We start from the raw sequence: 50,860 nt of genomic DNA, 5'->3' as shown, positions 1-50,860 counted from the left end.
CTTCAGTAGCAGGCGTTTCTTCAGCTTGCACCTCAACCGGGGCTTCAGCAGCAGGTGCTTCTTCAGCTTGCACCTCAACCGGGGCTTCAGTAGCAGGCGTTTCTTCAGCTTGCACCTCAACCGGGGCTTCAGTAGCAGGCGTTTCTTCAGCTTGCACCTCAACCGGGGCTTCAGCAGCAGGTGCTTCTTCAGCTTGCACCTCAACCGGGGCTTCAGTCGCAGGCGCTTCTTCAGCTTGCACCTCAACTGGGGCTTCAGTCGCAGGCGCTTCTTCAGCTTGCACCTCAACAGTGGCTGCAGCGTGTACTTCAACCGGGGCTTCAGTCGCAGGTGCTTCTTCAGCGTGCACCTCAACCGCGGCTTCAGTCGCAGGTGCTTCTTCAGCGTGCACCTCAACCGCGGCTTCAGTATCTGGTGCAGCTTGAGTCTGCTCCTCTGCCGGTGCTACAGCTGTTTGTGTTTCAACAGGCTGCATTTCAACTGCTGGCGTTTCCTCAGCAGCGGCGACTTGTGCTTTTGCAGTTGCGCTCATTTCAGCTTCAAACTCAGCGGCGGCTTGATCTGCGACAGGAACAAACGCAGGTGCTGCATCTTTGCTTTCGTTGCGTTTACGCTTTTGCCCGGCAGCTCTGAGGTGGCGCGGAGAGCGACGAGAGCGAGTGCGCGGTTGTTCGCGTTGCTCTTTATCTTCTTCGCTTGATTCCTCAACTTTTTGGTTGTGTTGAGTTTGCTCAACCACTTCTTCTGCAGGTGTCTCCGGAGCTTGTTGTACCTTAGCTTCCACTTTTTGAGGTGCAGTCTCTTTAGCGACGCTGGTTGCAACAGCTTGCTCTTGCTCAGGCTTTTGTGCAGGGGTATCCGTAACCTCAGGCTGGACATCAGCACTTACCTCAGTAGTCTGCGTGTTGTTTGATTCACCTTCAACACGTACTTTCTTTTTCAGGTTACGACGTTGGCGACGTGGCTTAACTGGCTTGTCCTGGTTTGCCTGCTCTGCGTTGTCCTGTTTTTGCTCTGCACTTTGCTCAGAGCTTTGTTTCGCTTTATCAGAATCATTACGACGACGCTGGTTCTGTCGGCGACGCTTATTACGGCCTTCGCTGCGCTCCTGGTTGTCGCTCTGCTCATCTTTGCGAGCTTTAGTATCACTGCTGTCTTGCTCAGCTTTACGATTGTCGTTACGTTCGTCGTTACGGCGATCATTACGGTTGCGATTTTTACGACGCTGCTGGTTGCGACGGCGGTTATCCTGACGCTGACGAGGTTGTTGCTTAGGTTGCTCTTCCTCTTTTTGCTCTTCTTCAGAACCAAACAAGCCCTTGAGCCATTTACCGATACGACTTAATAAACCTGCTTCTTCCTCAACTTTCTTTTGTGTTTGAGGCTGCTTAGTCGCTTCTGCAGGTTGTGGAGCTGGTGCCGGTGCTGCAGGCATAGCAACGCCTTTCAGAACAGGCTCTTCTTTGACAATAGGAGCTGCAATTGGTGCGGCAGCCACTTCTACTTCAGGCGTAACGACTTGCTCATAGCTCACACTTTCCGGCACATCATCTTTACGCAGGCGTACAACGTCATAATGCGGCGTTTCCATATGCTGATTAGGAATGATCACAACGTCACAGTTGTGGCGTTTTTCGATGCGCTGAACGGCTCGACGCTTCTCGTTAAGCAAATAAGAGCCTACTTTAACAGGTACTTGCGCGTTAACCTGAGCGGTGTTCTCTTTAATCGCTTCTTCTTCAATCAGACGCAAAATAGACAGTGCAATCGATTCGTTTGAACGAATGGTACCCTGTCCATCACAACGCGGACATGTGTGCTGGCTTGCTTCACCTAATGAAGGGCGTAAGCGCTGGCGTGACATTTCGAGCAAGCCGAATCGTGAAATCTTGCCAATCTGAACACGAGCGCGGTCTGCGCGCACGGCATCTTTCAGGCGGTTCTCAACTTCACGCTGGTGACGTGGGGGCGTCATATCAATGAAGTCGATCACTATCAGGCCACCCAGGTCACGCAAACGTAATTGACGAGCAATTTCGTCAGCGGCTTCCAGGTTGGTATTTAATGCCGTTTCCTCAATATCGCCGCCTTTAGTTGCCTTTGAGGAGTTGATATCGATAGAAGTAAGTGCTTCGGTTGGATCAATGACAATTGAACCGCCAGAAGGCAAACGTACTTCACGCTGAAAAGCAGATTCAATCTGGCTTTCGATCTGGTAGTGCGTGAACAGCGGAACATCATTCTGATAGAGCTTAACACGGTTGATGAAGTCCGGACGGAAACGCTCAATATGGGCTTTCGCTTCTTCAAAAACACGTGCCTTATCAATTAGTATCTCACCGATATCGCGGCGTAAATAATCGCGGATAGCGCGGAAGATAACATTGCTTTCCTGGTGAATTAAGAATGGAGCCTTACCACTGTCTGCCGCATTCTGGATTGCTTCCCAGTGTACCAGCAGGGCTTTCAGGTCATATTCTAATTCTTCAAAAGATTTACCGACACCCGCTGTACGCACAATCAGGCCCATGCCTTTTGGCAGGTTTAGACGGCTCAACGCTTCTTTCAGTTCGATGCGTTCATCACCTTCGATACGGCGAGAAATACCGCCAGCACGAGGGTTATTGGGCATGAGTACCAGGTAGCTGCCGGCAACGCTGATAAAAGTGGTCAGTGCTGCACCTTTTTGGCCTCGTTCCTCTTTATCAACCTGAACAATGACTTCCTGGCCTTCTTTGATCACATCTTTGATGTTTGGGCGACCGTTGAATGTATAGCCTGAAGGAAAGTAAGTTTTGGCAATTTCTTTGAGAGGGAGGAAACCGTGGCGCTCAGCACCATAGTCAACAAAAGCGGCTTCTAAAGAAGGTTCTATTCGAGTGATTTTACCTTTATAAATATTGGCTTTTTTCTGTTCATGACCAGGGCTTTCGATGTCTAAATCGTACAGACGCTGGCCGTCAACCAGTGCAACGCGCATTTCTTCTTGCTGCGTCGCATTGATCAGCATACGTTTCATATTTTTACTCTACTTAATTTTTACACTTTGCCTGTGCTTGTTAGTTCGGGGGTTCAGTGTTCCTATTTTTATAATGCAGTCTCACGACTGGGAGACGGGAACAATCATTTACTTCCGCTTATAACGCTTATGCCACACTGCTTTATAAGTGGCGGGTTATTGAGTTCTTAACTCAACTTGCGGATGTCGCACGGGCCTGAACCTATCCCGACTAAACTACACAAGACATTAATAATTATTGCTTTTAATTTCGGTTATTTAGCTGTGTTTAATCAGTACCATGAACTATTACACGCTTCATTTCAGATTACACGCACGTATTTGTCACTGGGCTGGGTCGATAAAGCTGTGGAAATCTCAGCTCTAATCTGTATGATCCTCCACCCAAGATGTGCATCACAGCGGCATCAATGCGATAAAAAGCACGCTCGCAAAGATAGGCGGGCCGATTATCCCACTATTACCCGCGTGATAGCAACTAAATTATTACTCAATTCAGTGATTAGGCAATGTCAGAAAAAACCGGCTTAAAGGTAAGTTTTGTAACCATAACAGAAGACCAACTCGGTCAGCGCATAGATAACTTTTTACTTACCCATCTTAAGGGAGTGCCAAAAAGTGCAATCTACAAAATTCTTCGTAAAGGGGAGGTCAGGGTTAACAAAAAGCGGGTGAAGCCGGTTTACAAGCTACAACTGAATGATGAAGTGCGCATTCCGCCGGTAAAAGTCGCTGAGAAATCTGAGTTTGTGCCAAAAAACCTGGACAAAGTCGCAGGGCTGGAAGATGCGATTCTATATGAGGATAAGTATCTGATAGTAATGAATAAGCCATCAGGTATGGCGGTGCATGGCGGTAGTGGTTTAAGTTATGGGTTGATCGAGGCTATCCGTGCATTGCGTCCGGAAGAAAGAAACCTGGAGTTGGTACATCGATTAGATCGTGATACCTCTGGTTGTTTATTGATTTCAAAACGCCGTGCAATTCTAAAAGGGTTGCACGAACAGCTCAGAGAAAAAACCATGGAAAAGAACTACTGGGCACTGGTCTGTGGAGAGTGGTCTGCCAAACATAAAAATGTCACCGAACCGCTGCGGAAAAATACGCTGCAATCAGGCGAGCGCGTGGTACGCGTAGATCATGAAGAAGGCAAAGCCTCTCATACCCGCTTTCGTGTTTTAGAGCGTTTTGACTGCGCGACTTTGGTTCAGGCATCGCCGGTAACGGGCCGTACTCACCAAATTAGGGTGCACACGCAATGTAAAGGCCACCCAATTGCCTGTGATGATAAGTATGGCGATCAGGTGTTTGACAGTAAAATGCGCCAGTTAGGCCTGGGTCGATTATTCCTGCATGCCCGGGAGCTGAGGTTTATTCATCCAAAGCATGAAACCACTTTGCACGTCGAGGCACCATTGGACAAAGCACTGGAGCATTGTTTGGCTAAGCTAAGGAGCAGTAATGACACGTAAGCTGATTATATTCGACTGGGACGGTACTGTGATGGACACAGTACCAAAAATTGTTAATACCATACGCAAAGTGACGACTACCCACGGCCTTGACCCTGTCTCTGATGAAGCCTCTAAGTCAATCATCGGTTTGTCGTTAGAAAAGGCCATGACTACTTTGTTTCCAGAACATCAAGAAAACGCAGCTGATTTAGCACTGACTTATAAGCGTCTATATAAAGAAGACACAACCCCGGCATTGGTCTTTACCGGAGTCGAAGTGTTGCTGTCTGCACTCAAAGCTGAAGGGTACTTGTTGGCTGTCGCGACAGGAAAAAGTCGGGTTGGTTTGGATAACCTGCTGGCACAAAGTGGCTTGAGTGATTATTTTAGCATTACTAAAACGGCGGATGACGCAAAATCAAAACCAGACCCGGATATGCTGCAACAAATCTTATGCGAGCTGGATGTCAATCCTGCTGATGCCGTCATGGTTGGCGATACTGCTATTGACATGCAATTGGCCAATAATGCGAACATACCTGCTGTTGCGGTAACACTTGGGGCGGCCAGCGCCGCGCAACTTGAGAAATACGCGCCGCTGGCTGTGTGCGAAAGCTATGCTCAGCTTCAGGCGTTTTTATTGCCCGAGCACGTCAACGCCGAACTCTGCCAGTGACTTGGTCAGTTCAATCAGAGGGAGCCCGATTAATGTATTGGGATCGTCTCCCTCAAGCTTATCGAACAGGCATATCCCCAGTCCTTCACTCTTAAAGCTGCCTGCACAATTGAGCGGCTGCTCTTTTGCCACATATTGCTTAATCTGAGCGTCTGTTAACTGGCGAAAATGGACTTTAAACGGTACGACTTTAGTAACAGCCCGCTGTGTTTCAAGCTGATAGACGCATAATCCGGTGAGAAACGTGACGACCTGACCGCTGAATTGTTTTAGCTGTGCATGGGCATTTTCCACCGTATGAGGCTTGCCGAGGATCTTGCCGTCAAATAAAGCGACCTGATCTGAGCCAATCACCAATCCACTGCTATAATGTTGATGCGCAACGCGCGCTTTGCTTTCACTTAACCTGGCAACCAGCTTATCAGGCGCTTCATCAGGCAAACCTGATTCATCAATGTCGGGAGAAAAGCTATCAAATGGCAGGCACAATTTTGCTAAAATTTGCTGCCTAAATGGCGAGCTGGAGGCTAATATAAGTGGTGATTTCATAAGTACTGTCACTGCGTTGTAGAAAATTCTCCATAGGATAATCACAACGTGGTTAAAAACAATATGAAAGTTTAATTTTGCTTTGACTAAAGCACTAACTATCTATATGATGCAGCCCCTATGCAAAAGGTGAAAATTCCCATCACCATTGATCCTTGCAAAGCGGCACAGCGCCGGGCCAGTTATGACGGTGTTATTGCGCTTGAAGAACTTTCTCGTTTGCAGCAAGTTGTGCAAGATCAAGTAGGTGAAATAGCGGTAACTATTCGTTGCGAAACAGACCAGCAAGGTTTGGTTGTAGTGCGTGGAAGCGTGCAGGCCAAAGTCACCGTGTTGTGTCAGCGTTGTAACGATGAATTAGGGTTGGATTTGGAACAAGACTTTGCGTATTCGCCAGTCGGATTAGGTGCAGAGTCGGAAGAACTCCCTGAGTGCTATGATGTTGTGGAGTTGGATGAAGAAGGTGAAATTAATCTGCGGCAAATTGTCGAAGATGAGTTGATACTGGCGATCCCCATCGTTCCTAAGCATACAGAAGCATCCTGTTCATTTTCTGATAAGCCAGTTAGCTTTGGTGATATAGAAGAACAAGAGAGCAAACCAAATCCATTTGAAATTTTAAAACAACTTAAGAAAGATTCTTAGGAGATAGGCTAATGGCGGTACAAAAAAGTAAAGTGTCACGTTCACGTCGTGGCATGCGTCGTTCACACGATGCTATTAACGGTCCTACACTAACTGTAGATCAAGTTTCTGGTGAGACTCACCGTCGTCACCACGTAACTGCTGACGGTTACTACAAAGGCGAAAAAGTAATTTCTAAGTAAGAGATTACTTATGCACGCTGATCTAACCATAGCGTTAGATATGATGGGGGGCGATTACGGCCCCCGTTCATCAATTCCTGCCGCAATCGCTGCAGTCGAAAAACATCCTCGCTTAATCCTACTTTTATGTGGCAATCGTTCCGTTTTGGAAGATGCGCTCGAAAAAGCCAATGCACTGTCTCATCCACGTCTTATTGTTAAGCACTGTGATGAAGTTGTGACCAATACCTGCGATCCTGCTCAGGCGTTACGTAACAAGCGAAATTCTTCTATGCGCGTAGCATTGGATCTGGTCAAAGCCGGTCAGGCACAAGCTTGCGTGAGTTCGGGTAATACGGGCGCGTTGTTATCGATGGCGCATTATGTATTAAAAATGCTCCCAGGCATAAAACGCCCTGCATTGATCACTTCCGTACCCACTGAAAAGAAACAGCCCGTTTATCTACTGGATCTTGGCGCCAATGTGCAATGTGATCCGGAAACCCTGTTGCAGTTTGCCATTATGGGGTCGATTGTTGCAGGTGCTGCACTTAAACTCGACAAGCCCAAAGTCCACTTGCTTAACATCGGCCTGGAAGACATTAAAGGTCACGATGGTATCAAACAAGCAGCCAAGCTTATGCAAGATTGCAAAGTGATCAATTATCAGGGGTATTGTGAGGGCAGTGATATATTTTCAGGTAAATCAGACGTCATTGTATGTGAGGGGTTTGTTGGTAATGTCGCATTGAAAACTTGTGAAGGAATTGCCAAACTTATCATGTTTAAGTTCACAAAAGCGTTGAAAAAACACCTTTTTTATCGGTGTCTGGCGTTTTTACTCAGGCCCGTCATAAAAAAACTGTATAAACGTGTGAACCCCGACCAGTATAACGGCGCAAGTCTGGTAGGATTGCGCGGTATTGTAGTGAAAAGTCACGGAAATGCGTCGAAGAAGGCATTTATGGCTGCGATTGAAGAAGCGGCCAGAGAGATCGATAGACGTATTCCAGATAAAATCCGGGCGACCTTTGAAGAAATGGCGCCGGTTGAAGAGACATCTGCCAGATCCTAGTTTCATCCAAATAGTGTGGCTAAGGAAAAGGCAGAATATAGAAATCAAAAGAGCACACTATGTCACAAAAGATTGCTTTACTATTCCCAGGCCAGGGCTCTCAGAGCGTAGGCATGCTGTCGGAATTATTAGAAACTTCTCAAGTTGTTCAGGATACGTTTGCAGAAGCTTCTGCAGCGTTAGGGTATGACCTGGCCAAGTTAGTACTAGACGGTCCTGAAAGCGAATTAAATGAAACACACCGCACTCAGCCTGCATTGCTCACCGCGAGTGTGGCAATTTTCCGTCAATGGCAGAGCGAGCAGGCCGATGCTGAATTGGTGCTGGCTGGTCATAGCCTGGGCGAATACTCTGCCCTGGTATGTGCTGGCGTGTTAGATCTGTCTACAGCCGTTAAATTGGTTGAAAAACGCGGTCTGTATATGCAGCAAGCAGTACCGGCTGGTACGGGCTCAATGGCTGCAATTATCGGTCTGGATGACGATACAATTGCGAAGATCTGTGAGGAACAATCTGAGCAGCAAGTTGTGGCGCCAGTCAATTTCAACTCGCCGGGTCAGGTAGTCATTGCTGGTCATAAAGAAGCAGTAGAGCGTGCATCAGAAGCTTGTAAAGAGGCAGGTGCGAAGCGTGCGTTGCCGCTGGCTGTGAGCGTGCCTTCTCACTGTGCGTTAATGAAACCAGCTGCCGAGCAACTTGCAGCAGATCTTGCCGGGATCGAGTTTGCAACACCAAACTTTCCAGTGATCAATAATGTCGACGTTGTGGCGCAAGAAAGTGGCGAAGCGATTAAAGATGCGCTTATTCGCCAGTTATACAGCCCGGTTCGTTGGACAGAGACGGTTCAGCAATTAGCAAAAGACGGGATCACTCAGGCTTATGAGTTTGGACCGGGTAAAGTACTGACCGGCCTGGCCAAGCGAATTGATAAATCTGTTGCATGTAGCGCGGTAAACGACGTTGCTTCTCTTACATCTGCAAAGTAAATAACGGAAATTAAGATGACAAACCTATTTGATTTAACAGGTAAAGTAGTACTTGTTACAGGCGCGAGCCGTGGTATTGGTAAAGCTATTGCAAATGCTATGGTTGCACAAGGTGCAAAGGTAGCGGGTACCGCGACAAGTGAATCAGGTGCAGAAAAAATTTCTGACTATCTGGGCGAAAATGGTAAAGGGTACAAGCTTAATGTAACCGACGCTGAGTCTATCGAAGCAACCCTGCAGGCAATCAAGCAAGATCTGGGTGATGTGGATGTCTTGGTTAACAATGCCGGTATTACCCGTGATAACCTGTTGATGCGAATGAAGGATCAGGAGTGGGACGATATCCTTGATACTAATCTGAGCTCAATTTTCCGTTTGTCTAAGGCGGTTTTGCGTCCTATGATGAAGAAAAAATCAGGCCGTATCATTAATATCGGCTCAGTAGTAGGCACAATGGGTAACGCTGGCCAGGCGAACTATGCAGCCGCTAAAGCAGGTGTGATTGGTTTTTCAAAGTCTATGGCGCGCGAAGTCGCATCACGTGGTATCACTGTGAATGTTATCGCACCTGGTTTTATCCAAACAGACATGACTGATGAGCTAACTGACGAGCAAAAGGCGGCAACGCTCGCGAACGTGCCGGCTGGACGTCTTGGTAAGCCTGAAGAGATCGCAGCAGCGGCGGTTTACCTTGCATCAGATGCCGGTGCCTATGTTTCAGGCGAAACTTTGCACGTAAATGGCGCCATGTACATGGTGTAACAATTGTGCGCGAGGTTGAAGTTTTTGTGATCTTGCGGCAATCTTACTTGAAATTGCTATTAAAATAGGCGATAAAAGTACAAAACATTTAGTAACAGGTTTGACCAGAAAAAAAAGTCATGGTCAATCCTTGAATCACAGTATGATGCGCCGTAAACTACGCCGCAATCTGAAATTAACGCGATAGCGTTTAAATAAAGGAAAGAAGAATGAGCGACATCCAAGAACGCGTAAAAAAAATCATCGTTGAGCAACTAGGTGTTAAAGAAGAAGAAGTAAAATCAGAAGCGTCTTTCGTAGACGATCTGGGTGCTGATTCTCTTGACACTGTTGAGCTGGTAATGGCTCTGGAAGAAGAGTTTGACACTGAAATCCCTGACGAAGAAGCTGAGAAAATCACTACTGTTCAGGCAGCGATCGACTACGTTACTGCTCACGCTGAGTAATTAACGACTTTAAATTAGGGCAGCGTTCGCTGCCCTGATTCTTTATCCCCCCATCATTTCGAAAATCCCTTTTGGAGGAAACCGTGGCTAAACGTCGAGTCGTAGTAACTGGCTTAGGTATGTTGACGCCGCTAGGTAATGACGTAGAGTCAACCTGGCAGGGCTTGTTAGAAGGCCGAAGTGGTATTCGCAATATCACACACTTTGACACTACTCAGTTCGGTACCAAATTTGCGGGTCTGGTCAATGATTTTGACGAGACTCAATACATGTCAAAGAAAGATGCCAAGAAAATGGACTTGTTCATTCAGTACGGTATCGCGGCGGGTGTACAGGCGCTTAAAGATTCCGGGTTGGAAATCACAGAAGAAAATGCCAAACGCGTTGGTGTCGCTGTGGGTTCTGGGATCGGGGGCCTGACGCTGATTGAAGAAAACCATGTGAAGCTGCTCAACAGTGGCCCACGCAAGCTGTCTCCTTTTTATGTGCCCTCGACTATCATCAATATGATCTCGGGTCACTTGTCTATCATGCACGGTCTGCGAGGTCCGAATATCTCTATCGTTACTGCATGTACGACAGGCCTGCACAACATTGGCCATGCGGCACGTATGATTGCCTATGGCGATGCAGATGCTATGGTTGCAGGTGGTGCAGAGAAAGCGTCAACTCCAATCGGAATGGGTGGTTTTAGCGCGGCGCGTGCCTTATCTACGCGCAATGATGATCCACAAGCGGCGTCTCGCCCTTGGGATAAAGATCGTGACGGCTTCGTACTGGCAGATGGCGCAGGTGTGATCGTACTGGAAGAGTACGAACATGCAAAAGCACGTGGTGCGAAAATTTATGCTGAGCTGGTCGGTTTTGGCATGAGTGGCGATGCATACCACATGACTTCACCGCCTGAAGATGGTGCAGGTGCTGCACTGGCGATGGAAAACGCCCTACAGGACGCGGGTGTAAATGCTGAGCAGGTCGGTTACATTAATGCGCATGGTACGTCTACATCGGCGGGTGACAAAGCAGAAACTTCTGCTGTGAAATCCATTTTCGGTGATGCAGCAAAAGATGTGATGGTCAGCTCATCCAAGTCAATGATGGGTCACTTGCTCGGAGCTGCGGGTTCTGTAGAGTCGATCATTAGTATCTTGTCTCTACAACATCAAAAAGTAACGCCGACTATTAACCTGGATAACCCGGACGAAGGGTGCGATCTGGATTACGTGCCGCATACCGCACGTGATGCAAAGTTAGATTATGCGCTGTGTAACTCATTTGGGTTTGGCGGCACAAATGGCTCTTTACTGTTTAAAAAAGTCTAATCTCAGAAACATCATGAAAACCCGGCATTGCCGGGTTTTTTTATGTCCAGATGACACCGTGTGAACGGTGGATATGATACAGTTGGTGTATTCAATTTGGTGTGGTAAAGACGAATGCAGCAGGTAAGCAGCCGGGATCGGGGACTCAATTATGGCGATGGCTTTTTTACAACGGTCAAGATTTCAGCGGGTAAACTGGAGCGCTGGGAGGGCCATTTACAACGCCTGGCGCAGTGTGCAAGTGCTTTGTATTTCCCTGAGTTAGACTTCAGGGCACTGACGGAGCAATGCGAGAGCGCGTCGAGGGATGTGGATGAAGGCGTGCTCAAAGTGGTGATCACTCGAGGAGAGGGTGGCAGAGGTTATGGCTTGCCTGAGGAGCCTCAGGTTACAACGCTGGTGTCGTTATCGGCGTATCCGGCTCACTACGCGCGCTGGCGTGATGAGGGCGTGACTCTGGCCTTGTCCGATGTCCGTCTGGGTCACCAACCTATGTTGGCCGGGCTGAAAACACTAAACCGCCTTGAGCAGGTGCTCATTAAGCAAAATGCCGCCAACAAAGCTACGGATGATGTACTTGTGATGGACTTACAGGGTCTGGTCATAGAGAGTTCTGCAGCCAATATTCTGGTCTGTAAAGATAGGCACTGGTACACGCCCGACTTGTCTCAGTGTGGGATCCAGGGCGTTTACCTCTCAAGCTTACAACTGCATAATCCGATAACAGCGGTATCTTTGGATCTGGAGTCTGTGTATGCGGCTGATGCTGTGTATGTTTGTAACAGCCTGATGGGCCTCGTGCCTGTACGTCAGATTGATAATTACCATTTCAGCCTGAATAAGGCACATGCTTTGGCTGAGGAGCTTGTTGCTACATTATGATTAAAAAACTGATTTTACTTGTGCTGTCGGGATTGTTCATTGGCATACTGGCAGGCGCGCATTTCATTTCAGAGTTTAATGAGGCACCACTTCGCAGCGATACCCGCTATTTTGAAGTTAAGCGGGGTGACAGTTTTGTGGCAATCTGTCAACGCTGGCAGCACCAGGGCTGGGTTGAAAATTGTTTACCCTATCAGGTTTACGGTAAGTTATTCCCAGAGCGGGTAAAAGTTAAAGCCGGTGTCTACGAGTTGCAAGGGGTAAGTGTACTTGAGGCGTTGTCAAAGCTGAACACCGGGGTACAGGCCGACTTCATGTTTACTATAATCGAAGGGCAAACCTTTAAACAGGTGTTGGCAAACCTCAAAGAAGCGCCATTTATCCATTTTGACCTGAGCGAAAAGGATATGGCGAAGCATATTAAGATTGATGCAAGTGGCTTGTCCGAGGAGCAGGATTTTCATCCTGAAGGCTGGCTGTATCCCGAAACCTACCACTATCATGCGCACAGTCGAGCGTCATCCCTGATTAAACGTGCCAGCGAGCGTATGCATCAGCAACTGGCAGCTGCATGGCAGCAACGTGCAGCCGGCTTACCCATAAGCTCAGCCTACGAGGCATTGATCCTGGCATCCATCATCGAAAAGGAAACGGGTAAAGCACAAGAGCGCCCGGTTATCGCCTCTGTGTTTGTAAACCGCTTGAACCGCAAGATGCGATTGCAAACGGATCCGACGGTTATTTATGGTCTGGGTGAGCGTTTTGACGGGGATATCAAGCGTCGCGATTTGCGTGAACATACACCCTACAATACCTATAGAATAAAGGGGTTACCACCTACACCTATTGCTATGCCGTCATTTGATGCTATAAAGGCTGCAACTCAGCCTGCGCGAACAGACTATCTGTATTTTGTATCCAAAGGCGACGGCAGCCATTATTTCTCAAAATCCTTACGAGAGCACAACCAAGCGGTACAACGTTATATCTTGAATAAACAAAGCGGTTGAGTAAGCAAAAATAACAGCGATTCTCAAAGAGTGGTCGCAAGCGGCTGTATATTGTAGACAAATATGATATACCAGCACCATAACACTACACAGAATAAAAACTGGAGCTCTGTAATGAATAAGTTGAACGCGCTCACACTCGCAGTAGCGATCGCTCTGTCGGGTTGTGCTCAGGAAAGTCGGATCAATCATATCGACTCAGAAAAGACGACCACTGCCCCTTTGTCACGTGCTGACATAGATAGGCACGTTGATGAATACACACACACTTTCATTAATCATCAGCCAGCACTGGCAACGTCGTTAAAATTGCCCGCAGATCAATATGGCAGTTATGCCGACAGGCTACCTGATTACTCTGCGTCGGGTATGCAGGCGCTGCAAATTGATATGAATAATGCGGCAGAAAAACTAAAACGCCTGCAAGCGCAACAAATGAATGAAGATGATCGTTTACACCTGCGTGTGAACGAAGTGCTGGCGCGTTATTATGCCGGTGATGCCCAATTTAGCGGTGGCTATATTGATACCTGGGGTGGGCATTTACCTTACATTGTTAATCAGCTTTCCGGGCCTTTAGTGGATATTCCAAATCTGCTTAAAGATCAGCACAATGTTGAGAATCTGCAGGATGCGCAAAACTATCTGAGTCGGTTAGAGGCGTTTGCAACACTGACCGATCAGGTCCGCGGTAAGCTGACGGATGATGCTGAAAAAGGCATCATTCTGCCCAAGGTCCTGTTTCCGAATACCTTTGGTTATCTGAATAACTTTACCGCGCATTCGAGCGCTAAACACCCATTGGTTACCTCATTTGAAACCAAATTATCAAACGTTGTATCTATCTCTGAAGCACAGCGCACCGAGCTCGTTAATGCAGCTGCAGCATTGGTTGATCAAAAGATCTATCCCGCATATCAGCGTGTGATTGCTGATCTTAAAGTGTTACAGGTAAAAGCTCCTGAAAAAGTCGGCATCTGGGCTCAGCCAGGTGGTGAAGCCTTTTACCAGCATGAAATTACCTATCTGGCCGATTCGGATCTCAGTGCACAGCAGATCCACGATATCGGGCTTGCTGAAGTCAAACGGATCACTGCACGAATGGACGAGATACTGCGCGAAAATGGTTACACCACGGGCTCAGTGGGCGATCGCATGAAGCAGCTAAACGATGAATCACGCTTTTTATACGAAGACAGTGACGCGGGCCGCGAAGCATTGCTGACCTTTTTGCGCGGAGAAATTGAGACCATCAATAAAAAAGCACCAGAGTACTTTTCAACTCTACCACCCCAAAAAGTAGAAGTGCGCCGCATTCCCAAGGAGGTAGAAGCGGGTGCACCGGGAGGCTATTACAGCGGACCTTCTTTGGATGGCAGTCGTCCCGGGGTATTTGCCATCAATCTCAAAGACATGAAGGCCGTACCAAGCTTTGGTATGAAAACACTGACTTATCACGAAGCAGTACCTGGGCATCACTTCCAGATTGCGCTGAACATGCTGCAGACAGACATAGGCCTGATGCGTCAGAATGCCTCGTTCAACGGTTATATTGAAGGCTGGGCGCTATACTCTGAGCTGGTTGCATACGAAATGGGCATGTACGAGAACGACCCGTTTGGTGATTTAGGCCGCTTACAGGCGGAAGCCTATCGTGCTGCTCGCCTGGTGGTCGACACCGGGCTTCACTATAAACAGTGGACGCGTCAGCAGGCGATTGAATACTTTGCTGAAGCGACGGGATCTGCTATGAGCGATGTGACTGCAGCTATTGACCGTTATATCGCCTGGCCAGGACAAGCGCTGGGCTATAAGCTAGGTATGATTAAACTCGTTGAGTTGCGTGATAAAGCGCGTAAGGCTTTAGGTGAGAAGTTTGATATCAAAGCGTTCCATGATGTGATCTTACTTAAAGGCGCAAGACCTTTGGCCATTGTAGAAGATGATGTCGATCGCTGGGTTGCCTCACAAGGTTAGGCCATAATCGTCTTTTTATCAGACCACAACCCCACTGTTGGGGTTGTGGTATCAGCTTATTAATATTTTAATAACTTTACTGCGGTGTGGTGTTTCTTATTGCTCTCTATTTAGTCTTCATATACTTTGAATTTGAGTTAAATAAAAGGAGACTTAAGATGAAACTTAACTTAAAGAAAAAGCCAGTTAAAAATTTAATTAGCAACAATAAAGATCTGGCAAAGGGCTTAACACCAGAGGTCGCAGGTGGATGTCTTACTGGCTGTATTATCGGCTGTCAGACTGTAGATAAGTACCGCCAATAAGGTAACTGCAGGGCTCAAGTGCGTACTCGCACTTTGAGCCTTTCATCATTTTCGACTAAATTCACCTCTTTTTTAACTATCTTGTTCGCTTTTGCAAAAAAACTTCCTTCTGTTTAGATGTTGATATCTTTGTCTGAGGCATTCCATCACGCATCTTTTCTATTCCTCTGTCCACACTGACTCTGGAAGCGTCTTCCTTATCAGCCAATTCATATTGAATGATATCAATATCAGCGAACAGGGTTCGCTACTTATTTAAACTACGACTCAAAGACTTACCTAAGGAGATGAGACGTCAAGTTGCATGCGGGAATTTGCCCCTTATAGCCTCATTTTGATTTGCGAGTTGCACCTGTTTTCATTGTTGGTCCATGATGCATACCAACTTGAATAAAAAATATTGTATACAATATAAATTCATTGTAAGGTGATTAGGTCTTCGACAGACACTTTATCAATGGGAACTCAACAGGAATTAGAAATGCGTAACAATAAAAATAATACGCAGGTGATCCGCCAGACGCTGGCTGCGAGCGCAATCGCACTGGCATTAGGTGGCGCGGCGCCTGCATTTGCTGCAGATGGCAACAGTTTGATCAGAGGTAATATCGTCAGTGGCCAGGGCAATGACCTGAGCGGTGTGGAACTCATCTTCACACACAAAGCAAAAGGACTGACATTTAGCGTCAGAACCAATGCACAGGGTGAATACATTCTGCGTAATTTACCGGTCGGTCAATATCGGGTATCGATTAGCAAGGACGGGTTTGAAACTGTGCTCGAAGAGCAGGTTCAGGTGAGTATAGGTCAGTCAGTGTTACTGGATGCCCAACTTAATAGGATAGGTACATCAGATATCGAGCGCATTGCGGTATCGGGTACGGCCATTCGCCGTGTTGACATGGCATCTTCCACAGCGGGCGTAACATACACAGACGAAGAAATCAAAGCTATGCCTGTAAATACCGGCTTTGAAAGTATTGCGCTATTGGCGCCCGGAACTGCTGAACCCGGTGGCTCAGAGTTCAAAGGGGCATCCAGCTTCGGAGGTTCATCGTCGGCAGAGAATGGTTACTATTTCAACGGGTTGAATGTCACCAGTATTCGTACCGGCCTGGGTTCTATTCGCCTTCCCTGGGAAGCGATTTCGCAAACTCAAATTAAAACCGGCGGGGTCAGTCCGGAATTTGGTGGTGCACTTGGCGGTATTGTTAATGCCGTTTCTAAGTCCGGCGACAATGATTTTAAATTGGGGGTTGAAATGCGTTATGACCCCAATAGCTTAAGAGACCAACACGACTCCATATATCAGAGTAATGGAATTGTGGGATATGACACCAACACAAAACAATCAGGTGAAACGTTTAAAGAGCTTCAGGTGTGGGCAAGTGGTGCACTGATTGAAGATTCCTTATTCTTTTATGGGTTGCTCGCACCGCGCAGGGAAAATCATACCTGGGCAAAGCAAACCGTCTATAACGATCGAGATCGTGAAGAAGATCGATGGTTTGCCAAACTGGACTGGTTCATCAATGAAAACCATTCCGTAGGTTTTTCTGCCATGAATAACAAGCGCACCTGGGAAAGACAATCCTATACCTATGACGGGGAAAGTAATGTGATTGGTGATCCTCGAGGCGTAGCCGCCCCGGGTGAGGACGGTGGTAAAGTCTACAGCCTGAATTACAATGGCTACCTCAGCGACTTCTTTTCTGTATCCGCTGTGCTAGGTCGGGTGTCGGAAAATGTCGAAAACGTTGTGGCTTCAACAGATCCGGGTGTTTGGGATGAGCGTGATGGTTTTGTGACTGTTTCATCACACACCGCCAGCGGTATCACAGAAGAAGAGTTTATCCGTGACCAGTTTAAGCTGGACTTTACCTGGGACCTGGAGATGCACTCGATATCTTTTGGCCTGGACTATGCCAAGATCACGGTCGATTACTACGAAGGCCAGAATGGCATTGGCGAAGCACAAGGCTGGTGGACGGTTATGACAGCGTCTGAGGGCGATCTATCTGGTGCACCTCAGGGCAGCGATTATATCGAGCATCGGGTACGTACCCGAGAAGTTGACTCAGATTCAACAGCTTTAGCGTTTTATATCAATGACAGCTGGCAGGCCACGGATAACTTAGTGCTGAATTTAGGGCTTAGATACAGTGAATTTGAAAACACCGTAACGGATGGTCGCCCCTATGTGGACATGAAAAATCAAATCGCGCCAAGATTACAGGCTATTTATGATCTGCACGGTGACGGCAGCGCTAAAATTTTTGCCACCTATGGCCGTTACTTTCAACCGGTATCGGCAAATATGAACGTGACGCTCGGTTCTGCTTCAGTTGAGTGGTATGACTATTATGCGCTGGATCAGGTAGATGCCAATGGGTTACCTGTTCTCGAAGCTGATGGTTCGCCTAGTCGGGGGGCTAAGTTTCGTGACCGCTACTGGACTCAACGGGGGATCACAGAGCCGGGTCTTATCGCATCTTCCGATCTGAAGCCAATGTATTCTGATGAGTTTACGTTAGGCTATCAGCAGGAGGTATTCGACGATATGGCGCTGGGGATCCGCGCAATCTACCGGGATTTAGGGCGCAGCGTTGAAGATACCAATGTTGCACCGGTACTGGCGAAAAAACTGGCTGAGCTGGGGATCACGGATAACGTCGGACAAAGCTCCTACTATGTGCTGAACAATCCTGGCGAAGCCATTGCCCTGAGCTATGACTTTGACGGTGACGGGCAGGTCGATGACATCACGCTCAGCGCCGAGGAACTTGCATTGCAGCAGGCTAAACGCAGATATCTGGCACTGGAGTTTACCTTGGAAGGTAACCTGACTGATCGCTTTAGGATCAATTCCTCTTACACTTGGTCACACAGCTATGGCAACACTGAAGGATTGGTAAAAACCGACAACAATCAGGCCGATCCAGGCTGGACGACGTCCTACGACTATGCCGATCTGATGGATCACGGTTACGGTGACTTACCCAATGATCACCGTCATGCCTTCAAGTTCTCAGGTGCTTACGAACTGACCGATGAGTTAACCTTAGGGTTGGTTGCCCGTGCTATTTCGGGTCGCCCGACAAACTATTTGTCATTACACCCGAGTGATGTTGATAGCTGTAAAAAGGGCAGTCCCTGGGATAAATGCGTGAGTCGCGGTTATGGTCATGTCAGTCACTACGATGAAAACGGCAATCCGGCACCGCGAGGCAGTATCGATAACCTCCCATGGTTGACAAATCTGGATATGTCATTGACCTACAACACGGAGATCTCAGGTCATGATCTGATGCTTAAAGCCACTGTCTACAACCTGCTTAATAATGATGCCGCTTTAGATATCACCGAAACCAGAACTCGCAGCAGCTCTGTAGAAGGGCAGGAACTCGAGCTTAACCCAGATTATGGGTTGGTGACACGCCGACAGGAGGAACGTTACGTTTCCTTGGTTGCGCGCTTTACTTTTTAATCGAACATTTTCCCTGGTCAGTCGGGCTTTATGCCCGGCTTTTCGTTATGGAGGTAAGATGAAATCTGACCTGACTCAGTGGCATATACCGCCACATTGGCAACAAGTTCAGGCATTGGATATGCACACGGCAGGTGAGCCACTTCGTATCATACTGACTGGCTGGCCTGAGCCACAAGGCAAAAGCATGGTTGAGAAACGCTTATACTGCCAGGCTCACTTTGAAGAATTGCGCAGAGCATTGATGTTTGAGCCGCGCGGACATGCGGATATGTATGGCGCGTTACTAACTGAGCCCGAAAGGGATGATAGCGCATTTGGTGTGTTATTTATGCATAACGAGGGTTACTCGACAATGTGTGGTCATGCGGTGATCGCGCTAACTGAGTTGGCCAGATCGTTAGGGCCAGGAGTCGTTGAAGAGCAGTCCCTCAACATGGATACCCCAGCAGGGCAAATCAGTGCATTTTATTCCTCTGAGAGTCAGCGAGTGGGCTTTTATAACGTGCCATCATTTGTATGTCAGCTTAATGTGCCTGTGACGTTGTCACCACAACGCACCGTTCATTGTGATATTGCATTTGGTGGTGCCTATTACGCCTATGTAAATGCTGACCAACTAGATTTAGCACTCATTGAGCAAAACTATGAAGAAATCATAACTCTGGGTAGAAAAATAAAACGAACTCTGAGCGTAATCGTTGAGCTTACACATCCAGAAGACCCTTCTCTGGGTTTTCTATATGGTGTGGTGTTCTACTCCAATTCACAAGTCTGTGGTGTAGACAGTCATAGCCGCCATGTTTGTATATTTGCCGATGGCTCGCTGGATCGCAGCCCCACAGGTACTGGTGTGAGTGGCAGAGCGGCGTTGCTGGCGGTAGAGGGCAAACTGGACCCGGGCGAAGTTATTCATATTGAGGGGCTTCTGGGTTGTGGTTTTGACACCAGTATTGGTGAAACTTTTCAGTACTACGGACATCAGGCGGTTCGTCCAAAAGTGATGGGTGAGGCGCATGTGACCGGAAAACATATATTTTGTCTGGATCCCAGTGATCCGCTAAAACATGGATTTATTCTAAGATGAGTCAGTATTTGCAACGACAAACCAGGTTGCGTAGTCAGCTTGTGACATCTGACTACGAAGGCATGCTGGTCTTTGGTTATGAGAACATTCGTTATTTGTGTGGATTCAGCGGTCATGCCGCCACATTATTAATCAGTCACGAACAGTGTTTACTGATCACTGATTATCGTTACTTTGAGCGCGCCAGCAAAGAAACTGAGCAGACCGAAGTCGTGCTCAGGCACCGAGATACTGAGAGCCTGGGTCAGTGTCTGAGTCGTTTATCCGGTCAGTTAAAAGTAATCGCGTTTGACGCTGCCCATATTGATGTCGGTCAGTGGCAGCAGATCAGTGGCGAGCTTTCAGGCCGAGTTTTAATGCCAACGCTTGGACTGGTTGAGCAACTACGACAGGTTAAAACAACACATGAGATTAGCCGTATCCGTCAGGCTGCTCAGATAGCTGATCAGGCACTGGCAGATACGTTGCCTTTAATAAAAGAGGGGGTCAGTGAGCGTGATTTAGCATTGGAGTTAGATTATCGGATGCAAAAGTTAGGGTCTGAAGGGGTTTCGTTCGACACCATACTCTTGTTTGGGGCACGTAGTGCTTTACCACACGGCAGTCCTTCAACGCAGAAACTTCGCCTTGGAGACTTTATCCTGGTTGATTTTGGGGCGGTTGTCGACGGTTATCGCTCGGATATGACGCGCACCTATGTCTATGGCACCCCAAGCACCAAACAAAGGGCAATGTTTGATACGGTACAATCAGCCCAGCGAGCAGCACTGGTACGTGCGTGCTCTGGAGCAGATTGCCGGGAGTTGAATGAGGCTGCCCACTCGGTGCTGCTCAACAGTGAGTTTGCCCAGTATGCCGGTGAAGGGCTGGGCCATGGCCTGGGGCTTTTTTTACATGAGCAGCCTTTCATCAAACCGGGTGTCAATTATCAACTGGAACCGGGCAATGTGATCACCATTGAACCGGGCATTTACATTCCGGGCTATGGCGGGGTCAGGCTGGAAGAAGACATTGCTATCATCGAATCTGGCTATGAGCTGCTTACTCATTCTCCGCAACACTTCGAACTATAAAGGAGAGGTTATGAAAATCATTGACCGCGAACAGGTGCAGCAGGCACTCTCATTTCCTATTCTGATCGCTGCGCTACAACGCGGGTTTGCCAGTGAACATGCGATGCCAAAACGCAGTGTTTTTGAACTGGATCCACATGCCGATAATCATGATGCATTTGCTGTGCTACCTGCGTGGAATGACACCGTCATTGGTGTCAAGGCTTTTACTTATTTCCCTGACAATGAAGCCCAGGGTAAAGCCAGCCTCTACTCAAAGATTATGTTGTTTGATCGGGATCACGGTGAGCCTTTGGCACTGGTGGATGGTACTCAGGTGACACTATGGCGTACTGCTGCAGTTTCTGCATTGGCAGCATCCTACCTTGCCAGAGAAGATGCAAAACACTTGATTATGTTTGGTGCAGGTAAGCTTGCTCCTTATATGGTTCGCGCACACCTGGCGGTCAGAGACTATGATAAGGTCACGCTGGTCGCCAGAAATCCAGACAAAGCAGCCAGCCTTCAGGCTTCTTTGGTGACTATGTTTCCTGAAGTTAGGTTCGAGCTGGGTCAAAGCAGTGCTGAGGTGATTGGCGCGGCAGACGTTATCTGTACTGCGACAGGGAGCCATAAGCCACTATTTGACGGACGTTGGTTGAAGCCTGGAACCCATATCGACTTGATTGGCAATCACCACAAAAATGCCAGGGAAATAGATACCGCGACCTTGCTAGCCAGTCGCGTGTTCGTTGACAGCAAAGCTAACGTCTTGAATGAAGCTGGAGAACTGCTTATCCCGATGGAACAAGGGGTATTTAAGGCTGAGCAGATTGAGGCGGAGTTGGCTGATATGGCTCGGGAAAATCGCTACTTGCGTAGCCATAACAGTGAAATTACTTTGTTTAAATCTGTGGGCACAGCACTGAGTGATCTAGTTGCTGCCAAACTGGTGATGGAGCATCACTGATATGTGGCGCTTTTCAAGGAAAGAAAAACCGCATTATCGTCAGTGCCCGATTATTGATTTAGTTATTGTTAGCGATAAACGTCTGATAAATCCGCTGGTATGTCATCAGGCGCATATGCTGGTGACATATCAATATGCAGATCAGAGAATGAGTGATACGATTTTATTCGACCATGCATTGTATGAGCGTTTCAAATCCGGGCAGTCATGTCAGATATTAGCGGCAAGCAACGGCGTGATGCAGAGATAACATTTTTCAACATTCTCTCACTGAATGCCACTGTGATACTCAATATACTCTGTCTTAATAATTACATATTAGTCAGGGTAAACATCATGAAAAACTGGATAGCATTCTCTTTGGTCGTCATCTTTGCAAGTGGCTGTGCACACCACAATAACGTACGTCCCTCTGCGGATGGCAAGCACTATGTAAACTTGACTGCAGAGACCAGAGAGGCAGCAGGCAAGGAAGCACTGGAGCAGGCCAATCATTATTGCGATGAGCAAGACCGTGGGCACGCCTACATTCAAAATGAAAACATTACCTATATGGGGTCGATGCCAGAGCAGGAGTACTTGCAAAAACGCAACATAGCGACGGCAGTAGAAGCGGCGGGCACCGCAATGTGGATCTTCGGTGAGAATGCGGTTGACGATGTGGGCGCTGCCATGAGTATTGGAGGTGGTATAGCCGAAGATTCTATGGGCGAGCCGTATCAAATCACTTTAGCATTTAGCTGTAGATAACCATGAAAGTGGCTCAAAGAGGGTGTCTGATGTGGAGGAAGCACCCAATCATTCAGCACTCTTTGAGCTGGTGGCAACTTCCCAATAATATGAAGGTGATTGTTTTTTAGAGTGATTTGGTTACACTGTTAACAAGTAGGCAGTTACGGGACCAGACACCTGCATGATCCATCGTGTTGCTCAGATATCATTCCTTTTTGTCACACTAATGTGCCCTCAGGCTTTGGCCTTTGGCGCCTATGACGCAGCCGTACCTATCAATATTGCCGTGGTCGGAAAGACCAAAAACGATAGTTTTTACCAGCAATCGCACAAAGGGTGTGTCTACTTTGCACGCGACTATCCTAATGTTAATTGTCTTTACGATGGAGCTGACGACTATCAGGATGTCAGAACACAGGTTCTGATAGTTAAAGAGCTAATCAAAAAAGACATCGACGGTTTGCTTATTTCAACCACAGATTCAGGGTATCTTGTCGAGGGGGCACTCAGGCTGGCTGCCGAGAAAGGTATCCCGGTCATTACTTTTGATTCAGATTTACTTAAAGAACATCAGGCATATCGCTTGGCGTACGTCGGGACCAATAATTTTGACTTTGGGAAGGCGCTGGGAGAAGAGGCAAAACGTTTTAAAACAGAGTCGAAACAATACATCTGTCTGCAGTCGGGGCATCAGACAACTCCTAATCTGAATCAACGCATCGCGGGAGTGCGATTTGCATTGTCTGGTCAAAGCAAAAATAGAATGTCAGGTGAAAGTGGCTGGATTGAGCATTACCGTTGTCCGCTTTTTACTATGGGAAGACGAGCTGATGCATTGGATCAGTTGATCACAATGATGAAATATCCCAATCCGCCCATATTTCTGGCCGTTGCCGGGTTTGCACAGTTTAACCCAGACTACATAACCCGTATGGCGCAGTTTAAAACGCTGATTGCTAAGCAGGAGCGGGTGATAATCTCCGCTGATACAGAAAATACGCAACTCAAAGCACTGCAACGAGGCTTATCTGTGACAAACATTGGGCAGAAACCTTTTGAAATGGGACGTCTGGGGACTGAGTTACTATACCAGTTTATTACTCAGAGTAAGAAGCCTGCACAAACACACTACTATCTGGACTATCATTATTGCAATAAGGGTAATGTTGCAACTTGCACAGTCAATCATTGATATTTGCTCTTGTGATACTAAAATAATCGAATAAACATTATCTTAAAAGCTCGGTAGGCCGATGAAGAAGTCTCTGTTATTGTTGCTATTATGGTGCAACAACGTGTTTGCTGGGCCCTTGCACTTTGTATCAATTAACTATCTGATTGAGCAGGAAGTAGGGCGCTTGGTCTTGCCTGAGATTTACCGCCAACTTAATGTAACTATTGTGGTAACACCTTACCCAGGCAAGCGTGCACAACAGCTGGTGCGTAGCGGAAAGCGGCATGGGGAAATCATGCGAATTTACAGCTATGGTGATGAGAATCCGCATACTATTCGTGTTCCAACCCCTTATTACACGCTAGAGACCATGGCTTTTGTTCGCAGCGATAGTCATGTTGATATCCAGAATGAACAAGACTTGAGCAATTATAGAATTGCAAAAGTGCGCGGTGTAAAACACACCAATAACATCACCAAAGGGATGTCCGAAGTAGAGGACACGGATACCACCATACAGGCATTGAATCTGGTGTCTAAGGGACTGGCTGATATTGCTCTGACCAATCGTATCGACGGCCTGGTTATGCTGGCTAAGGCTGGAATTGAAAATGTCGTACCACATCAGCGTAGCTTTCGAGTGTTGAAGCTGTATCACTATATCCATAAGGATCAGCGGCATTGGGTGAAGAAAATCGACGACGTGTTAAGTCGCATGACGCAAAGCGGTGAACTGACTGAACTGATAAAAAAAGCCGAAAACCAGGTAATTTCACAACACTGTCGGCAAAGTTCAGTGGCAACTGAACTATGCCGGCTGCATCTGTCTCAGGAAGAGGACTGAGCAGTACGATTAGCACGCCACTGGCGTATTTTGTTACCAAAACTCAATTTTAAGCACCAATATACAATGACCAGCAAGATAAAGGGCTCAGGTATTGCTAACAAACCCGAGTCTATAAGTGCCTGTGGTACGACTTTTACCGCGCCTTGTGACAAGAATGAACCAACCGCTATAAATAGAGCAAAACACATTCTCCACAAATGGCGGATCAGGCGGGGTGTCGAGGTCAGGCCTCCTGAGTAAGCCAGACGCACGTCACCAATAAAAGACAAGCTGGCGAGTAATACAAAAAAGTAGTAATCATAAGCACTTATGCCGTGTTTCATTTCAGCGGGGCTGGTGCCCGCCTGATTGCTAAAATATAGACAGGCGAAACTGATCAACAGTGAACATACAGGGAATACATAATCGAATCTTCCTCGCGTATTCGGTGCTGATTTCACTGCCTGCCACGCAGTCATTACCAGATAAGTCGTGTAGATGCCTGCAATAGCAGTGATGATCATGGGTTGTAATATCGCGATTAAGGTACCGCTGAGGGCCATTATGAGCATCGTATAGACAAACCCGGTGCCTGCCCTGGCGTGTAAAGGCTTTCCTTTTGTAACTGCTATAGCAATAACGCCTGCAACTATGGCAACGGTTCCTGTGATTATATGTATCAGCATAGTCAATGTGATCTGTTCCATCTTGTTATTCCTCTTTATTGCGATGTGCTTGTGATGCACTTTATACTGGCGGTCAAAGGCTGTCGTCCAATACTAAAGGTTAGGACAGTATAAAAAACTATAAGTATAAAAATCATGAGGTTGTTTTGTTTTGGTTAGTGCTGAATTGACGTTTGTCTATACCTTTTTACTCGGTGCACTGGGGCTTGCATTGACAATACTCGCTGGCAGAGAGCGGCGTTGGCATTGTTACCGGGCACTGGCACTGTTTCTTTTATCTCTGTGTGTGATCTTATCTGGTCCACTTATCTTCGCTCAGTTTCCCGCAGCCCGTTATGTTTATATTGCAGCGATTGTTCCGGCCTGGTTGTTACTTTTTCCTTGTTTTTACCTCTATACGCGAGGGTTAACATCACAGGTCCCCTGGCGCTTTACCCGCCATAGCGTATGGCATTTTGTTCCGGCCTGTATCTCCTGTGTGTTGTCAGTCAGTCTGTTGCTGCTTTCTGAGAGCGCTTTATTTAATATCTTTTTCGCCGAAGGAAATGTGGAGCTGGCAGCTGACGCGCGCCTTACGGTTTGGTTGATCATAACCGTTATGCTGTTCTGGCCTTTGCAAAGCCTGGTTTATGTGATTAAAACCTGGCGTCATTTGCTAGCTTATCGGCGTCAGTTGCATGCAGTATTTGCCAGTACCAAAGAGCGTGAACTGGGCTGGTTAGGTATTGTGTTAACCCTGATGGTATTTACCTGGGGCTGGCTGGCGCTCACCCTTGTTCAGGATTTGAGTGCACAACCTACGTTTTTGCGAGAGGGGGGAGTCGCGACATTGACTACTGTTACAATCTGGATTTTGCTCTACTGGTCTCTGAGACAAAAGCCTGGATTCGACAAAGTATACCCTCTTACTGAACAGTCAGATAAGTCACACGCGCTAAGTGACGAGGTGACAGAGCAACCAGCTTCAGTCAAATACCAGCATTCGGCGTTGAGCGATGAGCAGGCAAATCGCATTGCCAGGAAAATATACACTGCAGTGGTCACAGAGAAGCTTTACCTGGAGCCGGACCTGACCCTCTACAAACTGGCAGAATATTTAAAAGTATCAGCAAATTATGTGTCTCAAACTTTAAATCAGACATTGGGACAGTCATTTTTTGACTATGTTAATAAAGCCCGGATTGACGCTGCAGCGGAGCTACTGCGCGCGAACGATAAAACCGTGCTGGATATAGCGATGGCAGTGGGCTTTAACGCGCGATCTTCTTTTTATAAGGCATTTAAAACCCACACAGGCATGACGCCAGGGGAATATAAAAAGCATATACGTGTGAATACGTGATGTGACAAAGGTGATGTTTACTGTTTGTTTTTTGTCGTTTGGATGGGAGCTGCTAGCTTAAAAGGTGAGTGATAAATAAACAAGGAAATAACATAGAACTGAAAATTAAGAAGTTAAAAAATCTGACTAGAACAAAAAAGCTTGCCGATGCGCAAACACCTTTTATCGCAGGTGGTATGCCACCAGATATTACCAACTATGAACTATGTAATACGTTGACTGACAGGCGGAGTTGTACGCGTGCAGCCTGCCAGGTGTGATAGTCGGAGAAAAGGTCAGCTCAATCACATTAACACCATTTGTTGCGATTGAGCGCTACTGAGGCATTTTTCTCTGTAAACTCAGAAGTTGTAATTACTGATACAAATACCTGCTCAATAAAACTCTACCAGTGGTACTCTGATATTGCTGGTTTGCACCGATTTACCTGCTAAAAATGTTTTTATCACTTCCGTCACCTGTGGCGAGCGCATAAACAGATTATGTCCTGCATTTTCGATGATGACTTGCGTCACATCGCTAAAATTCCTGACGGCGTCCAGCTGACTGTGTGGGTAAGTGCGGCCATCCAATGAGCCCGACAGCACTAACGTAGGCACGTCGGATACTGGGGCTTTGCGAAATGCATCGCCTAGGTCCAATTCGGCAATGACCCCCTGCAATTGAGGCATAGGGAAGTTTAAATAGGCACCAAGCAACGCTGTTGTGCTTTGCTGCTTAACCTGAGCCAGCCTTTGCTGTGTAATACCGGAGGCTATGTCCATGGCGAATGGCATGAGTCTGAAGCTAATCTGAGTATCGCTAAAATAACCTCTGTTTGCGATGTGCTGAAGCGGTTCAGTAATCCCTATATCCAAAGCCCGATAAAGTGCCAGCAAGCGCTTCATGCCTCGGTGCGGGTCGGCTATCATTGACGATGCCAGGCGCTGCATATGCCAGCGTTGAAACAGGAAATCTATTTTCTTCCCCTTAGTATCAATTGCTTGTATTTTTATTGGGGATGTTTCTAGGCGTTCATGTACGCGACGGATCAGTTCGGCAATATCGGGGTACAGCGCCTTTGCTTTAGGCTGAGTGTTAATGGCCTGCTGAACTCGGGTAAAGTAGGCGTCTGTCTGAGCGGGTAGTTTGACTGTCTGGTTCAGGCCCTCGACACTGGCCAGTACGAGTTTATCCAGCTTACCGGGCATCAGTTTGGTCGCAGCGAGCGCCAGGTGAGTGCCATAACTGATCCCCCAGAGGGTCAGCTTTTCGGCCTTGAGGTGACGTCTGAGGTCATCCAGGTCTTCTGCACTTTGTTTTGTTGTATATCCTTTGATATCAATTCCTTGTGCCTGCCAGGATGCGGCACACTTGAGTGCGGCATCCTGGTATAGACGCGCAATTGCCTGATCAGTTTGTGGCGTATCTGCGTCGGTGTAAAAGCCTGACTGACAGGAGGGAAGTTGATCGGATTTACCTGTGCCACGCTGGTCCAGTGCTATCACATCACCAAATTCGCGCAGGGCCATAAACAAAGGAAAACGAAAATTGGCATATTCGGCTGTTTTGATACCAGATCCTCCCGGACCACCGGCCAGATAAACAAGGGGGCTGCCGGGATGTTTAGTGGTGGCTGGAAATCGTACATAATGAACACGAATAGTGCGGCTGTTTGCCAGTTTACGATTCTCTGGCACAGTAACAAAACCTGAAAAGGCAGCAACTTGTTGGTTATCCTGAGTCTTAAATGTGATTGCCTGTTCATTCTCATAAACTGATTGGGGTTGCTCCTGACTGATTGTACCAAAAGGCATGATAAAGGTGAGGAGCAGCAGTACGCGCAGCATAGAGTTGCCAAAATCGTAATAGCGGATGTTTTTCATAATGATGATCTAGTTGGTTGGAATTGCACCCAGTTAAGCTTGTTCGAGACCAAATATCATGCGATATTCTATCGAATGCATTGATTTTAATAGTAATATCGACAAGCGGTTGAATTCAGCCGACCAAAGGTCGACATAGGAGAAGGTGTGCGATTTCGTGACAGTAGATTATTGCGAACAGTGCTCTGTACACTACTGTTGTTGTCTGGCAATGTGTTAGCACTAGATTGGACACACATAAATTATCATCAAGTGTGGGTGTGCCCTGGCGGTGGGCCGATACCAACTTTTGAAGAGCCAGCTTGTAAGACGCAGTCATTTTTCAGTGGCGATCCACAGGGGCAAGCTATCTGGTTAAAGGCACCATTACATTTATCTGAGCATTGGCAAGAGCGTGCAGGGCCATACGCATTTTATCTGTTCGCGAAAGCTTCCAGTGAGGTTTATTTGAATGGCAGGTTGCTTGGCACGAATGGCCGTGTTGCTCTCGATGGTAAGCAAGAGCTTGCCGGGCGCATGGACACTCGGTTTTATGTCCCTCCCGATGTCATCAAAGAAGGTGAAAACTGGGTGGTCATGCATCTGTCCTCTCATCAGAGCCTTTTGCGCTTATCTTCACCGTTACATCTTGCAGCACTGGGTCAGTACCAGAACAGCACAGAGTACTTTGGCATAGAGCCACATATACAACTGAGCGTATTATGCGTTCTGGTCCTCGGGGTGCTTTATTTACTGATCCTGAGGTTAAGCCCTTTGCGGGCTCAGATCCCGGCAGGGCTGCTCTGGCTGTTTGGCATTGCTGCCGTTCAACTGGCGCTTGAGCAGTTGCGCGGTTGGATCAGTTATCCTTACCCTTTGCATGACGTCAGGCTTATTTTAATCTTACTGTGTGCGTTGGGCTTTGGCTGCGGATTACTGGCATACCTGCTGCGTTCTTGTCAGGTCCTTATTAATACCCGGCTGACGATCCTGGCTCTGAGTATGAGCCTCACCTTGCTTGTGGTATTTTTTAGTCCTGGGTTTGACCAGAAAACAACGCTGGCTGTGGCTTTTCCGGTACTCGTTGGGATACTGGTATCTGGCAGGTATTATTATCAGTCCCGTACCAGTAAAGCTCTGGTATTGGTTGCGACGCTATGTGCGTTCCTTCTGGCGGCTATACTGAGCGTACAGTCATTTCATAGTCTGTTGTTCTACATCATGGTCACTGCATTGCTTGGGGCTTTTTTGGGATTGCATATTCGTCATCTGGGTGAGCTTCAGATCCAGAGCATTATAGACCAACAGGCCATTGCTAAATTGCAGGTAAAACTGGCGCAACTGGATAAAACAGACGCACAGCAGTATCTCAATCTCACTTTTGGTAGCTCAACGGAGCGTATTGATGTAGGACAGTTGATATGGTGCCGCGCAGCTGGCGATTATGTTGAGCTACATTTGGAAGGCGGTGGTGAGCGATTGTATTCAGGCTCGCTGAAAAGTTTGATAGAAAAACTACCCGCCACATTTATGCAGGTACACAGATCTTATCTTGTTGATTTGGACAAAGTCAGAAAGGTCGCGTTGAATAAGGATAAAGCAGTCGCTGGATATGCGTTCTTACACCTCAGTGACGGTCAGAGAGTGCCGGTTAGTCGACGTTTAATTGGTCAGGTAAGGGAATCAATTGAATGAAACAAACTGTGCTACCAGCAAAGTTGCTCTGGTAGCACAGACGTCGATTTAGTCGATCAGATCTTCCACACCGACAATAACCCAAGGCGCATCGCCCTGTGTTTTTCTTTCCAGGTGCCAGATCTCGTGGATTGGTTCTTCCTGTTTGTCGCCAAGGTCACGGTATTTACCCTTGAACATGACGCTCACTTCCCAGGCCACAGGTGAGGTTTCTGCACGCACTAATTGCGCATCAACAAACATCACTTCTGTTGCGACATCGCCATGTTGTGCACGGTCTTGTTTAAACTCTTCGACCAGTTCAGGGCTCAGGTACTCAGCCAGAGTGTCAAAATCGCCCTGGTTCCAGGCAGTCTGTACGGTATGATAATGCTCTCGGGCGCCTTGTAAGAAGCCGTTCACATCAAAGTCAGCTGGCAAATTAAATGGTACTTGCTCCTGCTGCTGACCAAAGCCACCGCTCGTCGTGGTTGATTGAGCTTGCTGACGGAACTGAGCGCTCTGGTTTTGACCCTGATCAGCATTATTCTGGCCAAAGTTACCACCACCAAAGTTACCACCTTGAGGCATCCCCGCCATATGTGGTTGCTGGCGTTTAGTCATGAAGGATTTTATGACTTTGAATAGTACGAATGCCAGAATCGCAAACAAGATCATTTCCATAAACTGGAAACCTTCGAAGTCATCGCCCATCATTGCAGCGATAAGGCCACCTGCCAACAGGCCGCCTAATACGCCAGCCATAATGCCTTTTTTGTTTGATTTAGGCTTTGCGGCAGTATTCGGTGCCAGTGTTTTGGTGTCCACTTGTTTTTTCTGTGCCGTGGTGCTCGTTGCGTGGGTTTTACCCGCACTTTTTTTGCTGCCGAACTTTTTCCGTGCTTCTGCACTGAAACTGGTTGATACCAAAACGGCAATTAATGTCATTAAAACAATGAATTGTTTCATGGTGTTCCTCTGAGTTTTAGATCTGAACGCATTGTAATTAATCAATGTGGTGAAGCGAAGCGATTTCAATAGCGGGTTCAGGTTACGTTGCACAAGATGGATGCTAAGTGTTTGAAATAATTAAGTTTGTATGTGTTTTTTGTTCAGGTCGAAATAATCTTTCTGATTGTTCGTAAATAACTGATAGTTGATTCTTTTTCATCAGCTATTTGTTTTAAGTGTTGGGGCGGGTACATAGTAATACAACAACACCGGGTTAAAACCCGGTGTTGTTGTATATAAAGAAAGTAAAATTTACAACCAGCGTAATGATTCTGTCACAGCCGTTTCGTAACGCTCCAATGGGGTATTCAGATCAGCCACTAAAATGGTGTCCGCTCTTTCTCCTGGCTTGATGCTTCCGCTGAAACGTGCATCGGCAAACTGCTCGTCTGTGCCTGTGGCTTCATTTCTGTCGGTGGGCACAATAAACACAGTTACCGGGCCATGCTCCGACTGAAATATCAAATGCAGACTGCGCTGCCCTTTAAAGTTACAAAACGTTGCATAGGTCACTTTACCCGGCATGGATTCCAGTTTGCCACCAAACATAGCAAGCTTCTCGTTGACAACCTGTAACTGAACTTCATCTGTTAACGCCAGGGCTTCTGCTTCGTAATATACGTGTTCTAGCGCATGTTCACCTGCATGCAATGGCGCCTGAACTGAGGTTGCAAAGTACAAGGAGACAGCCAGTAAGGCTGAGGCAGCCGTGGCCAGCGGCGCTTTAAAGCGACGGTACCAGGCCAGCTGTTTTACTTCGGCACTTTGTTTGCTGGAAGTCTCTGTATCTGCTTGCTGCTTTGCAAGGATTTTTTGTGCCAGGTCATCAGGCACTGAAATATCCAGCGCACTGTGAAGTGTTGCATCAAAATCCTGCATCTCTTTTACGAGACGTTGTTTGGCCGGATCTGTGTCTGCCTGTGCAATTACATCCTTATCATTGGGATCGGCAAACAAGCGGCGGCGAAATTCAAGTTCATCCATCAGTTTGATGCCCCTTTTGCTGTTTCGGTCACTTGTGTTAAAGCCTCTTTCAATTGGTTTCTGGCACGATATAGCCTGGTCATCACGGTATTTTTGTTGAGTTCCAGGATCTGTGCTATTTCCTCGCCGGAGCAGCCCATCACAACCTGTAACAGCAGCGGCTCACGATATTCCGGTGACAATAAACTAATCTGTCTTTGGACCATCATTTGCTCAGTCTGCGAGTCGGGTGAGGCACTGGTCGAATCAACCAGCGTGTCCTGCTCTACGTCGGCATAATCAAATTGTTTGCGTTCAAAGCGGCGCGCATTTTCTCGCCGCAAAATGGTTAATAGCCAGGATTTGGCTGCGCTGTCATCCTGCAGGGCGTCCAGTGATCGCCAGGCGCGTAAAAAAGTTTCCTGTACCAAATCTTCAGCAATGGTCGGGTCCTGGCACAACCAGTAAGCAAAGCGATAAAGCTCCTTGTTGTACACCTGGACCAGACTTTCGTAACGTTTTTGTTTTGTGGTCATGCTAATAAGACCTTGTCTCTAGCAACATTATTTCATCTCACCGAAGAAAAATTAGTACAACGGCTCAAGTTGCTGTTTTTTCGCGTTTTTAACCTGCTTATGCTGTGCGGCAATCAGTTGATATAGCACGCTCAGGTCAACGTTCTCTTGTTTGGCACTATAGAGCGCCCCTTGCAACTTTGCAATTTCGTTTTGCAACTCATGGCTGAGCTGGCGGCGCCAGGCATGGATATGGTCATAGCCTTGTGCGCGCGCAAGTGCTTTAAGGGCCTGATAGCATTGTCCCGGATCTGAGTGTTGAGCGGCGTGTTTAATTTGTTTAATTGCTTGTGCTTCGTCTGGCGCTTGGGGTGTATAATCGCTCTGCGTTGGCGCTACCTTGGCCGATTGGCGAGTTATAAACCACACTAACAAAGTAATGAACCACAGTACATAACCAGATGCAATCAGCGCCCAGTCCAGCCAGGTTTTATCTGCCGGCTGGATCACAATGTGTGGTTCAGCCTGAGTTGTTGTTTGCTGTGGCGTGTTGGCGACAGGCGCAGGGGCGACCGATACCTGATTCGGATCGGCTTTTACCTCAATGGTTCTGGATGGCAAGGTTGCATACTGTACTCTATTGATCACGGTATTGAACCAGGGCACTTTAATTTCTGGCAGAGTATAAGTGCCAGGTGTCTGAGGCAACAAGGCATAAGAGGCAATAAGCTGAGAAATTACCCGGCCGTCGCGCGTCATCTGTTTTCGATCTGTTTCATCCGGGTAAGTTCTGAAGCCGTCGACATCAGGCACTTGTATATCGGGCTGTTGCTCTTTGGTGATCCCCAGAGCCGTTAATGTCAGAGTGCGGGTGATTGGTGTCCCAACAGTGACGGTCTGCTCATTTGGTTGCCACTCTTCGCTTAGGTTGACCAACTCACTGGGCAACCAGGCACCTGAATAGGTATCCGGAATGGGTTTCACCTCGACTTCAAGACTGTCACCTACCGCTGAGACCGCCATTCGGCGGTAGCCTTCGCGGATCTGGCCATTAAAGATAGGTGGCTCCAATGTAAAGGTGCCGCTTTTTTGTGGTTGTACCAGGTATTCTCGGGTCACGACCATATAACGACGACCATTGACTATCTCATAGTCCTCACTTTGTTTTCCCAGCTGGGCAATTTGCGCATCCTGCATTTGTGGCGCGCTGAGTTGACCATCCAGCAGATCCTGGCCAAGATACAGCTTAACAGTGAAGAGCGCAGCCTGCTGAACATGCAATGTATCTGGTTTTAGCTCGGTTTTAATAAAGATATTTTGCTGCGCTTCACCATCTTGCTCGCGGGCAAGTACCTTGAGCTTGATAGGGCGAGACTGATGACCTGCAACTTCAAAACTCGGGATGGTAAATTCCCCGGCTTTGCGAGACAGAAGTTGCATTTGCCAGCTGGTGGTACTGCTCATGCTGCCATTGATGATACTGGTGCGGGAGCTGGTACTGACAGGGCTGGTGACAAACTGAGCGCTCAGGGCACTGGTGTCTGGCATCTGTCCGGATACTTTGCCATTAGCTTCTATGGTCAGGGTAAAATACTCTCCAACCAGCACCGGGTTTTTGTCGACACTGGCGCTGAGCTGGTCTATCGCCCAGGTAGGCATCATTGTAATAAGTAAGATCACGGATCCCAGTAATCGCGTTACCATGATTTTTCTACTCCTCGCGGGCGTCGCTGACGCACCCGTTGTTGTGATTCCAATAACATTTTGTTGCGCAGCAAGATGGCTGGATCGTCTGGTACTTTACGCAGTAACTGATCGAGTTGCTGTGCTTTTTCTTTTTCTTCTGGTGTCAGTGGGCGACTTTGCATCATTTGCTGTGTCCCCTCGGGCTGACTTTGATCTTCAGTAGCTTGTTGCTGTGCCTGCTGCATCTGCTGAGCAGTCTGTTCTGCTTGTTGCTCCTGCTCGTTTTGTTGTTCCGATTGTGCAAGCTCGGGTGCGTTATCATTGTCTGATGCTGCCGCATCCTGAGACTCAGCGCTTTGCTGGTCATTTGCTTCACTTTGTGAAGAGTCAGATTGCGGTTCAGAATCAGATTGCGAAGACTGTTGTTCGTCTTGCTGTTGCTGCTGCCCATCTGATTGCTGGCCGTTTTGTTGTTCACCGTCTTGCTGCTGGTCACTTTGCTGCTGATCTTGCTGGTCGCCGGATTGCTGCTGATCATCTGACTGGTCGCCATTTTGTTGCTGGGACTGCTGTTGCTGTTCCCTGAGGTTTTCAACCAGCTGTTTATTTGCTTTCGCTTGTTCTAAATCAGGGTCCAGTTGCAGGGCCTGCTCATAGGCCGCAATGGCTTGATCAAGTTGTCCGGACTTCGCCAGCGCATTACCATAGTTATATTGCCCGGTGGCGGATGTGGTGTGTTTGAGCTGTTCCGCTGCCTGTTCATACTCTCCGGCTTTGTATAATGCGGTGCCTTTGAGCAGCGGATCCTGAGCGCTCTGCGCCTGTTCAAAGTTGCCTTGCTGATAGGATTCCAGTGCCTGCTGATCCTGATTTTTAAACCAGCTGGTCCAGTCTGCAGTATATCCAGTCTTGGGTTGTAACAACGCCACAACGAATAAACCCAGAGTAAGTGGCTGGGTGCGCATCAACCACAACGCAAGCGGGACAATCACAAACAGCAGATACTTACCTGCGTCCAGGTGCCACAGGGTTTCGCTTGGCTGCTCAGTGCTGTCCAGATCGGTTACTTTGCTTGGCGCAAACGTTTTTATGTCGTTGTCGCTGGGTGTATAGGTTGCATAGCGACCACCCAGGCGGGAGGCGAGGGCGGATAGTCGCTCCGGATACAGTTTCGGGACTACAATCTGACCGTAACGGTCTTTCAAGAACCCACCTTCTGGCAGTCCAATTGGTGCACCGTCTGGTGTACCTATACCGTATACATGAAGGCGATACCCTGTTCCATTTAATAGATCGGCGATATCCGACAGTTCATTTTGTTCTACCTCGTCACTGATGAGGATGATTTCTCCTTCATTATACCCAGCCTGATCCAGCAAGGTTTTGGCCTGATCCAGCCCTGCTAACACGTTGGCACCTTTACTGGGCATTATGTCAGGGCTCAGACTGGGTACCAGGTTTTCCAGCGTCTTTACATCATCGGTTAAAGGCGAGACGACAAATGCGTCTCCGGCATAGGCAACCAGCGCTGTATCACCCTCAGTAAACTGGCCAATCATATCCAGGGTTTTAAAGCGCGCCTGAGTGAGCCGGTTAGGCTGAATGTCAGTGGCATACATAGAGTAAGACATATCCATGACCAGCACCCGGGCTTGTTTACTTTTAAACACTGGCACCGTGTGCTTTTCAAAGCTGGGCCCGGCTGCGGCCAGTATGCTTAACAGCAGAAGCAGACTAACCAGCCAGGGCGTGCTGTTGCGCTGCTTCCGGGGGCCGTTCTCTAGTACGACTTGTGCAAGGTGTGGCGCGATCAGCGCCTCGTCTGTACTACGGTGACGCTTTAGCCATTGCATACCTGTTAGCAGTAACCAGGGCAAAAGCAACCACAACAAAGTAGGGCGAATAAATATAAACTCGGTCATAGTGGTTTAACTCGCAATTGTTTGATGGCTTTACTCAGCAGCGTCAGGCTCCACAGCGCCAATGCAATCAGCAGTGGCAAATAAAAGAGTGACAGGCGGGGCCTGAAAGTCTGGTTTTCATCAGCAATGGGTTCCAGTTTATCCAGTTCAGCGTAGATTTGTTGCAGGCCTTTCACATCTTTGGCACGGAAGTACGCGCCACCGGTTTCAGAGGCGATGTGTTTAAGGGTATTCTCATCTATGCTGCCAGTCATACCGCCCATGCCAAACAGACTGAAACCACCTCGGCCATCAGAGCCGACGCCGACAGTATAGATTTTGATGCCTTCTTCGCGAGCCAGGATCAGGGCCTCTTTGGGTTCCAGGTTACCAGCCGTGTTCTGACCGTCGGTGAGCAGGATCAGAATACGGCTACTTTGATCTTTCTGGTTGAAGCGTTTAACCGATAAGCCAATGGCATCGCCAATTGCAGTCGCCCGACCAACCAGGCCAATTTGTGCTTCGCTCAGCATCTGGCTGACGGTTTGTAAGTCACGTGTCAGCGGGGTTTGCAGGAATGCCGTATCGCCGAACAGGATCAGTCCCAGTCGGTCGCCTTGTCGCTCTACAATGAAATCGGACAAAACAGCTTTAACCACTGACAGACGGTCAACATATTTGCCCTGATAAGCCATGTCCTGTTCGGTCATAGAGCCGGACAAGTCTACGGCCAGCATAATATCACGACCCTCATTGGGTAAGGTGACCGGGTCATCAAGCCAGCTCGGCCCGCTCAGTGCCACAACAAGGCAAAGCCAGATCAACGCTTCGATCACATTTACGCCACGTTTTGGCGCAGCTAACGTTTGTCCTGCACCGATTTGTTGCTGGTATCCAGGCATACGTAAGCGCACCTGAGTTTGCGCCGCAGCTGGCTTAAAACGTGCTATCAGCCAGGGTAAGGGAAGAAGAAAAAGGGCCAGTGGCCAGTCAAGTTCAAACATGCACGGCCTCTTTGGTTTTAAAGGTTTTTATTGCCGCTAGCAATTTACTGCACTCCACAGTTGGTGTGCTGCTGTACAGCGAGTTCAGATCTTGCTCACTAAACTGTTGACGCGTCAGCTGATTGAGCATCTTATGCCATTGTGCCGTTGGCTTTGCGGCTTGTTCGCTGCCATAGTAATGTCGGGTCAGGCGTTTAAGTATGCCATGCAGTGCCAGGGCATCCTGAGTATGCTGCTGACTCAGTTTAATGGCTTCTCGTTTCGCCCCATTATGCTGCCAGTGTCTGACAGCAAGCCAGATACCGATTACGACTATCAACACTAAGGCGATGATAACGGCCCAACTGGCCGGGGCCAGTGGCCACCAGCTTACCTGCTCGGGCGGGATCACATCATGGAGTGCATCTAATGGGTTTTGCATCATCACTTACCTGCAGATCTGTGTTTCTATTGGCGCTGAGGCGCAAAACGTTTGCATTGTCATGCCGGCACGTTGCAAACGGGCCAGCCGGGTCTGAAAAGCCTGTTCAGCCTGTTCGGCAAATTGGGCTCTGAATTGTTTATCCGCCAGTGGCAATGTCCAGTTACCAGAGGCTGAACTGACTTCAATCGCATCTTTATAAGCGGGCAGGGTATGCTCGAACGGATCGCTGATTTGGCAGCCAATCAGTTCACAGTGCCGGCTAAGATGCTCAAGCTGTTTAAAACTGGCCTCGTTAAGCTGGCTGAAGTCGGAGATAAGATAAATAAGGCTGCCGGGTTTGGCCAGGTGCGATAAACGTTTCAGGTTATTGTCAAACGTCGAGGCCTGATTGTCGCCGCGCTTAGCCAGGCTCTGCGCGTGGATGTCGCACAATTGGTGGCAAAATGCCAGCACGCCTTTATCACGCGCAGTGGGCTTAAGCTCATGGTGGCCTTGCTCACTGAACACCACACCACCGAGCCGGTCACCACGGGCACATGCTGACCAGGCAACCAGGGCACTCAGATGCGCAGCCTGAACAGACTTGAGCAACAGGCGGCTGCCGAACAGCAAAGAACTGGACAGATCGCAGAAGATAAACACCGGACGTTCTTTTTCTTCCTGATACAGCTTGGTATGGGCCTCACCTGTACGTGCCGTTACTCGCCAGTCGATAGCGCGAATATCATCACCATACTGGTACTGACGTACCTCGGCAAACTCCATGCCCCGGCCTTTGTGTGGTGCCAGATATTGCCCGGCCTGATCACTGCGGATGGCGCGCTTGGGCTTGAGATCCAGTAAGCGTGCTTTGCTCTTATAATAAAGCAGCTCTTTGAGTGTCAGTTCAACACCATTGCTGTGGCTTTGTGCCAACCACTGGGTGTGATCGGTGTGTTGCATTGAATGCTTCATCATCGCGACCACTTATGGCACAGGGACCAGTTCCAGAATACGGCTGATCACCTGATCTTTGCTGATCCCGTCCGCCTGCGCTTCATAGCTCAGAATAATACGATGACGCAGCACATTGTGCAGCACCGCCTGAATATCATCCGGTGTCACAAAATCCTGACCCTGCAACCAGGCGTGAGCACGTGCACACTTATCCAGCGCAATGGTGGCCCGCGGACTGGCGCCGTATTCAATCCAGGCACCCAGCTGTTGATCCAGCTTAGCGGCTTCACGGGTAGCAATGATCAACTGCACCAGATAGTGCTCAAGCGGTTCGGCCAGATGCAGTGACAGCACTTTTTTACGTGCTTCAAATAAGGTTTGCTGTGAAATCGGCGTAAACTGCGCGGTTTGTTCCGACAGGGCTTCGCCACGCGTTAAACGCAGGATCTCAAGCTCAGTGCTCGCTTGCGGGTAATCAATGTTCAGGTGCAACAGGAAACGGTCTAGCTGCGCTTCCGGCAGTGGATAGGTCCCTTCCTGTTCAAGCGGGTTTTGCGTAGCCATTACCATAAACAGCTCTGGCAGCGGGTAAGTTGTTTTGCCTACCGTGATCTGCCGCTCTGCCATGGCTTCCAATAAGGCTGACTGAACCTTAGCTGGCGCACGGTTAATTTCGTCCGCCAAAATCAGGTGATGGAATAAAGGGCCTTTTTCAAACACAAACTCGCTGGTTTGCTGGCGATAGATGTCGGTGCCGGTGATATCGGCGGGCAACAAGTCCGGGGTAAACTGAACACGCTGAAAGCTGCCTTCTATGCCTTTGGCCAGCGCGTTCACGGCACGGGTTTTAGCCAGCCCTGGCGGGCCTTCCACCAGCAAGTGGCCATCTGCCAGCAAGGCGATGAGCAGCGCTTCTGTCAGTGCGCTTTGACCTAAAATTTGAGAGTCGAGGTAGTTTTTCAGTTCACTAAATGCGTTTACTGCCATGGTGCTTTGTCCTTGTTGTGACAAATTTTTTGCTTATTTATAAGGATTGAGGCGCAAAACTCAAGGTTTTGCGGGCGATTTTTTGTAACTTGATTAGACACTGAAGCAGGTGAAAGTTCCCAAAACTTCATTTATTTTTCAGTGACTTTTTGAATTGAGCAAAAATCAGGCTAGATTTAATAGCGGCGTTTAGAAGGACCATCTCAATCTTACTCGAATGATAAGATTTTCCAATTTACTATTGGCATTAAGGATTCGGTTGTTTAGAATCAAACGACAATAACAGGTCAGACCTGTCAGCGGGAGAGCAAAATTCATGTCTGAACAACACATTCTAAAAACAACAAAAGGGGACCGCATTGCCATTGTTTCTGGCCTGCGTACACCCTTTGCGAAACAGGCTACGGCCTATCACCACGTACCGGCACTGGACCTGGGTAAGGTCGTTGTCAATGAAATGCTGGAACGCCTTAATATAGATAAGAACGAAATCGACCAGCTGGTCTTCGGCCAGGTGGTGCAAATGCCGGAAGCGCCAAACATTGCACGTGAAATCGTACTGGGCACCGGCATGCCGGTATCCGTCGATGCTTATTCCGTATCTCGAGCCTGTGCCACCAGCTTCCAGGCGGTCGCCAATGTTGCCGAGTCTATTATTGCCGGTCACACGGCGGTCGGTATCGCCGGTGGTGCGGATTCATCATCCGTGCTCCCCATTGGTGTGAGCAAAAAGCTGGCTGGTAGCCTGGTTGATTTAAACAAGGCGCGTACTTTGTCGCAACGCCTGAAGATTTTCTCAAAGCTCAGACTGAAAGATTTGATGCCAGTACCGCCGGCCGTTGCGGAATACTCAACGGGCCTGTCTATGGGTCAGACGGCAGAGCAAATGGCCAAAACCCATGCTATCAGCCGTGCCGATCAGGATGCGCTGGCGCATCGCTCTCACACCCTGGCTGCTAAAGCGTGGGATGCAGGTCTGCTAAAAGACGAAGTCATGACGGCACATGTAGAGCCATACAAAGGTTTCATCGACAAAGATAACAACATTCGTGCTAACTCATCGCTGGAAGGCTACGCGAAATTGCGTCCGGTCTTTGATCGCAAGCATGGCTCGGTCACTGCGGCAAACGCAACGCCGCTTACTGATGGTGCCGCTGCGGTATTGATGATGAGCGAAAGCAAAGCCAAAGCACTGGGTTACGAAATCCTGGGCTATGTGCGCAACTATGCATTTACCGCTATCGGCGTACACGAAGACATGCTGATGGGCCCGGCTCACTCCACGCCACTGGCACTGGAGCGTGCGGGTCTGACTCTGCAAGACTTAGATTTAATTGAAATGCACGAAGCGTTTGCGGCGCAAACTCTGGCCAACATGAAGATGTTCGCCTCTGATAAGTTTGCTCAGGAAAAGCTGGGTCGCAGCAAAGCGCTGGGTGAAATCGATATGGATAAATTCAACGTAAACGGTGGCTCTTTGGCCTATGGACACCCGTTTGCGGCAACAGGTGCGCGTTTGATCACGCAAACCCTGAATGAACTGAAACGTCGCGGTGGTGGACTTGCGCTGACTACAGCTTGTGCGGCTGGTGGTCTGGGTGCAGCCTTTGTATTGGAGAGTGCATAATGTCAGTATTTAGTTATGAATTAAACAGCCACCGCGTGGCCATCGTCACCATAGATGTGCCGGGCGAGAAGATGAATACGCTGCGTGACAGCTTTGCCGATGAATTGCTGACTATCCTGGAGCAGGGTCGCAGTGATGATGTAACTGGTATGGTGTTTGTCAGCGGTAAAGACGATAACTTTATCGCCGGTGCCGACATCAAAATGCTGGATCAGGCAAAAACCCGCGAAGATGCGCTGCGCTTATCTGAAATGTGCCAGCAGGCATTTTTCAAAATGCAGAAGCTGCCATTCCCAACGGTTGCGGCCATTCACGGTGCAGCACTGGGTGGCGGTCTGGAATTCGCCCTGGCGTGTGATTATCGCGTATGTAGTGATGACGATAAAACCAAATTAGGTTTGCCAGAAGTACAACTGGGCCTGTTACCTGGCGGTGGCGGCACACAACGTCTGCCAAAACTGGTGGGTATTCAAAAAGCATTAGAATGGATGCTGACGGGCAAGCAAGTGCGTGCCAAGCAAGCTAAAAAAGCCGGTCTGGTTGACGACAGCGTGCCGCACAGTATTTTACTGGATGTGGCCATCAAACTGGCTCGTGGCAACAAGCCTAAAGCACGTAAACCTAAGCTGGATAAGCTTAGCCAGCTGCTGGAATCAAATCCGTTTGGCCGCAACATCATCTTCAAAAAAGCGCAGGAAAACGTTGAGAAGAAAACCGGTGGTCACTATCCGGCGCCACTGGCTATTATCAAGGCAGTGCGTGCTTCAGTTGAATTAGGTGAACTGAAAGCCTACAAAACAGAAGCCGAAGGGTTTGCTGACTTGGTCATGACCGAAGTGTCACAGTCACTGCGTGGCATTTTCTTCGCGACCACAGAGATGAAAAAAGAGTGGCAAAGCGACGACGCGCCTAAGATTAACCGCGCGGCGGTACTGGGTGGCGGCCTGATGGGCGGTGGTATTGCCCACGTGAGTGCGGTAAAAGCCGGTGTACCTGTGCGCATTAAAGATGTGGCACATCAGGGGATCAGCAATGCACTAAGCTACAGCTACAAGATCCTGTCTAAAAAACAGAAAAAACGTATTCTGTCTAAGGCCGAGCTGCAACTGGCGATGAACCGCATCACAGGTACCACTGACTACTCTGGCATGCGTCACACTGATATCGTGATTGAAGCGGTATTTGAAGACTTGGCACTGAAACAAAGCATGGTGGCCGACATCGAGCGCGAATGTACAGAGCAAACCATTTTTGCCAGTAACACGTCGTCGTTACCGATTGCGCAGATCGCTGAAAAAGCAGCACGTCCTGAGAACGTGATTGGCCTGCATTACTTCTCGCCGGTCGAGAAAATGCCTCTGGTTGAGATCATCCCGCATGAGGGTACATCACAAGAGACCATTGCGCGTACCGTGAATTTTGCGCGCAAGCAGGGCAAGACGCCTATCGTGGTAAAAGACAAAGCGGGCTTCTATGTGAACCGTATTTTGGCACCTTACGTGAACGAAGCGGCCAACCTGCTGCTAGCGGGCGAGCCAATTGAAAAGATTGACCAGGCCCTGGTTGAGTTTGGCTTCCCGGTTGGGCCTTTAGCATTGCTGGACGAAGTGGGTGTGGACATCGGCTCTAAGATTGCGCCTATTCTTGAAAAAGAACTGGGTGAGCGTTTTAAAGCACCGGATGCCTTTGCCCGCATGATCGACAGCAAGCGTCTGGGTCGTAAGACCGGCAAGGGATTCTACAAATATGAAGCCAAAGGCAAGAAAGTGGACGAGTCTGTCTATGACTTGCTGGGAATTACACCGGCACCTCGTCTGAACAAGCAAGAAATTGCCAGCCGCTGTGTGGCGCAAATGCTCAATGAAGCTGCGCGCTGTCTGGATGAAGGTATCATCGATAGTGCCCGTGATGGTGACATTGGTGCCATCTTTGGTATTGGCTTCCCGCCATTCTTAGGTGGACCGTTCAGCTATATGGACAAACGTGGTCTGAACAAAGTGTGTTCAGAGCTGTCTACCTATGCCACCGACAATGCGGTGTTTACACCAGCGGAACCGCTACTGGCTAAGGCCGAAGCTGGCGAAGCTTACTACAGCTAAGCATTTGTCTGAGCATTAGAAAAAGCCGCATTGATGCGGCTTTTTTATTTTCGGCTACAATAAAAGGAATCATTGTCGGCACACTGCTTGCTATTGGTAACACAGGTGATAGCGCTCGTCATTTGCCCGGGGATATGGCATGCACAACAGGTACTTTTTTACGTTTATTGCCACGCTGGCTGGCGTGACTGTACTGGCGAATGTTGTGATGTTCTACATCAGTGATGATGCCAACGAGGTGATAGCAAGGTTTGAACAGCACTGGCAGGAACAGGCCGATATTATTTTACGCGAGGCTGAGCTGCTCGATGATCTGGAACATCAACTCAGCAACGTAAATACGGCGCATCAGGTTAAGGATTATTTACCTGCGCAACCTCGTCCTGAGGCTGATGTCCGAACTACGGTGGCCCTGCAGATAGTAGCGATGATTGGGGCGCTTGACTTGAGTGAGATGGAAAGGCAAGCCCTTGAGCAAATTAAGCACTATCTTGAACATATAACCACTCACAGTGACAGCACCATATCATCGACCTCTGAGACTCAATCATCTGAGCCGGCGCATTCGTCCCAACATCAGCAACTGGACAGTGCGCTACAATCATTACGCTCAGGTATGGAAGCTCGCATTCATACAACCCGACTTCAGCATCAGGCTGCACTTGAAAGTGTGATCAACAAGGGCTCAATTGAGGCCTGGCTGCTTTTGTCATTAGTTGTGATCCTGGCTTGTGCCGGTGCTGTGGTGTTACGTGGGCAGCTCAGAACCATAGAAGAGCGAGCCTGTTTGTTTAATGCAATCCCGGATGCACTGTTGTATTGCGAGTATAACGGCAGTATCACGCGTGTTAATCAATCCTGCACAGAACTGTTTGGCTATGGCACTCATGAACTACTCAAAATGACAGTAGAAGACCTCATCCCAGTACGCTTTCGCGAGCTGCACCGTAAAGAACGGCGTAATTTTAGCGGACGTGCGCAAATGCGTCGAAAAGGAGAGAACGGGCTGAATATCGTAGGATTACATAAATCGGGTGATGAGATCCCATTGGATATTGCAATTGCCAGAACGGCACTGGGACAGGAAACTTACTTTGTGGCAGTGATCCGTGATATTCGTCCGGAATTGCAGTTACAACAAAAAGCTGAGCTGGACTTTTTAACTCAGGTCTATAATCGTGGTCAGATAGAGCAACTCCTCAAAGATGAGTTAAGTCGGGCACACCGTTATCAGAGGTCCCTGTCGGTCATGATGGTAGACATAGACAAGTTTAAGACCCTAAACGACACTCTTGGGCATCAGGTTGGAGATGCAGCATTGGCTGAACTCAGTGGATTCCTGACGGCCTCTATTCGCCCCAGTGACCGCCTTGGTCGCTGGGGCGGCGATGAGTTTGTGCTGGTATGCCCTGAAATTGGTGCCGAAAAAGCCTTACAAATGGCCCAGCGTCTGGTAATTACTTATAACGAACAGAATCAGTATGATCTGAGTTTGAGTATCGGCGTCACCAGCCGGGCTCAGGTTGGCTCACAGGCCGATGTAGAGACACTGATTGGTGAGGCCGACGATGCACTATACCAAGCCAAAGCCGCGGGTCGGGGCAGGGCCGTACTGTTCAGTAGCCATTAGCGCGGGTTTTTACTTTCCCCCTAAAAATCCGTACAATCTGCGGCCATAAACCGATTAGAGGGCCGCCTGCGAGTAGTATGCACCACATTGACGATCTGATCTCGATATTTAACGCCTTATTTTATCCAACGCACAATACCAAACTGGTCGCAGGCACAGATGAACCAATCTATCTACCTGCTGATACACAGTGCGATTATCACCGTATTATTTTTGCGCACGGTTTTTATGCCAGTGCGATGCACGAGGTTGCACACTGGCTGGTTGCCGGCAAAGCGCGCCGGGAGCTCGAAGATTATGGCTACTGGTACTGCCCGGACGGGCGTAGTAAAGATCAGCAACTGGCCTTTGAGCAGGTGGAAGTAAAGCCTCAGGCCATTGAATGGGCACTGAGCGCAGCAGCCGGGTTTGCTTTTAATGTGTCGGTTGACAATCTAAATGGCGAGCCGACGTGTCGATTTGCGTTTCAGCGTCGTGTCTATGCGCAGGTAATGGAGATGCTAACCGATGGCTTTAACACCCGTACGCTAGCATTATTAAAAGCATTATCTCAGTTTTATTCGACCCCCTGGCCACTGCAAACTGGCCAGTTTGATTGGCACTGTCCAAAGGAGTTCGCAGATGCAGTTTAAACTTGGATTGATAGTGAACCCGGTTGCCGGGTTAGGCGGTGCTGTGGCACTGAAGGGCAGCGATGGCAGTGAAACCGCAGAGCTTGCTCGCTCGCTGGGCGCTGAACCAAAGGCACACAGCCGTACTGCACAGGCTCTGGCGCTGTTGCAGCCTTACCGGGACATGATTGAAGTCTATACCGTGAGCGGTGACATGGGAGAAGACCTGGCGCTTGAGCACGGTTTTTCTACTCAGGTTGTGATGACCTGTGGCACGCCCAGCACCCCGGAAGATACCGAGCAGGCAGCCAAACTGTTGGCCGATGCCAAAGTCGACCTGCTGCTGTTTGCAGGTGGTGATGGTACCGCGCGCAACATCTGCGGAGCCATTGGCAGTCAAGCCCCGGTGCTGGGTGTACCAGCCGGTTGTAAGATCCACAGTGGCGTGTATGCAATTACCCCCAAAGCGGCTGGTCGGGTAGTAGAGATGCTCATTAAAGGGGAGCTGGTTACCATAGACGACGCAGATGTGATGGACATAGATGAAAGTGCTTTTCGTGCGGGAACCGTGCGCGCCAAGCGCTATGGTGAAATGCAGGTACCCAGTGAATTGCGTTACGTACAAAGCGTAAAAAATGGCGGAAAAGAAAGTGATGAACTGGTACTGGCGGATATCGCTGCGTATGTGATTTCAGAAATGGAAGAAGATGAGCAGTATATTATGGGGTCGGGCTCAACAGTGGCCGCCATAATGGAAGAGCTGGGCCTTGATAACACCTTACTGGGGGTTGATTTGATCCGCGACCATACTGTGCTGGGCAGTGACCTGACGGCGCAACAGCTGCTGGATGCTGCCTCACAGGCACCCACAAAGTTGGTGATCACCTTGATTGGTGGGCAGGGCCATATATTTGGCCGCGGCAATCAGCAGCTTAGTCCGGCTTTGATCCGCCAGATTGGCAAAGACAATATCATCGTGGTTGCAACTAAGACCAAGTTGCAGGCACTCAATGGTCGCCCTTTAATAGCAGATACGGGCGATCAGGACCTGGACAATGAACTGAGTGGCTACATCAAAGTAGTGACAGGGTATAATGACCATGTAATGTATGCCGTCGGGCATCAGGATTTAATTTAGGAGACAGAATGTCACTTCAAGCGTATATAGAAGCTGCGCAGCAGTTTTTTGATGAATTAGTAGATAGAGCAAACGATGACGAGCTGTTTGCTGGTGGCTACTTACGCGGTCATTTCGACCTGGCGGTTGGCTATGCCCAGGTTGAGGAGCTGGCGCTGTCAGTGGATGAGCTGAATGCTAAAGTTGAGGCAAGCCTGGTGAAGGCGTATCGTGATGGCGAGCTTAACGAAGAAGACAAGCACCACGTGGTGACCATCTGGGAGCGTCTTAAGCAGTTAGGGGTTTAGCGAGGGGCTAATACCAATTTCATTTAATACCTGTTTAATTTGAAGGAGCAAATATGACGCTAACGGCGTTAAAAATTTCTCATTTAGAGTAACTAAATAGCAAAATTTTTGCCTTGTTATCGACCCTATTTTCTCGCCTCAAAATGGAACACTTAATTAAGCAAATTGGTATAACTTCCCTTCGAAAAAGGCGGTTTAACACCGCCTTTTGTCATTTAAAGTATCCAGCGCCACACCACAAATAACGCCGCAAAAGCAATCAGGTAAGTCAGGCCTGCCCAGGTAAGCAGTTGTACTGGTTTACTTTGCTGTGCAAACAGCTCTTTCGAGATCAAAGAGAAATTCAGCCAGGCGAAAAATGGCGTGGTCAGAAATGCCAGTGTCATAGCAAACATCAGCATGTCTTTCAGGTTGGCTTTAAAGAACAACACCAGCACCATGCCGAAGATGGCCTGCACTGTAATGAAAATCGACAAGCTGGCCTTGTTTTGGTGCGGTTTGATCAGCTTAACCGCATCGTCCAGAGTTCTGGCGTAGCCGTCCAGTACCGTGATTGTGGTACCAAACATACACAAAAAGGCGATGGTGGCGATTAACCAGCGGGCCCACTCACCTAAAGTCAGCGCATACATATCGATCAGCTGTTTAGAAAAGGCTACGCCGGCAAGTTCTATTTTCTGGCTTTGCCCGTATTGCAGCAACACTCCCAGGGAAAAGAACACCACTGCCAGAAACAAAGTCAGAAAGTAACCCAGATTAAAGTCAAATAAGCCCTGCGCTTTGCTGAGCGATTGAGTGCGGGTTTTGGCTTTTAACCACAGTGAGTTGATGGCCGATATTTCAATAGGAGCAGGCATCCATCCCATCAGAGCCACCATAAAGCCGAGTAATGCAAGTGAGTAAGGGGACGGTGCCGGTTGCGGCGATGGGTGCACCTGACCTTGTGACACTGCGACCAATAAGGCGGCCAGAGTCGTGGCACATAGCACCGCCATAATCCCTTTACTGGCTCTGTCGAGCAATTTGTAATGACCAAACAATAAAATTCCCAGACACACAAACAGCAGGGCATAGCACAAGGTTGTCAGCGGCAAGTTCCATGGCAGGGCATATTGTAGTAAGGCGGCCGTCAGTAAGAGTACACCCGCGGTATTCACTACTGCAGCGATGATATTCAGGGCGACAAAAAGATAGAACAGGGCCCGGTTTTTATTATGATAACCAGTGACCAGGCTATTGCCGCTGTGTAGCGTATATTCCACACCAAAGCGGAAGAAAGGATACTTAAGCAAGTTAACCGCCACGACTAACCACAGTAGCTGCCAGCCGAACAGGGCACCGGCCTGCGTAGCGGCGACCAGATGCGAGCCGCCGACTGCGGCAGTGGCCATCAGGATCCCAGGTCCCAGGTTCTGGAGTTTAGCAAACATTGATTCCAACACGACTTTCCTATTTTTTGCCACTCATGTTAACGATTTGAAAGCGTTTGCCAAGTGGAAAATGACTGGGCTAATGAGGTTGGGTGTTCAAAAGCCCTGTCAGGACGTGAAGTCGATTAGCTGGTGAAGTACTCCTCGGTGTCGTCTTTGAGGTCCTGATAATCGTCCTCATCAAGATTAAGTGCATCCAGCACGCTTTGCTTCATGATGGGCCAGTCCGGGGCGGCGACAAAGCGTTTATTGGTGTGGACCAGGTTCTCTGCCATTTTCAGGGTAGCAAATGTCAGCATTTCTTCGTCGGTCCGTTTTTCCTGAAGGTAAGTCACATCGTGGTGCCTTAAGATAAGCTGACAAATGGGTTTGGGCAAGTTCCAGCTATTAGCCAGGTAATAACCAATGACGGCATGGTTGGTCTGATAGCGCTCTTCTTCGAACTCAATCAGCATTTTATCGTAATTACTGTTTGCGGCGCCCAGTACTTCGACATAATCCGCATAGTTAAAAGCCATGGCTGGAATACCGGCATCGTGAAACAGGCCCAGCATATAGAGGTTCTCGACCGGGACTTTGCTTTTGATTTTATTACCAATCAGGGTTGCAACATCGGCAATTTCCTGGGCACTGTCCCAGAATCGCTCTAACTTAATACAACACTTTGACTGGTCAAAAGCCTGCTTAAGCAAGTAGCCGGTTACCAGCATAGTGATACTGTTTAGCCCCAGAAACATGACGGCCTGGCGGATGTCAGTAATGGTGCGCGAAAAACCATAGCTGGAGGAATTAATGACTTTGAGTACAGCAGCAGAAGTGGCTACGTCTGTCGCTATCAGAGCGGCGATTTCGCCAAGTTCGGGCTCTGGTTGTTGTAATACCTGATGCAAGCTTTGCAACAGTTCTGGCTTTGCTGGCAGGCAAAAGCCATGATTCATATCCTTAAGCACGGCGTTGTCTATTTCGATCATAGCGGTCTCATTGAGAAAATACTAAAAAACACAATTAGCCCGTTGAGGGTCAGGCTATTTTGCCAAGTATAGTAGCTGAGTCGGATTACGCATTCTTTGCGTCAACGCAAAATAACGCATAAATAATACCCACGTAATGGATAAAGGAACAAATGAATTGGCATTGTTACGGTTGTTAAGTTAAAGTTGGCTAATTTTCTTTTTAGGGATTAACTATGGAACAAGCGAAAAACGCAAATAACGACGCCAGCTTCGTTATGCGATTCCTCAATAATATAGAAAGGGTGGGGAACAAGCTGCCCGACCCGGCCATGATTTTCCTCGGTGCTATGCTGCTTATCTGGCTGTTATCCTGGATGTTTTCAGGTGTTAGCTTTGATGCCATCGATCCGCGCACCGGCGAGGCGATTGTTGTCCACAACTTACTTAGCGGTGACGCTCTGGCGGGCTTTCTAGCTTCAATGGTTAAAACTTTTACCGGCTTCGCTCCTTTGGGCGTAGTGCTGGTTGCTATGTTGGGTGTTGGTGTTGCTGAACATTCGGGTTTCATTAATGCTGGTCTTAAGCTCATGCTTAAACGCACACCTCAGGCACTGCTTACTCCTTCTATTATTTTGATTGCGATTGTCAGCCACACAGCTACTGATGCGGGTTATGTGCTGGTTATCCCGCTTGCTGGCGTTATATTCTACGCCATGGGTCGTCACCCGCTCGCGGGTATCGCGGCTGCGTTTGCGGGTGTAAGTGGAGGCTTTAGTGCCAACTTTATCCCGTCTGGTATAGACCCGTTGCTACAGAGCTTTACGCAAAGTGCAGCACAAATTATTGACCCGGATATCGCGGTCAATCCGCTGAATAACTGGTTCTTTACCTCAGCATCAAGTGTCTTTATTATTCTGCTGGGCTGGTACATTACTGATAAAATCATTGAACCACGCCTGGCTTCTACTAAAGTCGATGGCGACACTGACGACCTCCCAGAGTTCAATGAAGTGACCAGCAAAGAGCGTTCGGCTTTTTACACCGCCTCTGCGGTTATGCTGGCGGGTATAGGCCTGCTTATCTTCGCCGCCAGTGGTGAAGACTCGGCACTGCGTAGTAAAAGCGGCGCACTGACGGACTTTAGTGCTCCTCTCATGCAGTCGATTGTACCGCTGATCTTCTTATTGTTCTGGATCCCGGGTGCCGTATTTGGCTTTATGGTAGGTACCTTTAAGTCTTCAAAAGACATGATAGATGCAATGAGTAAATCGATGAATTCGATGTCTTATTACATTGTGATGGCGTTTTTCTGTGCGCTGTTTATCGCAGCATTCAGCCAGTCAAATTTGGGCGCGTTGCTGGCCATTGAAGGGGCTGAGATCTTAAAAGCAATGGCCCTGCCAAGTTCTGTGACCGTGATTGGTATTATTTTCCTGACTGCCTTTGTAAACTTATTTGTCGGTTCCAGCTCGGCAAAATGGGCACTGCTAGGCCCAATTTTTGTGCCTATGCTAA

General features: G+C 48.4%; 45 protein-coding genes (1 of these 45 only partly in view). 30 read left to right on the top strand and 15 right to left on the bottom strand.

Going from position 1 to position 50,860, the window contains the following annotated elements:
* Positions 1–3,019: ribonuclease E (gene rne / locus ACXAH1_RS12460; RefSeq protein WP_475197084.1), on the bottom strand; the 3,019-nt coding region annotated here is incomplete at its 3' end.
* Positions 3,020–3,528: 509 nt separating this feature from the next.
* Here rne and rluC point away from each other — a divergent pair.
* Entirely contained in the window at positions 3,529–4,491 is a 963-nt protein-coding gene (rluC, locus tag ACXAH1_RS12455) for a 23S rRNA pseudouridine(955/2504/2580) synthase RluC (protein ID WP_475197083.1), read from the top strand.
* Entirely contained in the window at positions 4,481–5,149 is a 669-nt protein-coding gene (locus ACXAH1_RS12450; protein ID WP_475197081.1) for an HAD-IA family hydrolase, read from the top strand. The genes rluC and ACXAH1_RS12450 overlap by 11 nt, the downstream gene beginning before the upstream one ends.
* Here the strand turns inward: ACXAH1_RS12450 and ACXAH1_RS12445 are convergent.
* Entirely contained in the window at positions 5,111–5,698 is a 588-nt protein-coding gene (locus ACXAH1_RS12445; protein WP_475197079.1) for a Maf family protein, read from the bottom strand. The genes ACXAH1_RS12450 and ACXAH1_RS12445 overlap by 39 nt on opposite strands.
* A gap of 120 nt (positions 5,699–5,818) precedes the next feature.
* On the opposite strand from ACXAH1_RS12445, the gene yceD reads away from it, so the two are divergent.
* The 19 genes from yceD to ACXAH1_RS12350 all read left to right on the top strand — a co-directional run bounded on the left by yceD (position 5,819) and on the right by ACXAH1_RS12350 (position 24,615).
* A complete protein-coding gene (gene yceD / locus ACXAH1_RS12440; protein ID WP_138543851.1) occupies positions 5,819–6,343 on the top strand; it encodes a 23S rRNA accumulation protein YceD in 525 nt (174 codons plus the stop codon).
* A gap of 11 nt (positions 6,344–6,354) precedes the next feature.
* On the top strand, positions 6,355–6,525 hold the full coding sequence (rpmF, locus tag ACXAH1_RS12435; RefSeq protein WP_010382129.1) for a 50S ribosomal protein L32: 171 nt from the start codon (positions 6,355–6,357) through the stop codon (positions 6,523–6,525).
* A gap of 10 nt (positions 6,526–6,535) precedes the next feature.
* Complete coding sequence (plsX, locus tag ACXAH1_RS12430; protein WP_253044253.1) at positions 6,536–7,579, top strand: phosphate acyltransferase PlsX; 1,044 nt, start codon at positions 6,536–6,538, stop codon at positions 7,577–7,579.
* A 59-nt stretch (positions 7,580–7,638) separates the two neighbouring features.
* Positions 7,639–8,565 carry an ACP S-malonyltransferase gene (fabD, locus tag ACXAH1_RS12425; RefSeq protein WP_475197072.1) on the top strand — a complete coding sequence of 309 codons (927 nt, stop codon included), beginning with the start codon at positions 7,639–7,641 and terminating at the stop codon, positions 8,563–8,565.
* A gap of 15 nt (positions 8,566–8,580) precedes the next feature.
* Positions 8,581–9,327 (top strand): 3-oxoacyl-ACP reductase FabG, encoded by a 747-nt coding sequence (fabG, locus tag ACXAH1_RS12420; protein ID WP_138543848.1) that lies wholly within the window; start codon positions 8,581–8,583, stop codon positions 9,325–9,327.
* A gap of 209 nt (positions 9,328–9,536) precedes the next feature.
* On the top strand, positions 9,537–9,773 hold the full coding sequence (gene acpP / locus ACXAH1_RS12415; RefSeq protein WP_010374019.1) for an acyl carrier protein: 237 nt from the start codon (positions 9,537–9,539) through the stop codon (positions 9,771–9,773).
* 83 nt (positions 9,774–9,856) lie between these two features.
* Positions 9,857–11,095: a beta-ketoacyl-ACP synthase II gene (gene fabF / locus ACXAH1_RS12410; RefSeq protein WP_138553504.1), complete on the top strand. Its 1,239-nt coding sequence runs from the start codon at positions 9,857–9,859 to the stop codon at positions 11,093–11,095.
* 114 nt (positions 11,096–11,209) lie between these two features.
* On the top strand, positions 11,210–11,977 hold the full coding sequence (gene pabC / locus ACXAH1_RS12405; protein WP_475197063.1) for an aminodeoxychorismate lyase: 768 nt from the start codon (positions 11,210–11,212) through the stop codon (positions 11,975–11,977).
* Entirely contained in the window at positions 11,974–12,987 is a 1,014-nt protein-coding gene (mltG, locus tag ACXAH1_RS12400; protein WP_475197061.1) for an endolytic transglycosylase MltG, read from the top strand. The genes pabC and mltG overlap by 4 nt, the downstream gene beginning before the upstream one ends.
* A gap of 114 nt (positions 12,988–13,101) precedes the next feature.
* Entirely contained in the window at positions 13,102–14,964 is a 1,863-nt protein-coding gene (locus tag ACXAH1_RS12395; protein ID WP_475197059.1) for a DUF885 domain-containing protein, read from the top strand.
* Between the two features lie 158 nt (positions 14,965–15,122).
* Complete coding sequence (locus ACXAH1_RS12390) at positions 15,123–15,269, top strand: hypothetical protein (protein WP_475197055.1); 147 nt, start codon at positions 15,123–15,125, stop codon at positions 15,267–15,269.
* A 481-nt stretch (positions 15,270–15,750) separates the two neighbouring features.
* A complete protein-coding gene (locus ACXAH1_RS12385) occupies positions 15,751–18,756 on the top strand; it encodes a TonB-dependent receptor (RefSeq protein WP_475197053.1) in 3,006 nt (1,001 codons plus the stop codon).
* Between the two features lie 58 nt (positions 18,757–18,814).
* Complete coding sequence (locus ACXAH1_RS12380; RefSeq protein ID WP_475197050.1) at positions 18,815–19,843, top strand: proline racemase family protein; 1,029 nt, start codon at positions 18,815–18,817, stop codon at positions 19,841–19,843.
* Positions 19,840–20,916 (top strand): M24 family metallopeptidase, encoded by a 1,077-nt coding sequence (locus tag ACXAH1_RS12375; RefSeq protein ID WP_475197047.1) that lies wholly within the window; start codon positions 19,840–19,842, stop codon positions 20,914–20,916. Before ACXAH1_RS12380 ends, ACXAH1_RS12375 begins: the two co-directional genes overlap by 4 nt.
* Before the next feature lie 10 nt (positions 20,917–20,926).
* Positions 20,927–21,865 (top strand): bifunctional Delta(1)-pyrroline-2-carboxylate/Delta(1)-piperideine-2-carboxylate reductase, encoded by a 939-nt coding sequence (gene lhpI, locus ACXAH1_RS12370; RefSeq protein ID WP_475197045.1) that lies wholly within the window; start codon positions 20,927–20,929, stop codon positions 21,863–21,865.
* 1 nt (position 21,866) lies between these two features.
* Positions 21,867–22,115 (top strand): hypothetical protein, encoded by a 249-nt coding sequence (locus ACXAH1_RS12365; RefSeq protein WP_475197042.1) that lies wholly within the window; start codon positions 21,867–21,869, stop codon positions 22,113–22,115.
* 86 nt (positions 22,116–22,201) lie between these two features.
* Positions 22,202–22,615 carry a hypothetical protein gene (locus tag ACXAH1_RS12360; protein ID WP_475197039.1) on the top strand — a complete coding sequence of 138 codons (414 nt, stop codon included), beginning with the start codon at positions 22,202–22,204 and terminating at the stop codon, positions 22,613–22,615.
* A gap of 163 nt (positions 22,616–22,778) precedes the next feature.
* A complete protein-coding gene (locus ACXAH1_RS12355; RefSeq protein WP_475197036.1) occupies positions 22,779–23,789 on the top strand; it encodes a substrate-binding domain-containing protein in 1,011 nt (336 codons plus the stop codon).
* A 61-nt stretch (positions 23,790–23,850) separates the two neighbouring features.
* Complete coding sequence (locus tag ACXAH1_RS12350; RefSeq protein WP_475197034.1) at positions 23,851–24,615, top strand: substrate-binding periplasmic protein; 765 nt, start codon at positions 23,851–23,853, stop codon at positions 24,613–24,615.
* On the opposite strand, the gene ACXAH1_RS12345 is transcribed toward ACXAH1_RS12350, so the two are convergent.
* Positions 24,600–25,304, bottom strand: coding sequence for a DUF2306 domain-containing protein (locus ACXAH1_RS12345; protein WP_475197032.1), 705 nt, complete (start codon positions 25,302–25,304; stop codon positions 24,600–24,602). The genes ACXAH1_RS12350 and ACXAH1_RS12345 overlap by 16 nt on opposite strands.
* 130 nt (positions 25,305–25,434) lie before the next feature.
* Here ACXAH1_RS12345 and ACXAH1_RS12340 point away from each other — a divergent pair, with 130 nt between their 5' ends.
* Complete coding sequence (locus ACXAH1_RS12340) at positions 25,435–26,625, top strand: helix-turn-helix domain-containing protein (protein ID WP_475197030.1); 1,191 nt, start codon at positions 25,435–25,437, stop codon at positions 26,623–26,625.
* A gap of 374 nt (positions 26,626–26,999) precedes the next feature.
* On the opposite strand, the gene ACXAH1_RS12335 is transcribed toward ACXAH1_RS12340, so the two are convergent.
* Positions 27,000–28,490 carry an alpha/beta hydrolase gene (locus tag ACXAH1_RS12335; protein WP_475197027.1) on the bottom strand — a complete coding sequence of 497 codons (1,491 nt, stop codon included), beginning with the start codon at positions 28,488–28,490 and terminating at the stop codon, positions 27,000–27,002.
* Between the two features lie 147 nt (positions 28,491–28,637).
* Here ACXAH1_RS12335 and ACXAH1_RS12330 point away from each other — a divergent pair, with 147 nt between their 5' ends.
* A complete protein-coding gene (locus ACXAH1_RS12330; RefSeq protein WP_475197025.1) occupies positions 28,638–30,164 on the top strand; it encodes a LytR/AlgR family response regulator transcription factor in 1,527 nt (508 codons plus the stop codon).
* Between the two features lie 48 nt (positions 30,165–30,212).
* Here the strand turns inward: ACXAH1_RS12330 and ACXAH1_RS12325 are convergent, their stop codons facing one another.
* From ACXAH1_RS12325 to ACXAH1_RS12285, 9 genes are all read right to left on the bottom strand, one after another.
* Positions 30,213–31,112 (bottom strand): Tim44 domain-containing protein, encoded by a 900-nt coding sequence (locus tag ACXAH1_RS12325; RefSeq protein ID WP_475197023.1) that lies wholly within the window; start codon positions 31,110–31,112, stop codon positions 30,213–30,215.
* A 294-nt stretch (positions 31,113–31,406) separates the two neighbouring features.
* Entirely contained in the window at positions 31,407–32,138 is a 732-nt protein-coding gene (locus ACXAH1_RS12320) for a DUF3379 family protein (protein ID WP_475197020.1), read from the bottom strand.
* The gene (locus tag ACXAH1_RS12315) at positions 32,138–32,653 is read right to left on the bottom strand and encodes a sigma-70 family RNA polymerase sigma factor (RefSeq protein WP_138553476.1); all 516 of its coding nucleotides are present in this window, start codon (positions 32,651–32,653) and stop codon (positions 32,138–32,140) included. The genes ACXAH1_RS12320 and ACXAH1_RS12315 overlap by 1 nt, the downstream gene beginning before the upstream one ends.
* A 51-nt stretch (positions 32,654–32,704) precedes the next feature.
* Positions 32,705–34,336, bottom strand: a complete 1,632-nt coding sequence (locus tag ACXAH1_RS12310) for a BatD family protein (protein WP_475197017.1) — start codon at positions 34,334–34,336, stop codon at positions 32,705–32,707.
* Positions 34,330–36,240, bottom strand: coding sequence for a vWA domain-containing protein (locus ACXAH1_RS12305; protein WP_475197015.1), 1,911 nt, complete (start codon positions 36,238–36,240; stop codon positions 34,330–34,332). Before ACXAH1_RS12305 ends, ACXAH1_RS12310 begins: the two co-directional genes overlap by 7 nt.
* Positions 36,237–37,223: a vWA domain-containing protein gene (locus ACXAH1_RS12300; protein WP_475197014.1), complete on the bottom strand. Its 987-nt coding sequence runs from the start codon at positions 37,221–37,223 to the stop codon at positions 36,237–36,239. The genes ACXAH1_RS12305 and ACXAH1_RS12300 overlap by 4 nt, the downstream gene beginning before the upstream one ends.
* A complete protein-coding gene (locus tag ACXAH1_RS12295; protein ID WP_475197011.1) occupies positions 37,216–37,647 on the bottom strand; it encodes a DUF4381 domain-containing protein in 432 nt (143 codons plus the stop codon). Before ACXAH1_RS12295 ends, ACXAH1_RS12300 begins: the two co-directional genes overlap by 8 nt.
* Before the next feature lie 3 nt (positions 37,648–37,650).
* Positions 37,651–38,589, bottom strand: a complete 939-nt coding sequence (locus tag ACXAH1_RS12290; RefSeq protein WP_475197105.1) for a DUF58 domain-containing protein — start codon at positions 38,587–38,589, stop codon at positions 37,651–37,653.
* Between the two features lie 24 nt (positions 38,590–38,613).
* Positions 38,614–39,570 (bottom strand): AAA family ATPase, encoded by a 957-nt coding sequence (locus tag ACXAH1_RS12285; protein WP_054013946.1) that lies wholly within the window; start codon positions 39,568–39,570, stop codon positions 38,614–38,616.
* 316 nt (positions 39,571–39,886) lie between these two features.
* Between ACXAH1_RS12285 and fadI the strand changes: the two genes are divergently transcribed.
* The 6 genes from fadI to ACXAH1_RS12255 all read left to right on the top strand — a co-directional run bounded on the left by fadI (position 39,887) and on the right by ACXAH1_RS12255 (position 46,962).
* The gene (fadI, locus tag ACXAH1_RS12280) at positions 39,887–41,197 is read left to right on the top strand and encodes an acetyl-CoA C-acyltransferase FadI (protein WP_046005954.1); all 1,311 of its coding nucleotides are present in this window, start codon (positions 39,887–39,889) and stop codon (positions 41,195–41,197) included.
* Entirely contained in the window at positions 41,197–43,296 is a 2,100-nt protein-coding gene (fadJ, locus tag ACXAH1_RS12275) for a fatty acid oxidation complex subunit alpha FadJ (RefSeq protein ID WP_475197009.1), read from the top strand. Before fadI ends, fadJ begins: the two co-directional genes overlap by 1 nt.
* Before the next feature lie 139 nt (positions 43,297–43,435).
* Entirely contained in the window at positions 43,436–44,926 is a 1,491-nt protein-coding gene (locus ACXAH1_RS12270; RefSeq protein WP_475197007.1) for a GGDEF domain-containing protein, read from the top strand.
* A 77-nt stretch (positions 44,927–45,003) separates the two neighbouring features.
* Positions 45,004–45,558 (top strand): elongation factor P hydroxylase, encoded by a 555-nt coding sequence (locus ACXAH1_RS12265; RefSeq protein ID WP_475197006.1) that lies wholly within the window; start codon positions 45,004–45,006, stop codon positions 45,556–45,558.
* Positions 45,548–46,675 carry an ATP-NAD kinase family protein gene (locus ACXAH1_RS12260; RefSeq protein ID WP_475197004.1) on the top strand — a complete coding sequence of 376 codons (1,128 nt, stop codon included), beginning with the start codon at positions 45,548–45,550 and terminating at the stop codon, positions 46,673–46,675. The genes ACXAH1_RS12265 and ACXAH1_RS12260 overlap by 11 nt, the downstream gene beginning before the upstream one ends.
* A gap of 8 nt (positions 46,676–46,683) precedes the next feature.
* A complete protein-coding gene (locus ACXAH1_RS12255; protein WP_475197001.1) occupies positions 46,684–46,962 on the top strand; it encodes a YfcL family protein in 279 nt (92 codons plus the stop codon).
* A gap of 215 nt (positions 46,963–47,177) precedes the next feature.
* Here the strand turns inward: ACXAH1_RS12255 and ACXAH1_RS12250 are convergent, their stop codons facing one another.
* Together ACXAH1_RS12250 and ACXAH1_RS12245 are read right to left on the bottom strand one after the other, a co-directional pair.
* Positions 47,178–48,353, bottom strand: coding sequence for an NRAMP family divalent metal transporter (locus ACXAH1_RS12250; RefSeq protein ID WP_475197103.1), 1,176 nt, complete (start codon positions 48,351–48,353; stop codon positions 47,178–47,180).
* 164 nt (positions 48,354–48,517) lie between these two features.
* On the bottom strand, positions 48,518–49,363 hold the full coding sequence (locus tag ACXAH1_RS12245) for an HDOD domain-containing protein (RefSeq protein WP_475197000.1): 846 nt from the start codon (positions 49,361–49,363) through the stop codon (positions 48,518–48,520).
* 215 nt (positions 49,364–49,578) lie between these two features.
* Here ACXAH1_RS12245 and ACXAH1_RS12240 point away from each other — a divergent pair, with 215 nt between their 5' ends.
* Positions 49,579–50,860, top strand: partial view of an AbgT family transporter gene (locus ACXAH1_RS12240; protein ID WP_475196998.1) — the 5' portion only. Its footprint extends 272 nt past the window's final position; the window shows 1,282 of its 1,554 coding nt (coding positions 1–1,282); it begins with the start codon at positions 49,579–49,581; the stop codon falls past the right edge of the window.

The sequence above is a fragment of the Pseudoalteromonas sp. AWH4_217 genome (assembly GCF_056161105.1).
The sequence above is the reverse complement of the archived record's forward strand: the minus strand, read 5'-3'. Positions and strand labels throughout refer to the sequence as shown.

Excerpts from the sequence above, each read along its gene's own strand:
- rluC (WP_475197083.1), top strand. The coding sequence starts at position 3,529 with ATGTCAGAAAAAACCGGCTTAAAGGTAAGTTTTGTAACCATAACAGAA.
- ACXAH1_RS12450 (WP_475197081.1), top strand. The coding sequence starts at position 4,481 with ATGACACGTAAGCTGATTATATTCGACTGGGACGGTACTGTGATGGAC.
- ACXAH1_RS12445 (WP_475197079.1), bottom strand. The coding sequence starts at position 5,698 with ATGAAATCACCACTTATATTAGCCTCCAGCTCGCCATTTAGGCAGCAA.
- yceD (WP_138543851.1), top strand. The coding sequence starts at position 5,819 with ATGCAAAAGGTGAAAATTCCCATCACCATTGATCCTTGCAAAGCGGCA.
- rpmF (WP_010382129.1), top strand. The coding sequence starts at position 6,355 with ATGGCGGTACAAAAAAGTAAAGTGTCACGTTCACGTCGTGGCATGCGT.
- plsX (WP_253044253.1), top strand. The coding sequence starts at position 6,536 with ATGCACGCTGATCTAACCATAGCGTTAGATATGATGGGGGGCGATTAC.
- fabD (WP_475197072.1), top strand. The coding sequence starts at position 7,639 with ATGTCACAAAAGATTGCTTTACTATTCCCAGGCCAGGGCTCTCAGAGC.
- fabG (WP_138543848.1), top strand. The coding sequence starts at position 8,581 with ATGACAAACCTATTTGATTTAACAGGTAAAGTAGTACTTGTTACAGGC.
- acpP (WP_010374019.1), top strand. The coding sequence starts at position 9,537 with ATGAGCGACATCCAAGAACGCGTAAAAAAAATCATCGTTGAGCAACTA.
- pabC (WP_475197063.1), top strand. The coding sequence starts at position 11,210 with ATGCAGCAGGTAAGCAGCCGGGATCGGGGACTCAATTATGGCGATGGC.
- mltG (WP_475197061.1), top strand. The coding sequence starts at position 11,974 with ATGATTAAAAAACTGATTTTACTTGTGCTGTCGGGATTGTTCATTGGC.
- ACXAH1_RS12395 (WP_475197059.1), top strand. The coding sequence starts at position 13,102 with ATGAATAAGTTGAACGCGCTCACACTCGCAGTAGCGATCGCTCTGTCG.
- ACXAH1_RS12390 (WP_475197055.1), top strand. The coding sequence starts at position 15,123 with ATGAAACTTAACTTAAAGAAAAAGCCAGTTAAAAATTTAATTAGCAAC.
- ACXAH1_RS12385 (WP_475197053.1), top strand. The coding sequence starts at position 15,751 with ATGCGTAACAATAAAAATAATACGCAGGTGATCCGCCAGACGCTGGCT.
- ACXAH1_RS12380 (WP_475197050.1), top strand. The coding sequence starts at position 18,815 with ATGAAATCTGACCTGACTCAGTGGCATATACCGCCACATTGGCAACAA.
- ACXAH1_RS12375 (WP_475197047.1), top strand. The coding sequence starts at position 19,840 with ATGAGTCAGTATTTGCAACGACAAACCAGGTTGCGTAGTCAGCTTGTG.
- lhpI (WP_475197045.1), top strand. The coding sequence starts at position 20,927 with ATGAAAATCATTGACCGCGAACAGGTGCAGCAGGCACTCTCATTTCCT.
- ACXAH1_RS12365 (WP_475197042.1), top strand. The coding sequence starts at position 21,867 with ATGTGGCGCTTTTCAAGGAAAGAAAAACCGCATTATCGTCAGTGCCCG.
- ACXAH1_RS12360 (WP_475197039.1), top strand. The coding sequence starts at position 22,202 with ATGAAAAACTGGATAGCATTCTCTTTGGTCGTCATCTTTGCAAGTGGC.
- ACXAH1_RS12355 (WP_475197036.1), top strand. The coding sequence starts at position 22,779 with ATGATCCATCGTGTTGCTCAGATATCATTCCTTTTTGTCACACTAATG.
- ACXAH1_RS12350 (WP_475197034.1), top strand. The coding sequence starts at position 23,851 with ATGAAGAAGTCTCTGTTATTGTTGCTATTATGGTGCAACAACGTGTTT.
- ACXAH1_RS12345 (WP_475197032.1), bottom strand. The coding sequence starts at position 25,304 with ATGGAACAGATCACATTGACTATGCTGATACATATAATCACAGGAACC.
- ACXAH1_RS12335 (WP_475197027.1), bottom strand. The coding sequence starts at position 28,490 with ATGAAAAACATCCGCTATTACGATTTTGGCAACTCTATGCTGCGCGTA.
- ACXAH1_RS12325 (WP_475197023.1), bottom strand. The coding sequence starts at position 31,112 with ATGAAACAATTCATTGTTTTAATGACATTAATTGCCGTTTTGGTATCA.
- ACXAH1_RS12320 (WP_475197020.1), bottom strand. The coding sequence starts at position 32,138 with ATGGATGAACTTGAATTTCGCCGCCGCTTGTTTGCCGATCCCAATGAT.
- ACXAH1_RS12315 (WP_138553476.1), bottom strand. The coding sequence starts at position 32,653 with ATGACCACAAAACAAAAACGTTACGAAAGTCTGGTCCAGGTGTACAAC.
- ACXAH1_RS12310 (WP_475197017.1), bottom strand. The coding sequence starts at position 34,336 with ATGGTAACGCGATTACTGGGATCCGTGATCTTACTTATTACAATGATG.
- ACXAH1_RS12305 (WP_475197015.1), bottom strand. The coding sequence starts at position 36,240 with ATGACCGAGTTTATATTTATTCGCCCTACTTTGTTGTGGTTGCTTTTG.
- ACXAH1_RS12300 (WP_475197014.1), bottom strand. The coding sequence starts at position 37,223 with ATGTTTGAACTTGACTGGCCACTGGCCCTTTTTCTTCTTCCCTTACCC.
- ACXAH1_RS12295 (WP_475197011.1), bottom strand. The coding sequence starts at position 37,647 with ATGATGCAAAACCCATTAGATGCACTCCATGATGTGATCCCGCCCGAG.
- ACXAH1_RS12290 (WP_475197105.1), bottom strand. The coding sequence starts at position 38,589 with ATGCAACACACCGATCACACCCAGTGGTTGGCACAAAGCCACAGCAAT.
- ACXAH1_RS12285 (WP_054013946.1), bottom strand. The coding sequence starts at position 39,570 with ATGGCAGTAAACGCATTTAGTGAACTGAAAAACTACCTCGACTCTCAA.
- fadI (WP_046005954.1), top strand. The coding sequence starts at position 39,887 with ATGTCTGAACAACACATTCTAAAAACAACAAAAGGGGACCGCATTGCC.
- fadJ (WP_475197009.1), top strand. The coding sequence starts at position 41,197 with ATGTCAGTATTTAGTTATGAATTAAACAGCCACCGCGTGGCCATCGTC.
- ACXAH1_RS12270 (WP_475197007.1), top strand. The coding sequence starts at position 43,436 with ATGCACAACAGGTACTTTTTTACGTTTATTGCCACGCTGGCTGGCGTG.
- ACXAH1_RS12265 (WP_475197006.1), top strand. The coding sequence starts at position 45,004 with ATGCACCACATTGACGATCTGATCTCGATATTTAACGCCTTATTTTAT.
- ACXAH1_RS12260 (WP_475197004.1), top strand. The coding sequence starts at position 45,548 with ATGCAGTTTAAACTTGGATTGATAGTGAACCCGGTTGCCGGGTTAGGC.
- ACXAH1_RS12255 (WP_475197001.1), top strand. The coding sequence starts at position 46,684 with ATGTCACTTCAAGCGTATATAGAAGCTGCGCAGCAGTTTTTTGATGAA.
- ACXAH1_RS12250 (WP_475197103.1), bottom strand. The coding sequence starts at position 48,353 with ATGGCCACTGCCGCAGTCGGCGGCTCGCATCTGGTCGCCGCTACGCAG.
- ACXAH1_RS12245 (WP_475197000.1), bottom strand. The coding sequence starts at position 49,363 with ATGATCGAAATAGACAACGCCGTGCTTAAGGATATGAATCATGGCTTT.